The organism is Paenibacillus glycinis (genome assembly GCF_009909185.1).
Lineage (GTDB): Bacteria > Bacillota > Bacilli > Paenibacillales > Paenibacillaceae > Paenibacillus_Z > Paenibacillus_Z glycinis.
In genome coordinates this window covers 1-54,756 of sequence record NZ_JAAAMV010000038.1, presented here as the reverse complement: position 1 = coordinate 54,756, position 54,756 = coordinate 1, and the positions used below count along the sequence as shown (strand labels likewise).

Here is a 54,756-nt window from a genome sequence, read left to right as displayed (position 1 = left end):
CTTGCCATGCGGGCAAGTCTTGCTGGAAGCCATGTTGCCGCATTTGGTGCAGAAGAAGCTGTGTTCGAAGAACAGCGGCGTAATGCCGAGATCATCGGCAGGGAACGACCGAAGCAAATCCTGCGCCTCATACGTCCCGTAGTAATCGCCTACGCCCGCATGGTCGCGGCCGACGATGAAATGCGTACAGCCGTAATTCTTGCGGACCATCGCGTGGAAAATCGCTTCCCGCGGTCCTGCGTAGCGCATTGCCGCCGGAAACACGCCAAGGAACGTGCGATCTGCCGGATAGTAATTCTCAAGCAACGCGATGTAGCTCTTCATCCGGACATTCGCCGGTACGTCGTCGGATTTCGTTTCGCCGACAAGCGGGTTCAGAAAAAGCGCATCGACGATCTCCATGGCGCATTTCTGAATATATTCGTGTGCCCGATGAACCGGATTCCGGGTTTGGAACCCAACGATGGTCTTCCACCCCTTCTCCGCGAATATCCGCCTCGTCTCCGCCGGATCAAAGTAGAATTCATTGAACTTCTCGGGTACCGGACGATTCAACACGGTGATGGATCCGCCGACATACGTCGCAGGACGGCTGAACAATTTGGCGACGCCTGGATGCTCCACATCGTCGGTCTTGAATACGTTGAGCGCTTCATGCTTCTGGTCGACGGCATAGATGCTCTCGATCTCGATCACGGCATAGATAACGCCGTCTTCGCCGACAAGCGCAGCGCGTTGACCCGCGGACAATTCGGATGCCTTTGCTTCTTCTACAGCCAATGTAATCGGTATGCTCCATACCGTGCCATCCGCAAGACGCATGCGTTCGACGACCGAGCGGTAGTCCGCTTCGTTCAAAAACCCGGTAAGCGGCGAAAATGCCCCTACGGCAATCAAATCCAAATCCGAAATGGTCCATGTATTGACGACGATGGACGAGAGATTTGCCGCTTCGGAGAGCAGCGCGTCGCGCTCGGCTCCAGTCGCGACTCGATTGATGAGTACGCCGCCATGCGGCTCAATGCTGCTCATTGTATGCAAGTGCCTCCTAAGGTTTTATCGCGTTACTGCCAGGTTAAGCTTATTTATGCAATCCGCACTCCGTTTTCTCTTGTCCCGCCCAACGTCCCGCACGCGGATCCTCGCCCGGCATGACTTGACGCGTGCAGTATTCGCAGCCGATGCTTGGATAGTTGTTGTCATGCAACGGGTTGTAATAAACATTGTTCTCGCGGATATAGTTCCAGACATCTTCGGTCGTCCAATCCGCGATGGGATTGAATTTCACCAAACCGAATTTCGTGTCGTATTCGATCTTCTTCGCGTTCGCGCGCGTTGGCGCCTGGTCGCGGCGAATACCCGTAATCCAAGCTTCGTACTTGGACAGAATTTGCGTCAACGGCTGCACTTTCCGAATATTGCAGCATTCGTTCGCATTGGATTTCCACAGCTCTTCGCCGTATTGCGCCGCTTGCTCCTCCGGCGTAATGGCAGGTTTCACTTCAACGAATTCAAGACCGTAGATTTCGGCCATTTTATCGCGCGTCTCGTACGTTTCTTTAAAATGAAAATCCGTATCCAGGTAGAAAATGTCCGTCTTCGGGCTGATTTTTTGCAGCATATCGACAAGCACGACATCTTCCGCGCCAAAGCTGCATGCAAATGTGATATTCGGGAATGTTTCAACCGCGTATTTTAAAATCTCTTGCGGCGTCGCACTCTCCAGTTCTTCCGCTTGCTTGGTAATAAGCGCTTCTTTCTCAAAAAGGTTCATGGATGAGTCCCTCCGTTTGCAAATTCCAAGTAAATTGATCTACATTAAATTATACGTCCATTGGTCATAATGTTCAATGACTGAAATACGCCAAAATGATGAAAAAAATGCCTCCACTGCTAAGCAGCGAGGCATTTTGTCGGTATAGATTAACGTTTCGAGAATTGTGGTGCACGACGAGCAGCTTTGAGACCGTATTTTTTACGTTCTTTCATACGTGGGTCACGCGTCAGGAATCCGGCGCGTTTCAAAGCTGGACGGAATTCCGGGTCTGCTTTCAGCAGTGCGCGGGAAATGCCGTGACGGATTGCGCCCGCTTGGCCGGAGATACCGCCGCCATGCGCAATAACCAGGATGTCGTACTTGCTTGCCGTTTCAGTCAGTGCAAGCGGTTGTTTCACGATCAGCTTCAACGTTTCCAAGCCGAAGTATTCATTCAGGTCGCGCTTGTTAATAATGATTCGTCCTTCACCCGGCACGAGACGTACACGTGCTACAGAGTGTTTACGACGACCCGTTCCATAGTATTGAACTTGTGCCATGAAACTGTCCTCCCTCTATTTACCCGCGAAGTTCGTAAACTTCTGGATTTTGTGCTTGATGTGGATGTTCTGCGCCGGCATAAACTTTCAGCTTCATCTTCATTTTGTCGCCCAGACGATTCTTAGGCAACATGCCGTAGATCGCTTGCTCCAAAACTTGGTCCGGTTTGTTCTTGATCATGTCTTGAGCAGGGGTTACTTTCAAACCGCCCGAGTACATCGAGTGACGGTAGTACATTTTGTTTTGAAGCTTTTTGCCCGTCAGGTGAATTTTCTCTGCGTTGATGATCACGACGAAATCGCCAGTGTCAACGTGCGGAGTAAATTGTGGTTTGTGTTTGCCGCGGATGATGCTTGCCGCTTCGCTCGCAAGACGGCCAAGCGTTTTGCCTTCCGCGTCAATGACGTACCATTTGCGTTCAACTTCATTTGGCTTAGCCATATAGGTAGTGCGCATGGATGATCCTCCTTCTTCATTCAAACGATCGATTCATTTATAACATTAGTTGCCGTTTCACCGGCTTCAATTACGTTCGTAAGCATTGCTATTGGCGGCCATTCTTAGTCGGGGCTGTGGGAGAGCCACTAAGAAAGCACAAGTTATATTCTACTACATTGGCCTAGCAAGTGCAAGCTCTTTCTTAATTGGACAAACCTCGCCGGATTGGAAAAATCCTGGTTAATCGTCATACTCCACGTCCCACAGCATCAAGCCATGCGCCATTGCCGTAGGACCCGCCGCCGACCTATCCCGAGTCTCGAGGATTCGTTTGAAATCGGCAGCGCTCAGCTTGCCTTCCCCAACCCAAAGCAATGTCCCCACGATGATCCTTACCATGTTATACAAGAACCCGTCCCCGGTGAGGAATATATCCAACTTGCCGTCGGTCTCCTCTATGCGCGCATCCAGAATCGTGCGCACATGCGTCGTTTTCGTGGAACGCTTCGAGGCAAAGGACGTAAAGTCGTGTTTTCCCTTCACGCAGGCGATGGCTGCTTTCATTTCCTCGAGAAGAAGCGGCATCGGATAATGCAAACGATACTTCCGTTCGAACACGTTGCCGAACTTGCTCGTATCGATTCCATATCGATAGGTTTTGCGTTTGGCAAAGTAAGAGGCATGAAAATGCGGGGGCACCTCGTCCGCCTGCAGAACGACGATATCATCCGGCAGCCTGGAGTTGAGCGCAAGCGCCCAACGATCAACCGGTATGGGCGATGAGGTTTTGAAATTAATCACTTGGCGTCTGGCATGGACACCGGCATCGGTTCGACCGGAAGCCGTCATGTCCACGTGTTCGCCCGTAAGCACGCGTATGGCTTGCAGCAGCACATCCTGAACGGTATTGCCGATCGGCTGCGTCTGAAAGCCATAATACGTTGTTCCGTCATAACTGATCGCCATGCGAATATTGCGCACGCCGCTCCCCTCCACAGAAGCCATCTCGGGCAACAAAAAAAGGTGGCCGCAAGGTCCACCCTTCGTTTGCTACGCGCGATCCACCAGTTCCAAATAAACCATAGGCGCCGCGTCACCGCGACGAGGACCTAGTTTCAAAATACGCGTATAGCCGCCCGGACGCTCCGAATAACGGGTAGCAAGCTCGGAGAACAATTTTTGAATTGCATCCTGCTCACCTGCTGCAATGGACTCGCGGCGAACAAAAGCTGCCACTTGACGACGTGCATGCAGATCACCGCGTTTCGCAAGCGTGATCAGCTTTTCGGCGATAGGACGAAGTTCTTTCGCTTTCGCTTCCGTCGTTTGAATACGCTCATACAAGAACAAGTCAGTGACAAGATCGCGGAACAATGCTTTCCGGGAGCTAGCGTCACGGCTCAGTTTTGAATATGCCATCGAAATTCCCCTCCTTAAACCAGTCTTACGACCTTAGTCTGTGCTGCTCTCTATTCCTCCATGCGAAGGCCAAGACCGAGCTCTTCCAGCTTCTCTTGAACTTCCTCCAAAGACTTGCGTCCGAGGTTGCGGACCTTCATCATGTCTTCTTCGGTTTTCGTGATCAGCTCTTGAACGGTATTGATTCCCGCACGTTTCAGACAGTTATAAGAACGTACCGAGAGATCGAGTTCTTCGATCGTCATCTCCAGCACTTTCTCTTTCTTGTCTTCTTCTTTTTCAACCATGATCTCGGCATCTTTCGCTTCGTCCGTCAGACCGACGAACAGATCCAGATGCTCTGTCAAAATTTTGGCGCCGAGGCTGACAGCCTCTTCCGGACGAATGCTTCCGTCGGTCCAAACTTCAAGTGTGAGCTTGTCGTAGTTCGTCACTTGACCAACACGAGTGTTCTCAACCGTGTAGTTAACACGGGTAATCGGTGTGTAGATCGAATCCACGGGAATCACGCCGATCGGCTGATCTTCCCGTTTGTTGCGATCTGCTTGCACATAACCGCGTCCGCGATTAGCAAATACCCGCATGTGGAGCCGTGCACCGGAGGCCAGCGTCGCGATATGAAGATCTGGGCTTAAAATCTCGACATCGCTGTCTGCGCGAATATCGCCAGCCGTAACGTTGCCATCACCTTCCGCGTCAATCTCCAATACCTTCTCTTCGTCGGAATGGATTTTCAGCGAAAGGCCTTTGAGGTTCAGGATGATTTCAGTTACGTCTTCCATCACACCTGGAACCGTAGAGAACTCGTGAAGTACACCGTCGATTTGAACTGAAGTTACAGCTGCGCCGGGCAGCGACGACAGCAGGATCCTCCGAAGGGAGTTCCCGAGCGTCGCTCCATACCCGCGTTCAAGCGGTTCAACAACGAAACGTCCGTATGTGCCATCCTCGTTCAATTCTACGGATTCGATTTTCGGCTTTTCGATCTCAATCACTAATAGTACCCTCCCTCAAAACGTCGCTCCGTTACCATTATCGCGTATGCAGTCAAATCATGTAGTATGGCAAACCTTCACAACCATTATTCACAAGTTGCAGTAATTTGATACCACAAATTTTGGAACTATACGCGACGACGTTTTGGCGGACGGCATCCGTTATGCGGAACCGGCGTTACGTCTTTAATGAGGTTAACTTCAAGGCCTGCTGCTTGCAGGGAGCGGATTGCCGCTTCACGGCCAGCGCCTGGACCTTTAACCATGACTTCGACAGTTTTCATGCCATGTTCCATAGCCGCTTTCGCTGCGGATTCTGCAGCCATTTGAGCGGCATAAGGCGTGCTCTTCCGGGAACCTTTAAAGCCGAGGTTACCCGAGCTTGCCCAAGAAATCGCATTGCCGTGCGGGTCGGTAATCGTAACGATCGTATTATTGAACGTCGAGCGGATATGCGCCACGCCAGAGTCAATATTTTTACGGTCACGACGTTTCGTACGAACCACTTTCTTTGGTTTTGCCATTTCGGTTATCCCCCCTTATTATTTCTTCTTGTTCGCTACAGTCCGACGAGGACCTTTACGCGTACGAGCATTTGTTTTGGTCCGTTGACCACGAACCGGAAGACCGCGACGGTGACGAACACCACGATAGCAGCCGATCTCGATCAGACGTTTGATGTTAAGCGAAATTTCGCGACGCAGGTCGCCTTCCACTTTAACCGTTTTGTCGATCGTTTCGCGCAGTTGGCTAACTTCGTCTTCCGTCAAATCGCGAACACGGGTATTTTCGCTAATACCGGTCGTGCTCAAGATTTTGTTAGCAGTCGTTCTGCCAATACCGAAGATGTACGTCAGCGCGATGACAACGCGTTTATCACGCGGTAAGTCTACACCAGCAATACGTGCCATGTACCGTTATCCCTCCTTTATCCTTGTTTTTGTTTGTGTTTCGGATTTTCACAAATAACCATGACATTGCCTTTGCGGCGAATGACTTTACATTTTTCGCAAATCGGCTTGACCGACGGTCTAACCTTCATTGTGATTACCTCCCGAATTCTTTCGTCGGCAGACCGCTGACGGCCTACTTCCGATAGGTAATGCGTCCTCTGGACAAATCGTAAGGCGACAACTGAATGACTACTTTATCTCCGGTCAGAATGCGGATGAAGTGCATTCTGAGCTTACCCGAAACATGGGCGAGAATCTGATGTCCGTTCTCCAGTTCCACCTTGAACATAGCGTTAGGTAGTGGTTCGATGACCGTACCTTCGACTTCAATGACGTCTTCTTTGGCCATAGTCATTCTCCTTTCCCTTGCACTGCCTTCTGAATGGCATAACGCAGTTTCGCGTTTGTTACACGGCCGGTTTCCCGCATGCTGTCAATCACTTCATGACTGACGACCGGCTGCATCTCGAGATGCAGAATGTTTTTCTTCTTCGATTGATCGAAGCGACGTTTGTCTCCGTCGGCCACAAGTACGAAACGTTCGTCCAGCAGTTGAACGATCACGGCGTATGAGCCCTCGTCTTTTCCCCGCAGCACTTTTACGACTCGGCCAATCTCCGGTTTATTCTCCAAGCGTTCTCAACCTGCCTGCTCCCTGGTTCGGGTTAAAATTTCACAGCCATCCGCCGTTACAGCCACCGTATGCTCGAAGTGAGCGCACCATGATTGATCTTCGGTGACGACTGTCCAATTGTCCGCCAGTGTGCGCACGTACCGCTCTCCGATGTTGACCATCGGTTCGATCGCCAGCACCATACCCGGCTTCAGGCGCGGTCCGCGGTCAGGCATGCCGTAATTCGGAATTTGCGGTTCCTCATGGAGCTCAGCTCCGATCCCATGACCGCAATAATCGCGAACGACGGAAAACCCGGCCGCCTCGATTGCTTGTTGGATCGCATGCGAGATAGTAAACAAGCGAACTTCCGGTTTCACGAGTGCGAGTCCCGCATAAAGCGACTGTTCTGTAATGTCGAGCAGCCGTTGCGCCTCTTCACTAATACGGCCGACGCCGTAGGTCCACGCCGAATCGCCGTGATACCCTTTATACTGCGCCCCGATATCAATACTGATGATGTCGCCATCGTTCAGTTTGCGCGAGCCCGGAATGCCATGTACCAGCTCATTGTTCACAGAAGCGCAAATGCTGGCAGGAAACTGATTGTACCCTTTAAAAGAAGGTGTTGCGTCCTGGCTGCGAATGTACGTTTCAGCGATTTCGTCCAATTCCTTGGTGGTCACGCCCGGCCGAACCGCCTCTTTAAGCAAGCGATGCGTAACCGCTACAATTCGTCCAGCTTCTCTCATATACTGCAATTCCGCTTCGGACTTGCATACGATCATTCCGCAGTTCCCCGCAAGCAGTTCACGATGTCCGCCGTTACCTCGTCGATTTCCTTCTCGCCGTCCACTTCGCGCAAAACCGCTTTGCTTGCGTAGTAATCAAGCAATGGAGCCGTTTTGGAGATGTATTCGTCAAGACGCGTGCCTACTTTCGCTTCCGTATCGTCTGACCGCTGATACAGCTCGCCGCCGCATTTATCACAGACGCCTTCCTGCTTCGGCGGGTTGAACATGACATGGTACGTGGAGCCGCACGATTTACAAATGCGACGACCGGTCAGACGCGCAAGCAGCAAACCGCGGTCAACCTTCAAGTTAACGACGTGATCGATACTGCGTCCCATTTCTGCCAACATTACGTCCAGTGCTTCTGCCTGCTGCAGCGTGCGCGGAAATCCATCCAACAAGAAGCCTTCGTTGCAATCCTCGAGCTGCAGGCGTTCGCGAACGATGCCGTTCGTGATTTCATCCGGTACCAAGAGACCTTGATCGACGAATTCTTTCGCCTTTTGTCCGAGCGGAGTGCCTTGCTTCATTGCCAGACGGAATGCATCGCCGGTCGAGATGTGCGGGATGTTGAATGTCTCCACGATCCGCTCTGCCTGCGTGCCTTTTCCGGCTCCTGGAGGGCCCATGAATAAGATGTTCATTAGCGTGTTCCTCGCTTTAAACATAATAGGCTCGGCCGGGTTCCGTCATCCTGCAAGATGCTCGGAATCCCGCTTGCGAACCTAGTGTTATTTATTGATAAACCCTTTGTAGTGGCGTTTGATCAGCTGCGTCTCGATTTGCTTCATCGTATCCAGCGCAACGCCGATTACGATCAAGAGCGAGGTACCGCCCAGCTTCACGTCACGAGGCAAATCCGCGAGGGTTCCGAAGAACACCGGCAGAATCGAGATGACCGACAAGAAGATCGCCCCGCTCAATGTGATCCGTGACATGACGCGCGTAATGTAAGAAGAAGTCGGTTTGCCTGGACGAACGCCCGGGATATAACCGCCATTTTTCTTCATTTGATCAGCCATCTGCACCGGATTGATTTGCACGAACGTGTAGAAGAACGTAAACGCAATAATCAAGATTACGTACAACACCATGCCAAGCGGCTTGTCGTAGTACATATGCGTTTGAATCCATTGGGCCCACGGACGAGTCGACCAGAAATTCGCGATCGTAACCGGGAACATCAAAAGCGATACCGCGAAGATGACCGGGATAACGCCTGCGCCGTTTACTTTCAGCGGAATATGGGTCGATTGACCACCGTACATTTTCCGGCCAACCACGCGCTTCGCGTATTGTACCGGGATTTTGCGAATCCCTTGTTGGACGAAGATAACGCCCACAATGATCGCCATGATCGCAATAATGATCGCAACCACTTTAACGATCCCCAAGAAAAGCGCGTCGCCCGCATCCACGAACTCTTGCGAGTAGATGGAACGAGCATGTGCCGGAAGTCGTGCTACGATACCGGCAAAGATCAGGACAGAGATCCCGTTACCGATGCCTCTCTCCGTAATTTGCTCACCGAGCCACATGAGGAAGGCTGTTCCTGCCGTCAGGATAATCGCGATCACAATGTAATCCGTGACGGTTGCGCCAGGAATCATATCGTACTGATACTGCCGGTTAAATCCGATTGCGGTACCAAAGCCTTGGACAAGGCCAAGAATGATTGTTCCGTAACGGGTGATTTGTGCAAGTTTACGTTTTCCGTTCTCGCCTTCCTTCGCCCATTCGGCGAATTTGGGGATAACGTCCATCGACAGCAGCTGCACGATGATGGATGCGGTGATGTAAGGCATGATCCCGATCGCGAAGATCGAGAACTGGAACAACGCCCCACCCGAAAACGTATTTAACAAACCAAACAATTCAGAACCGGCCTGGTCCGTCTGAGTGAATACATCCTTATTGACGCCCGGCACCGGAATAAAGGAACCGATACGGTAAACCAACAAGATGAACAGTGTGAACAGGATCCGTTTGCGAAGGTCTTCCACTTTCCAAATGTTAGACACGGTCTTGAACAATTAGATCACCTCGGTTTTACCGCCGGCAGCCTGGATTTTCTCTACCGCAGATTGAGAGAACTTGCTTGCTTTTACCGTAAGTTGAACCGTGATTTCGCCATTACCCAAGACTTTGATGCCGCTTTGCGGGTTTTTAACGATACCTTGCTCCAACAGCAGTTCAGGCGTTACTTCAGTGCCGGCCGCGAAGCTGTTCAACTCATCGATGTTCACAATCGCATACTCTTTACGGAACGGGTTGTTGAAGCCGCGTTTAGGCAAGCGACGGTACAATGGGTTTTGACCGCCCTCGAATCCTGGGCGAACACCGCCGCCGGAACGAGCATTTTGACCTTTGTGACCGCGACCCGATGTCTTACCGTTGCCGCTACCGATACCACGGCCAACGCGGAAACCCTCTTTACGAGAGCCCGGTGCTGGTTTGAGATCATGCAATTTCATCGTCGTTGCACCTCCTTAAAGTTTTGCATTGCTTTCTGACAAAGCCTGCTGGATCAGCAAAACTCTCCACGAAAGCATTCGTATTCATGTTTCGCCCCGATTGGCGATTATGCTTGTACTTCTTCAACTTTTACCAAGTGGCTGACACTGTTGACCATGCCGCGGATAGCCGGGCTGTCGTTGTGGACAACCGATTGACGAATTTTGCGAAGACCAAGCGTAGCAACAGTCGCACGCTGAATCTCGTTGCGACCGATCAGGCTGCGAACGAGGGTGATTTGCAATTTTGCCATCGTATTCTCCTCCTTAGCCCAAAAGCTCTTTCACGGTTTTTCCACGAAGTTTAGCAACGTCCTCGGCACGTTTCAGACGGGAAAGTCCTTCAAGTGTCGCGTTAACCATGTTCATGGAGTTCGAAGAACCAAGCGATTTGGTCAGAATGTCGCCCACGCCCGCAAGCTCAAGAACTGCGCGAACAGGTCCGCCTGCAATTACTCCTGTACCTTCGGAAGCTGGTTTGAGCAATACGCGGCCAGCGCCGAAATGTCCAAGTACTTGGTGTGGAATGGTTGTTTTTACGAGTGGAACATGAATCAGGTTTTTCTTGGCGTCTTCGATACCTTTGCGGATCGCATCAGGTACTTCGCCAGCTTTACCGATCCCTGCGCCAACGTATCCTTTACCGTCGCCTACAACTACCAGCGCGCTGAAGCTAAAACGGCGTCCGCCTTTTACTACTTTCGCTACGCGGTTGATTTGAACTACCTTCTCGGTGAGTTCCAACGAGTTTGGATCAATACGCAAGTCGATTTACCTCCTTCATAAGTATTATCGATTAAAACTCAAGGCCTGCTTCGCGAGCTGCATCAGCCAGTGCTTGAATTCTTCCGTGGTACAAATATCCGCCGCGATCAAATACGATTTGGTCTACGCCTTTCGCTTTTGCGCGAGCTGCGATGACTTCGCCGATTTTACGAGCTGCTTCAATGTTGCCGCCATTGCTGATTTGTTCTGCGACTTCTTTGTCGACCGTGGATGCCGATACGACCGTTACGCCTTGAACATCATCGATGAGTTGAGCGTAGATGTGTTTGGAGGAACGGAATACAGAGAGACGCGGACGCTGCGTAGTGCCGTTGATTCTCTTGCGAACACGCAGGTGACGTTTGTGACGTGCTTTGTTTTTATCGCCTTTTGTAATCATTCGTTGTACACTCCTTTCTGCTGTCTTTATGCTATCCGATTAAGCTGCCCTAAGCGGCTGCTTATTTTTTCTTACCGGCTTTACCTTCTTTACGAAGGATGCGCTCGCCTTCATACTTAATCCCTTTGCCTTTATACGGCTCAGGCTCGCGTACGGAACGGATCTTCGCAGCAGTTTCGCCGACGAGTTCTTTGTCGATGCCTCTTACGATGATCTTCGTATTCGAAGGAACTTCGAATTCGATGCCGCCCGCAGGCGTGATTTCAACTGGATGCGAGTAACCAACGTTAAGTACGATTTTCTCGCCAGTTTTATTTGCACGGTAACCAACGCCTACCAGCTCCAGGTTTTTCACAAAACCTTCGGTTACACCGCTAACCATGTTAGCGATGACGCTGCGAGTTGTACCGTGAAGAGAACGATGCAGTTTATTGTCGGAAGGACGTTCGATCGTGATGACGCTGTCCGCTACTACCACTTTCATGTCTTTGTGGATCGGGCGGCTCAGGGTACCCTTCGGTCCTTTAACTGTGATGACGCTGTTGTCCAAGTCGATGTTTACACCACCGGGAACTTGGATCGGTTTACGGCCAATACGAGACATTGTTACACCTCCAATCTGTGACGGTTAATTACCAAACGTAGCAGACAACTTCGCCGCCGGACTTTTGTTGGCGAGCTTCTTTATCAGTCATAATGCCTTGGGACGTGGAGATGATCGCCATTCCCAGGCCGCCAAGCACGCGAGGCACTTCAGTGCTCTTCGTGTATACGCGCAGACCCGGTTTGCTGATGCGTTTCAGCCCCGTGATGACACGCTCTTGGTTCGGGCCGTATTTCAAGAAAATACGGATAATCCCTTGTTTGTTATCTTCGATATACTCAGCATCACGAATGAAGCCCTCGCGTTTCAAAATTTCTGCGATTTGCTTCTTCACTTTCGAAGCAGGCATTTCTACCGTCTCGTGACGCACAACGTTTGCGTTGCGAATGCGTGTAAGCATATCTGCGATCGGATCAGACATAACCATTGTGTAAACCTCCTTCCCGAACTAGGCTGATTACCAGCTTGCTTTTTTAACGCCAGGAATCTGGCCTTTGTATGCTAATTCACGGAAACAAATCCGGCAAATTTTAAACTTTTGCAAAACGGAATGCGGACGGCCGCAACGTTCACAGCGTGTGTAAGCCTGCACTTTGAATTTAGGAGCACGTTGCTGCTTAACCTTCATCGAAGTTTTTGCCACTTGGTATTACACCTCCTGTGGATTACTTCGTAAACGGCATGCCCAATTGGGTCAGCAGTTCACGAGCTTCTTCGTCCGATTTTGCCGTCGTGACGATGACGACGTCCATACCGCGAACTTTATCTACTTTATCGTATTCGATCTCTGGGAAGATCAATTGCTCTTTCAAGCCGAGTGTGTAGTTGCCGCGGCCGTCGAACGCTTTGTTCGAGACACCGCGGAAGTCGCGTACGCGAGGGAGAGTGACATTGAACAGTTTATCCAGGAAGTAGTACATGCGCTCGCCGCGCAGCGTTACTTTAACCCCGATTGGCATATTCTCGCGAAGTTTGAAACCGGCAATCGATTTCTTCGAGCGAGTTACAACCGGTTTTTGACCCGAGATCAGACGCATGTCTTCAACGGCGGCATCCAGTACTTTGGAGTTCGAAACCGCTTCGCCGACACCCATGTTGATGACGACTTTCTCGATCTTAGGCACCTGCATAACCGTTGTATAGTTGAATTTCTGCATCAAACCAGGCGTGATTTCATTCAGAAAACGATCTTTCATTCTTGCTGCCATGTAACGTGAACCTCCTTTCCTTCTCGGTCAATTAATCGATAACTTCGCCGGATTTTTTAGCGACCCGGACTTTTTTGCCGTTATCAAGCACTTTGTATCCGATACGAGTTACTTTACCGCTCTTCGGATCGATGTGCATAACGTTGGATACGTGAATCGCCGCTTCTTGCTCGATAATGCCGCCTTGCGGATTAGCTTGCGAAGGACGCGTATGTTTCTTCACCATATTGACGCCTTCGATAAGAACGCGGTTTTGACGCGGATACGCAGCAATGACGCGGCCTTTTTTGCCTTTGTCTTTGCCCGTGATGACCATAACCGTGTCGTCTTTCTTCACGTGCAATTTATTGTTGTGGGACTCCAACACTTTTTTCAACCGTGGCATGAGTTACACCTCCTGCGTGCTTGCGCCGAACGCGCAAAGTCTTTATTAGATAACTTCCGGAGCAAGCGATACGATTTTCATGAAGTCGCGGTCGCGAAGTTCGCGAGCTACTGGTCCGAAAATACGTGTGCCGCGCGGGCTCTTGTCTTCCTTAACGATAACAGCTGCGTTTTCGTCAAATGCAATGTAAGATCCGTCTTTACGGCGAACAGCGCGTTTCGTACGAACGATAACCGCTTTGACTACATCACCTTTTTTGACAACGCCACCGGGTGTTGCTTGTTTGACGGAACAAACGATCAAATCACCGATATGGCCGACACGACGTCCAGTACCACCGAGCACACGGATGCACATCAGTTCTTTCGCGCCGGAGTTGTCAGCGACAGCCAAACGTGTAAATGGTTGAATCATTTCAACGTCCTCCTTTCGGGAAAATGCTTACCGGGAAGCATTCTTACAGAATAACAGCAGCTTCAACGATTTCGACCAGGCGGAACCGTTTGTCTTTCGATAACGGGCGAGTTTCCATGACTTTGACGATATCGCCGATCTTAGCTTGGTTATTCTCGTCATGCGCCTTGAATTTCTTCGTGTATTTAATCCGTTTATGGTACAGATCGTGTTTTTTGTACGTTTCAATCGCAACTACGATTGTTTTGTCCATTTTGTCGCTCACGACTTTACCGATTTGAACTTTGCGGGCATTGCGTTCGCTCATGTTCATCCTCCTTCCATACATTCGTTATTCGTCACGGACGATCGCAGACTAGCTGCTGATTCCGAGTTCTCTTTCACGAAGAACGGTTTTGGCACGAGCTATATCCTTGCGCACATCGCGGATACGAGTTGGGTTTTCCAATTGGCCGGTAGCCAATTGAAAACGAAGGTTGAATAGCTCTTCTTTGAAGCCAGCGACTCTTTGTTCGAGTTCAACAGAGGTAAGGTTGCGGAATTCATTAGCTTTCATTTGCTTCACCACCCACTTCTTCGCGTTTCACGAACTTCGTTTTAACTGGCAGTTTATGTGCTGCAAGACGCATTGCTTCACGTGCGATCTCTTCGGATACGCCAGCAAGCTCGAACATGATTTTGCCCGGTTTTACGACTGCAACCCACTTCTCAACGTTACCTTTACCGCTACCCATCCGAACTTCAAGAGGTTTTTGCGTAATTGGTTTCGCTGGGAAGATCTTGATCCATACTTTACCGCCACGTTTGATGTAACGAGTCATCGCGATACGCGCTGCTTCGATCTGACGGTTGGTGACCCATGCAGGCTCAAGCGCTTGAAGGCCGAATTCGCCGAAGGCTACATCCGTGCCGCCCTTAGCGCGACCTTTCATATGACCACGTTGTTGTTTACGGTGTTTGACGCGTTTTGGGACCAACATGATTAGTTGCCTCCTTCCTGTGGAGCTTTCTTCTTAGTCGGAAGGATTTCGCCGCGATAGATCCATACTTTTACGCCGATACGGCCATAAGTCGTATGTGCTTCCGCCGTTCCATAATCAATGTCTGCACGCAGCGTATGAAGTGGAACCGTACCTTCGCTATAGCCTTCCTGACGAGCAATCTCGGCGCCGCCCAAACGACCGCTAACGGCAGTTTTGATACCTTTTGCGCCAGCGCGGATTGTACGTTGAATCGATTGTTTCATTGCACGACGGAACGAGATCCGGCGCTCAAGTTGTTGCGCGATGCTCTCGGCAACGAGAATGGCATCAAGTTCCGGATTTTTGATCTCGGAGATGTTGATGTGTACCTTTTTGCCTTTTGCGATTTTGGAAAGCTCGGAACGCAGGTTCTCAACCTCGGATCCGCCTTTACCAATAACCATACCAGGCTTAGCTGTATGAATTGTAACGTTGACGCGATTGGCCGCACGTTCGATTTCGAACTTGGAAACAGCCGCATCTTTCAATTTGTTTTTGAGGTGCTCACGGATTTTCACGTCTTCCATAAGCAAGTCGCCGAAGTCTTTGCCAGCGTACCATTTGGATTCCCAATCACGGATAACGCCGATACGAAGACCGACCGGGTTTACTTTTTGTCCCACACGTTGTCCCTCCTTATTTTTCGGATACCACCAATGTGATGTGGCTGGTTCTTTTGTTAATCCGGCTAGCGCGGCCCATTGCGCGCGGACGGAAACGTTTCATTGTTGGACCTTGGTTAACGAACACTTGCGAAATGACAAGCTTGTTCACGTCCAATTGGAAGTTGTGCTCCGCGTTTGCGATAGCAGAGTTCAGCAGCTTCTCAACGATTGGGGAAGCCGACTTGGGCGTGTGACGCAGGATTGCGATCGCCTCGCCAACTTGCTTACCGCGAATCAAGTCCACAACCAATTGCGCTTTGCGAGGAGCAATGCGGACATGGTTAGCGAATGCTTTTGCTTCTGGCATGGATGAACCTCCTCTCGATCATTAATCCTAACTATTCAAACGATTAACGACGACCCGTTTTCTTGTCATCGTTTCCGTGACCTTTGTAAGAACGCGTTGGCGCGAACTCTCCGAGTTTGTGTCCAACCATATCTTCCGTAACGTAAACCGGCACATGTTTGCGACCGTCATAAACAGCGAAAGTGTGTCCGATGAATTGCGGGAAAATCGTCGAACGGCGCGACCAAGTCTTAACAACGGTTTTCTTGTTGGACTCGTTCAGTACTTCAACTTTCTTCAGCAGGTAACCGTCGATAAACGGACCTTTCTTCAAACTGCGACCCATGGATGATCCTCCCTTCACGCTAGCGTTACGCGACGCTGCGCGTCACGCAGATGACGCCAAGGCGCCTATTATTTCGTGCGACGACGCACGATGTACTGGCTCGATGCTTTTTTCTTTTTGCGTGTTTTGAAGCCCAGTGTCGGCTTACCCCAAGGAGACATAGGGGATTTGCGTCCGATTGGCGCACGGCCTTCACCACCACCGTGTGGGTGATCGTTCGGGTTCATGACGACACCGCGCACTTCAGGGCGCTTGCCCATCCAACGGGAACGGCCGGCTTTACCGATTTTCACGAGTTCGTGATCTTCGTTGCCAACGGAACCGATTGTTGCACGGCAAGTTTTCAGGATACGACGAACTTCGCCGGACGTCAAGCGAATCGTGACGTATTGCTCTTCTTTACCAAGAAGTTGAGCGTCCGTTCCAGCTGCGCGAACCAGTTGTCCGCCTTTGCCGGGTTTCAGCTCGATGTTGTGGATAACCGTACCGACTGGAATATTCTCAAGTGGCAACGCATTGCCGATCTTGATGTCCGACCCTGGTCCGGATACGATCTTATCCCCGACTTTAAGACCTTTAGGAGCGATAATGTAGGCTTTCTCGCCATCCACATAGTGGATAAGCGCAATATTGGACGTACGGTTCGGATCGTATTCGATCGTCGCGACGTTGCCAACAATACCGTCCTTGTTACGTTTGAAGTCGATAATCCGGTATTTACGTTTATGGCCGCCACCATGATGACGAACCGTAATTTTACCTTGATTGTTACGACCGGCTTTTTTGAAAAGCGGCGCAAGAAGCGATTTCTCCGGTGTGCTTGCTGTAATCTCTTCGAATGTCGAGACGGACATCGCACGACGTGCAGGAGAAGTCGGTTTATACTTCTTAATTGGCACTTCGATTCCCTCCTTACCGATATCTTGTTAATCACGTAAGCCGTATGGCCACTACGTTAATTAAACCGATTCAAAAAATTCAAGCTCGTTGCTGTCAGCGCTCAGTTGAACGATCGCTTTTTTCCATTCGGATGTATATCCGCTATGTTTTCCGTAACGCTTCGGTTTCGCCGGCATGCGCAGCGTGTTCACGCTCGTTACTTTAACTTTGAAAATTTGTTGGATCGCGAGCTTGATCTCGGTTTTGTTCGCACGAAGATCAACTTCGAAAACATAGCGTTTGTTCGCCATGAAATCGCTCGTTTGTTCCGTAATGATCGGGCGCTTGATAATATCGCGTGGATTTTTCATTACGCAAGCACCTCCTGTACTTTTTCGACCGCTTCTTTAGTGATGATCAGCTGGTCGTATTTCATAACGTCGAGAACATTGATGCCATCTGCTGCAACAAACTTCACGTTAGGAAGGTTGCGCGCGGACAGTGCAACGTTATCTTCGTAATTCGCCGTAACGATCAGTGCTTTGCGAGCCACTTTCAGGTTGCTGAGGATCGCCGCGAATTCTTTCGTCTTCGGTTGCGCAAGCGCCAATTGATCAAGAACGATGATTTCGTTGTCGATCACCTTCGAAGACAATGCGGATTTAATTGCCAAGCGACGAACTTTTCTAGGAAGTTTGAAGCTGTAGCTGCGAGGAGTAGGTCCAAAAACCGTACCGCCACCAACCCATTGCGGGGCGCGAATGGAGCCTTGACGTGCGCGTCCCGTACCTTTTTGTTTCCAAGGTTTACGACCGCCGCCGCGTACTTCGGAGCGTCCTTTCGTCTTGTGCGTGCCTCTGCGTTCAGAAGCTTGCTGAAGCAATACTGCGCTATGCAGTACGTGAACGTTCGGTTCAATTCCGAAAACCGCTTCGGACAATTCAACCTCGCCGACTTGCGAGCCGTTCACGCTATAAAGTGCTACTTTCGGCATTTCATGTTCCTCCTTTCTTGAACGATTATTTCTTCACCGTGGATTTAACTTTTACAAAGCTGTTTTTAGGGCCCGGAATGGAGCCTTTAACGAGCAATACGTTACGTTCAACGTCAACGCGCACGATTTCAAGGTTTTGAATCGTAACGGTTTCGCTTCCCATGTGCCCCGGAAGGTGTTTGCCTTTCGGTACGCGGTTCGCTTGGATGGAACCCATCGAACCTGGTCCGCGGTGGTAACGCGAGCCGTGCGCCATCGGGCCGCGGCTTTGGTTCCAACGTTGAATCGTACCCGTGAAACCTTTACCTTTGGATGTAGCCGTTACGTCAACGAATTCGCCAGCAGCGAACAGGTCGGCCTTGATCTCTTGGCCAACTTCATATTCCCCGTCATTAATGCCGCGGAATTCACGAATGTAGCGCTTAGGAGCCGTTTCGGCTTTTTTCGCGTGGCCGACTTCCGGCTTGTTTGCTCTGCTTGCTTTCTTATCAGAGAAACCTACTTGGATGGATACGTATCCATCGTTCTCTTGGTCTTTCTTTTGCAAAACAACACAAGGACCTGCTTCGATAACCGTCACTGGAACTACGTTACCATCGGCAGTGAACACTTGCGTCATTCCAAGTTTTTTACCTAAGATACCTTTCATGTTGACACCTCATTTCCTTTCCATGTTGAGAATATTACAGTTTAATTTCGATATCTACACCGGATGGCAGGTCAAGACGCATCAATGCATCAACCGTTTGCGGCGTTGGGTTAACAATGTCGATCAAGCGTTTGTGTGTACGCATTTCGAATTGTTCCCTAGAATCCTTGTACTTGTGTACCGCACGCAGAATGGTGATGATTTGCTTCTCGGTCGGAAGCGGAATCGGCCCAGACACGCCTGCACCGGAACGTTTCGCAGTTTCAACAATCTTCTCTGCGGATTGATCCAGAATTCTATGATCGTATGCTTTCAAGCGAATACGAATCTTTTGCTTAGCCATATAAGTCCCTCCTTCTATCGCCCAATTTAGTATCGGACATACTCCGCAAGAAAACCCGACACGCCCCTCATGGCAAAGGAGCCGTGTGTGTCGGCAACCTCTCGCATCATCGCAACGTCACAGACCAACTTCACTATTATATCTAAACCGGTGGGCGAATGCAACAAAAACCTTGTCTTTTCAGACATTTTCTGAATGACTACATTTTCGATAATCCACATCCATGCAGAAATGAATATTTGCTCCACTATCTCTTGCTCAATTCGCCGCTCCAGACACGACTTCCCCATTATTAATGAAGAAACGCTTTCACAGCAAATCACAAAATATAGAAAAAGCCCTCACCGAGGTGAGGGCTTTCTTTACCGCAGCTTACGCTGCAGCCGTATTATTTTTGGATCGATGCTACCGCGCCTGCACCAACCGTACGGCCGCCTTCGCGGATAGCGAAGCGAGTACCGTCTTCCAGTGCGATCGGAGCGATCAGCTCAACCGTAACTGTGATGTTATCGCCAGGCATAACCATTTCCGTGCCTTCTGGCAGGGAGATGATACCCGTTACGTCAGTCGTGCGGAAGTAGAACTGTGGACGGTAACCCGTGAAGAAAGGTTTGTGACGTCCGCCCTCTTCTTTAGTCAGGACGTAAATTTGAGCCGTGAAGTTCGTGTGTGGTTTAACGGAACCTGGCTTTGCCAGAACTTGACCACGCTCGATGTCTTTACGGTCAACACCGCGAAGCAATGCGCCGATGTTGTCCCCGGCTTGTGCGGAGTCGAGCAATTTACGGAACATCTCAACGCCCGTTACAACGCATTTGCGAGTTTCTTCGGCGATACCGATGATTTCGATCTCGTCAGATACTTTAACTACGCCACGCTCAACGCGTCCTGTAGCAACCGTACCACGACCTGTGATCGTGAACACGTCCTCGACTGGCATAAGGAACGGCTTGTCAGTATCACGTTGTGGAGTTGGGATGTAAGTGTCGACTTGTTCGAACAACTCGACGATTTTGTCTGCCCAAGGACCATCTGGGTTTTGCAGCGCTTCACGAGCTGCACCGCGGATGATTGGCGTGTCATCGCCTGGGAACTCGTATTCGCTGAGCAGGTCGCGAACTTCCATCTCAACGAGTTCAAGCAACTCTTCGTCTTCAACCATGTCGCATTTGTTCAGGAATACGACGATGTAAGGTACGCCTACTTGACGGGAAAGCAGGATGTGTTCGCGCGTTTGCGGCATTGGGCCGTCAGCTGCGGATACAACCAGGATTGCGCCGTCCATTTGAGCAGCACCCGTAATCATGTTTTTAACATAGTCGGCATGGCCTGGGCAGTCAACGTGTGCGTAGTGGCGGTTAGGCGTCTCATACTCAACGTGAGCCGTGGAGATCGTGATACCGCGTTCGCGCTCTTCCGGCGCTTTGTCGATTTGGTCGAATGCTACTGCAGCTCCACCATATCTTTTGGAAAGTACAGTTGTGATAGCAGCAGTCAGCGTCGTTTTACCATGGTCGACGTGACCGATTGTACCGATATTTACGTGCGGTTTATTACGTTCAAATTTAGCCTTAGCCATTGAACTCTTCCTCCTTCATATTGAGAAGATTATGTGATCGGCCGAATGGGAGCCGTTAGGTCTTCCATCATCCGGCCAAAATGCAACTTATGAGCAACAAGTTGTTTAAAGGGCTGTTATTGCGCAGCGCCTTTGGATTTGGAGATGATCTCTTCCGAGATCGAACGCGGTACTTCTTCATAGTGCGAAAGCTCCATGGAGAACACGCCGCGTCCTTGCGTACCGGAACGAAGTGTCGTGGAGTATCCGAACATCTCGGCCAGAGGCACCTTAGCACGAACGATCAACGCGCCGTGACGCGTGTCCGAACCTTCGATGCGACCGCGGCGGGAGCTCAGCATACCCATTACGTCGCCCATGTACTCTTCAGGAACAGTTACTTCTACTTTCATGATAGGCTCAAGGAGAATCGGAGCACATTTCTCTTTCGCTGCTTTGAGCGCCATCGATCCAGCAATTTTAAACGCCATCTCCGAGGAGTCGACGTCATGGTAGGAACCGTCCACTACGACTGCTTTGATATCAACAACCGGGAAGCCGGCGATGACACCGTTTTTCATCGATTCTTCGATACCTGCTTGAATTGGAGCAATGAACTCACGCGGAATGGAGCCGCCCACGGTTTTGTTTTCAAAAATAAAACCGGATCCTGGCTCAAGCGGAGAGAATTCAACCCAACAATGTCCGAATTGACCGCGTCCGCCGGATTGACGAACGAACTTGCCTTCGACCTTCGCAGCCGTTTTGAACGTTTCGCGATAAGCAACTTGCGGCTTACCAACGTTTGTTTCGACTTTGAATTCGCGAAGCATACGGTCAACGAGGATTTCAAGGTGAAGTTCACCCATACCTGCGATGATCGTTTGGCCGGTCTCTTCGTCCGTGTGCGCACGGAACGTAGGATCTTCCTCGGACAGCTTTTGAAGAGCGATACCCATTTTATCTTGGTCAGCTTTCGTCTTTGGTTCAACCGCGAGCTGGATAACCGGCTCTGGGAAGTTCATCGACTCAAGGATAACCGGGTTCTTCTCGTCGCAAAGCGTATCGCCGGTCGTTGTATCTTTCAAGCCCACCGCAGCCGCGATGTCACCGGAGTAAACTTCGCTGATTTCTTGACGGCTGTTTGCATGCATTTGAAGGATACGTCCGACCCGTTCGCGTTTGCCTTTCGTTGCATTCACTACGTACGAACCGGAGCTAAGAACGCCGGAGTATACGCGGAAGAACGTCAGTTTACCAACATACGGGTCAGTCATGATTTTGAACGCCAGTGCCGCGAATGGCTGGTCATCGGCAGACTTGCGGATCGTCTCCGTACCATCTTCAAGGTGACCCTTGATATCCGGAACGTCAATCGGTGATGGCAAGTAGTCGACAACTGCATCAAGCATCAGCTGAACGCCTTTGTTACGGTACGAAGAACCAACGATAACCGGGAAGATCTTCACTTCGCAAACACCTTTGCGAAGCACGGCCTTCAACTCGTCAACGCTGATTTCTTCGCCTTCGAGATATTTCATTGTAAGCTCTTCATCAAGCTCAGCAACTTTCTCGATCAGTTCCAAGCGAAGTTCTTCCACTTGCTCTTTGTATTCTGCAGGGATTTCAATCTTCTCCGGATCTTTACCCAGATCGTCTTTGTACTTATAAGCGACTCGTTCGATCAAGTCGATTACGCCTACGAAGTCGTTCTCTGCGCCGATCGGCAGTTGAATTGCTACCGCATTTGCATTGAGACGCAAACGCATGTCGCTAACAACGTTAAGGAAGTCCGCGCCGATAATATCCATCTTGTTGACGTATGCGATCCGCGGTACGCCGTAACGGTCAGCTTGACGCCAAACCGTCTCGGATTGCGGCTCAACGCCTTCTTTCGCACTGAAAACACCAACGGCCCCGTCCAATACGCGCAGGGAACGTTCAACTTCTACAGTGAAGTCAACGTGTCCCGGGGTGTCGATGATATTGATGCGGTGACCATTCCATTGAGCAGTCGTTGCGGCGGACGTAATCGTGATTCCGCGCTCTTGTTCCTGCTCCATCCAGTCCATCGTCGCTGCACCTTCGTGCACCTCGCCGATTTTGTGGGTACGGCCTGTGTAGAACAGGATCCGCTCCGTCGTGGTAGTTTTACCTGCGTCAATATGCGCCATGATCCCGATATTACGCGTATTTTTCAAGGAGAACTCTCTTGCCATGATCCAGTCTCCTTTCGATTATGCGGATACTACCAACGATAGTGAGCGAACGCTTTATTCGCTTCAGCCATTTTGTGTGTATCTTCGCGTTTTTTAACGGATGAACCTGTGTTGTTCGAAGCATCGATGATTTCGGCAGCCAGACGCTCCTCCATCGTTTTCTCGCCGCGGTTGCGCGAATAGTTCACGAGCCAGCGGAGACCAAGCGCTGTACGGCGCTCAGGCTTAACTTCGATCGGCACTTGATAGTTCGAGCCGCCGACACGGCGTGCTTTTACTTCAAGTACTGGCATGATGTTCTTAATTGCTACTTCAAAAACTTCCATCGGATCTTTGCCTGTACGTTCGTTGATAAGCTTGAACGCATCATACAAAATCGTAGCTGCTACACCGCGTTTACCGTCGACCATGATACGGTTGATCAAACGAGTAACGAGTTTGCTGCTGTACATCGGATCCGGCAAAACGTCGCGTTTTGTTACAGGACCTTTACGTGGCATGTGGAAGTCCCCCTTTCTTCTAGTTTTTCATTTTTGAACGAGAATAACCGTCACCGGCTATGCTTGCCTTATTTTTTGACTTTAGGACGTTTTGTTCCGTATTTGGAACGAGCTTGTTTACGGTTGTTGACGCCTGCAGTATCAAGCGCGCCGCGAACGATATGGTAACGAACACCCGGAAGATCTTTTACCCGGCCGCCGCGCACCAATACTACGCTGTGCTCTTGCAGGTTGTGGCCAATACCGCCGATGTATGCCGTAACCTCTACGCGGTTCGTCAAACGTACACGCGCGTATTTCCGCAATGCGGAGTTCGGTTTTTTCGGCGTCATCGTGCCTACACGTGTGCAAACCCCGCGTTTTTGTGGCGAGCTCAGGTTTGTTTCTTCACGTTTCAGCGCGTTGAATCCTCTTTGCAAGGCTGGCGATTTCGATTTAACGACTTTCGCTTCACGGCCTTTGCGGACTAGCTGATTAATTGTTGGCATGTTGCATCCCCCTTCCTCACTTAGTAAAGCATTCAAGACATATTGGCTTATTAAGCCCACAGATCCAGGCGGTTCATAAAGAAACAAACGAAAGTTTTTACTTCCCCTTTCGGTTCAGTAAAAACGGTATGTTCTTATTCGATTTCCGGTATAACCGCTGCCATCGCCGCTCCAACTTCAATGCCGCAGGTTTCCCCAAGGCTTTTCATTGTCTCCGACCACGTAATCGGCACTCCTGCCATCTCGCATAGCCGAACAATATTGTTCTTCAGCCGCGGATCTGCATCTTGCGCAACGTAGACGAGATTGGTTTTGCGTTGCTCCACCATTTTCATCGTCTGTTTACTACCTATAACGAATCGCATAATAACCTTCCTTCCAAGTCAATCAAAGCTGACAAGTGCAGAGGTTGTGCGATTAGGCACACTACGACATATTATCATCTTGGCTTGGGCCATGTCAAGCTCTGACGAATCCTCGTCTCATGAAAATTAAGTAAACGATCCGCCGCATAACGGAACGAAGAGCGAAGAGACTCTCCCATTGGAGATGCCTTTTCGCTCTTCCCCTCATGCTCGGCCGCTAGTTATTAAGACTCGACCGATACCGTCTCGGCTTCGTGCTGCTGTTCTTCGATCGGATCATCGTCCATTCCGGCTACATGAACGCTTCTATAGCGCTGCATGCCGGTTCCGGCCGGAATGAGCTTGCCGATGATGACATTCTCTTTCAAGCCCAGCAATTGGTCGACTTTACCTTTGATCGCGGCATCCGTCAAGACGCGCGTTGTTTCTTGGAACGATGCAGCGGACAAGAAGGAATCCGTCTCCAGCGATGCCTTCGTAATACCGAGCAGGACCGGTTTCGCGACTGCCGGCTCTTTGCCGGACAGAATCGCATCGCGGTTCGCCGCTTCGTACTCATGGATATCCACGAAAGCGCCCGGAAGCAGCATCGTATCGCCAGCTTCGATGATGCGGATCTTCCGAAGCATCTGCTTCACCATAACCTCGATGTGCTTATCGTTGATTTCTACCCCTTGGTTACGGTAAACACGCTGAACTTCTTGCAGGATATAGTTCTGCACGCCCCGGATGCCTTTAATGCGGAGCATATCCTTAGGGTCGATGGAGCCGTCCGTCAATTCATCGCCGGCCTCGATTTGCTTGCCTTTGGCTACGCGGATACGGGAACCGAAGGTGACCGCATACGTCTTGGACTCGGCTTCGCCCTGCACTTCGATCTCGCGACGATCCTTTGTCTCGCGGATGTCCTTGATGACCCCGTCAATCTCGGAAATGATCGCTTGACCTTTCGGATTACGCGCCTCGAAAAGCTCCTGAATACGCGGCAAACCTTGCGTGATATCGTCTCCGGCTACGCCGCCGGTATGGAATGTACGCATCGTGAGCTGCGTTCCCGGTTCGCCGATGGATTGCGCCGCGATGATGCCGACCGCTTCGCCGATTTCAACGAATTTACCCGTTGCCAGGTTGCGGCCGTAACAGATTTTACACACGCCATGGCGCGCGCGGCAGCTCAGTACGGAGCGAATTTGAAGACTCTCGACGCCGGCAGCGATAACTTCCTCTGCTTTGTTCGAGTCGATCAATTGGTTACGGTGAAGAATGACTTCGCCGTTCTTCGGATTGCGAACCGTCTCAAAGGAGTAGCGACCTTCAATACGATCGTAAAGGTCTTCGATAACCTCTTTACCGTCTTGAATTCTGCTGACTCTGAAGCCTTTATCCGTTCCGCAGTCGTCTTCGCGTACGATAACGTCCTGTGCGACGTCGACGAGACGACGGGTCAAGTAACCCGAGTCAGCGGTACGCAGAGCCGTATCGGCAAGACCTTTACGCGCACCGTGCGTCGAGATAAAGTACTCGAGGACGGTCAGGCCTTCACGGAAGTTCGATTTGATCGGCAACTCGATAATACGACCCGATGGGTTGGCCATCAGACCGCGCATGCCGCCAAGCTGCGTGATTTGCGATTTATTACCCCGCGCCTTGGAATCTACCATGAGCATGATGGAATTGTAGCGATCCATCGATTTCATGAGGATATCCGTGATCTGATCTTTCGTTTTGCTCCAGATCTCGATAACGCGGTCATAACGTTCTTCGTTCGTAATCAAACCGCGACGGTATTGATTCGAAACGACTTTGACTTTGTCTTCGGATTCTCTCAGGATGTCCTGTTTCTCCGTCGGCACGATAACGTCGGAAACGGCTACCGTGATACCCGCGCGCGTGGAGTAGGTGAATCCAAGTTGTTTAATATGGTCAAGCATGACGGAAGTACGCGTCGTGTGATATTGGCGGAAACATTCCGCAATGATCAGACCGAGGTACTCTTTGCCCACGCCGCCGATTTGAGCAATGCCATTCATGAACTCGATCAGGTCTGCGCCCTTCTCATGAACGAAATACTTATCCGGCGTCCCTTGAAGCAGGTTCACTTTGGTCGGTTCGTTGATGAACGGGAAGTCGGCCGGGAAGATCTCATTGAAGATCACTTTGCCGACGGTCGTCGAAATCAGCGCTTTTTGCTGCGCGTCCGTGAAGGACGTCTTCTTCAGCACTTTAACCGGGATAAAGATCCGCGCATGCAGCGATACGATACCGCGTTGGTACGCCGAGATCGCTTCGTTGACCGACGCGAAGACAGACCCGCTGCCTTTGCCTTCTTTGTTATCCATCGTCAAGTAGAAGCTTCCAAGGACCATATCCTGCGAAGGCGTGACGACCGGCTTGCCGTCTTTCGGGTTCAAGATGTTGCCCGATGCAAGCATCAACAACCGGGCTTCGGCTTGCGCCTCGGCGGAAAGCGGTACGTGAACGGCCATTTGGTCACCGTCGAAATCCGCGTTATAAGCGGTACATACGAGCGGGTGAAGCTTGATGGCGCGTCCTTCGACCAAGATCGGTTCGAATGCCTGGATACCGAGTCTGTGAAGCGTCGGGGCACGGTTCAGAAGAACCGGGTGCTCCTTGATAACTTCTTCAAGGACGTCCCACACCTCAGGGCTTACGCGTTCGACTTTGCGTTTCGCGCTCTTGATGTTATGAGCCAGGTTTTTGTTGACCAGCTCTTTCATGACGAACGGCTTGAAGAGCTCAAGCGCCATTTCTTTCGGCAAACCGCATTGGAACATTTTCAAGCTAGGTCCGACAACGATAACCGACCGACCGGAATAGTCGACCCGTTTACCGAGCAAGTTCTGGCGGAAACGTCCTTGTTTCCCTTTCAGCATGTGGCTGAGCGATTTAAGCGGACGATTGCCCGGGCCCGTTACAGGGCGGCCGCGGCGACCGTTATCGATCAGCGCGTCAACCGCTTCTTGCAGCATCCGCTTCTCGTTCTGCACGATGATGTCCGGCGCGCCGAGGTCGAGCAAACGTTTCAAGCGGTTGTTGCGGTTGATTACGCGACGGTACAAGTCGTTCAAATCGGATGTCGCGAAACGTCCGCCATCCAATTGAACCATCGGGCGAAGCTCCGGCGGAATGACCGGAAGCACGTCGAGAATCATCCATTCCGGCATATTGCCGGAATTGCGGAACGCTTCGATGACTTCAAGGCGTTTGATCGCGCGGTTGCGGCGTTGGCCTTGCGCCGTGCGAAGATCTTCCTTCAGCGTCTCGAGCTCGCGTTCGACGTCGATATCTTGAAGCAGCTTCTTTACGGCTTCCGCGCCCATGCCCGCTTGGAATCCGTAACCGTATTTCTCGCGGTAGCTGCGGTATTCCTTCTCGGACAATAGCTGTTTCTTCTCGAGCGGCGTATCACCGGGATCGGTTACGACATAAGATGCGAAATAAATGATCTCTTCCAGCGAACGAGGCGACATGTCCAGCGCCAGCCCCATGCGGCTCGGAATCCCTTTAAAGTACCAAATATGCGATACAGGAGCTGCAAGCTCGATGTGTCCCATCCGTTCGCGGCGAACCTTCGCGCGCGTGACCTCAACGCCGCAGCGGTCGCAAACGACGCCTTTATAGCGCACGCGTTTGTATTTGCCGCAATGGCATTCCCAGTCCTTCGTCGGTCCGAAGATCTTCTCGCAGAAGAGACCTTCCTTCTCCGGCTTGAGCGTTCTGTAGTTAATCGTTTCCGGTTTCTTTACTTCTCCGCGGGACCACGATCGGATTTTATCCGGAGATGCCAATCCAATCTTCATATACTCGAAGTTGTTCACGTCCAACAAGGAGCAACCCTCCTTCGTCATGGTTCACTTTGTTCTTGCTGCTCGAATGCCGTGCGGCCGGATCATGCCCGCGAAGGCATTCCCCGGCTTGATTCGCCCGTGAAGACGAATCGGCATCGTTTATCCAAAGGCAGTGGAAGCTGTTACTCCACGCCGACTTCCGCACCCTCAAGGTTGAGGTTGAGCTTATCGTTCGCTCCGTCGTCATCGTCGTCGATTTCTTTCATCTCGATCTCTTCTTCGTTCTCGCTCAGGATTTTGACATCCATGCCCAAGCTTTGAAGCTCTTTGATCAAAACTTTGAACGACTCCGGAACGCCCGGCTCCGGCACGTTCTCGCCCTTCACGATGGACTCGTACGTCTTGACGCGGCCAACGACATCATCAGACTTGACGGTCAAGATTTCTTGCAGCGTATACGCGGCACCGTAGGCTTCGAGCGCCCAAACTTCCATCTCCCCGAAACGTTGACCGCCGAACTGAGCTTTACCGCCCAGAGGCTGTTGCGTAACGAGCGAGTAAGGACCCGTGGAACGGGCATGGATTTTATCGTCGACCATGTGCGCCAGTTTGATCATGTACATGACGCCTACGGTAACTTCGCGCTCGAACGGCTCGCCGGAGCGTCCGTCGTAGAGAATCGTTTTACCGTTGCGCTGCATGCCGGCTTCTTCCATGGAATCAAAGACGTCGTACTCGCGCGCTCCGTCGAATACCGGCGTAGCGGCGTGAATGCCAAGGCGTTTGCAAGCCATGCCGAGATGGACTTCCAGCACTTGACCGATATTCATCCGGGAAGGTACGCCGAGCGGGTTAAGCACGACCTCGACCGGCGTGCCGTCCGGCAGGAACGGCATATCTTCCTCGGGAAGGATACGCGCGATAACCCCTTTGTTACCGTGACGGCCAGCCATTTTATCGCCTTCGGAAATCTTGCGCTTCTGAGCGATATAGGCACGAACCAACTGATTTACGCCTGGAGGCAGCTCGTCGCCGTTCTCGCGGGTAAATACTTTCACGTCTACCACGATGCCGTCGGTTCCGTGAGGAACGCGCAAGCTCGTATCGCGAACCTCGCGCGCCTTCTCGCCGAAGATCGCGTGAAGCAAACGTTCTTCCGCCGTCAGTTCCGTAACCCCTTTAGGCGTTACTTTACCGACGAGAATGTCGCCTGCGCTGATCTCGGCGCCGACGCGGATAATGCCGCGTTCGTCTAGATTGCGAAGCGCTTCTTCGCCGACGTTTGGAATGTCGCGCGTGATTTCTTCCGGTCCGAGCTTCGTATCGCGCGCTTCGGACTCGTATTCCTCGATATGGATCGACGTATAGACGTCTTCTTTAACGAGCTTCTCGCTGAGCAAGATAGCATCCTCGTAGTTGTAGCCTTCCCACGTCATGAATGCCACGACGACGTTGCGTCCGAGCGCCAATTCGCCCATTTCGGTGGAAGGACCGTCCGCAAGGATGTCGCCCTTCTTCACGATATCGCCTTTATGGCAAATCGGACGCTGATTGATGCACGTACCTTGGTTGGAACGCATGAACTTATGCAGCTTGTGCTTGATCAAGTCGCCCGTAACCTGCTTGCCGTCGACCATCTCCACGCGGCGGACCCAAATTTCATTGGCGGATACGCGCTCGACGATGCCGTCGTGTTTGGACACGATACACACGCCGGAGTCTTTGGCGGACTTGTGCTCCATGCCGGTACCGACTAGCGGCGACTTCGGAATGAGGAGCGGAACGGCTTGCCGCTGCATGTTGGAACCCATGAGCGCGCGGTTGGAGTCATCGTTCTCAAGGAACGGAATGAGCGCCGTAGCCACGGACACGACCTGTTTCGGCGATACATCCATATAGTCTACGCGATCGGTCGGCATGGTCAAAATATTGTCCGCTTGCTTGTTGTAACGAACGATTACGGCATCTTCGACGAATTTGCCCTCTTCGTTCAACTTCGCATTCGCTTGCGCGATTACGTAATTGTCTTCTTCATCGGCGGTCAAATACGCGATTTGTTCCGTAACGACGCCGATTTTCGGATCAACCCAGCGGTAAGGCGCCTCGATGAATCCATATTCGTTAATCCGGGCGAAGGTCGACAAGGAGTTGATCAACCCGATGTTCGGACCCTCCGGCGTCTCGATCGGACACATCCGGCCGTAGTGAGAGTTATGAACGTCACGAACCTCGAAGCCCGCGCGTTCACGCGTCAAACCGCCCGGTCCCAAAGCGGACAAGCGGCGTTTGTGCGTCAACTCGGCAAGCGGGTTCGTCTGATCCATAAATTGCGACAATTGGGAAGAACCGAAGAACTCTTTGATCGACGCGATAACCGGGCGAATGTTGATCAGCGCCTGCGGCGTGATCGCGTTGGCATCCTGGATGGACATCCGCTCGCGAACGACACGCTCCATACGGGACAATCCGATACGGAATTGGTTCTGCAGCAGTTCGCCAACCGAACGCAAACGACGGTTGCCCAGATGGTCGATATCGTCCGTGCTTCCTACGCCGTGAAGCAAGTCGATGAAGTAATTGATGGAAGCAATGATGTCCGCAGGCGTGATATGCTTTACGGCTTTGTCGATGATTCCATTCGCAATGACCTTAATGACTTTGCTCTCGTCCAGCGGCGAGAATACGCTGACGGTTTGAAGAGGTATACTATCCGCATCAAGTACCCCATTGGCAACATGGTATGTTTTGAAGCCCACGTTGTTCTCCAAGTAAGGAATCAGATCATCCAGCAGGCGACGGTCGATCATTTGTCCTGCTTCCGCCAGGATTTCCCCCGTGCTCGGGTCGATCAAGGTTTCCGCCAACCGCTGATTGAACAATCGGTTCTTGATGTGCAGCTTCTTGTTGATTTTATAGCGGCCAACGTTGGCCAGGTCGTAACGCTTCGGATCGAAGAATCGCGCGACAAGAAGGCTCTTGGCATTATCCAATGTCGGCGGTTCGCCCGGACGAAGCCTTTCGTAAATTTCGATAAGCGCCTTTTCGGTGGAATCGGTGTTATCTTTATCGAGCGTGTTCCGGATATACTCGTCATGTCCCAGCAAATCCAAAATTTCGGCATCCGTGCCAAAGCCGAGCGCGCGAAGAAGGACCGTAACCGGAATCTTGCGCGTGCGATCGATACGGACATAAATAATGTCCTTCGCGTCGGTTTCGAGCTCCAGCCATGCGCCGCGGTTCGGAATCACCGTCGCCGTATAATTTCTTTTGCCGTTTTTGTCCACTTTCGTGCTAAAGTAAACGCTAGGCGAACGAACCAATTGGCTGACGATGACGCGTTCCGCGCCGTTGATGATGAACGTGCCCGTTTCCGTCATCAGCGGGAAGTCGCCCATGAACACTTCTTGCTCTTTCACTTCGCCGGTTTCCTTGTTAATGAGCCGAACTTTAACACGCAGCGGTGCTGCATACGTCACGTCGCGTTCTTTCGACTCATCGACAGAATACTTAGGCTCGCCAAGTGAATAGTCGATGAACTCAAGCATCAAGTTACCCGTAAAATCCTGAATCGGCGAGATGTCCTGGAAAAGCTCAAGCAAGTCCTTCTCCAAAAACTTCTCGTACGACTTTTGTTGGATTTCAATCAGGTTCGGAACTTCGAGCACCTCGCGGATGCGGGCATAGCTTCTACGCGTGCGACGCCCATACTGAACAAGTTGTCCTGCCAACTTAACCTCACCCCTCATGTCTGCTTCACAGAAAGTGAACAATGACCTTGTATACACAAACATTGCTGTAACCAGAATGTGCAGCAGGCAAATTCTGATTCAAATAAAGAAAAGCCCTTATCGAAAATTCGAAAAAAGAGCATGCTTCTGTCAGTCAATCTTCTACGCGCACAACCCGTAAAAGTCTCATATCAAGTAATTTTGACCCAAAACGTAAACATTATACGTCAAATTCGCTACTTTTATACACTTAAAATAGCGCTTGACATTTTAGTCGACTAAAGAGATTGCACCCATTTTAATGCTGACATTTTATAATGATACCACATCAGGCAAGTCGAGTCAACAAATGATTCCGTTTCCCTATTGCTCTTTCCTGGCCCTGAAGATACGGTACCCTTTTTCTTTCGTTACCTCTTCCACATTGCCGAAGACGGCTTCCAACTTCGCTTCGGCGGACGGTGCCCCCTGCTTCTTCTGAATGACGACCCACATGGATCCCCCCGGCTTCAGCAGAGCAGCTCCTTCTTCGAAAATCCGATGGACAACCACTTTCCCTGCTCGGATCGGCGGGTTCGTAATGATCGTATCGAACGCTTGATCACGAACGCTTTCGTACACGTCGCTTTGCAACACCACCGCATTCGTTACGCCGTTAAGGTGGACGTTTTCCCGAGCAAGCGCAACCGCGCGTTCATTGATATCGATCATCGTTACATGACCCGCCGGAGCGAGTTTTGCCGCCGTTATGCCGATAGGTCCATAGCCGCAACCGACATCCAACGTACGTCCGTTTTCGTCAAGCTCCAGCGCATCGATGAGCACGCGGCTTCCAAAATCGATGCCCGTTTTCGAAAATACGCCGGCATCGGTCATGAAACGCAGCTTGCAGCCGCGCAGCACCGTTTCCAATACCTGACGATCGTGCTTGGTTCCGGGCGATTGCGTATAGTAATGGTCCGCCATATCATCCCTCCTGATTCCGCCGGCAAGTCAACTCATAAGGAAACCCCTTGAAGCGTTCGCTTCAAGGGGTTTGCCGCCGATAAGCGGGTTATTACTTCACTTCTACGGAAGCGCCAGCTGCTTCGAGTTTTTCTTTAACAGCTTCAGCATCCTCTTTGGATACTTTTTCTTTGATGGCTTTAGGAGCGCCGTCAACAAGATCTTTCGCTTCTTTCAGGCCAAGACCCGTGATTTCGCGAACGACTTTGATAACGTTGATTTTGGAAGCGCCAGCGTTGTTAAGGATAACGTCGAATTCGGATTGCTCTTCAACGACAGCTGCTGCTGCTCCGCCGCCCATTGCTACAGGTGCTGCAGCAGTTACGCCGAATTCTTCTTCGATTGCTTTAACCAGATCGTTCAATTCAAGAACGTTCATGCCTTTGATGGCTTCCAAGATTTGCTCTTTACTCATGAGATAAACCTCCAATAATTTGTTTTAGTGTGGTCGTGCCTGTTATCCGGCGAGCCGGGTTCGTAATTGACGATTAAGCTTCTTGTTTTTCCGCGACAGCTTTAACCGCAAGGGCGAAGTTGCGCATAGGTGCTTGGAGCACGCTGAGGAGCATGGAGAGCAAACCTTCGCGAGAAGGCAGATCTGCCAGCGCTTTGATTTGATCCGCGTTGAATACTTGGCCTTCCACAACGCCGCCTTTCAATTTCAGAGCGTCGTTCTTCTTGGCGAAGTCAGCCAAGATTTTGGCTGGAGCAACAGCGTCTTCTTTGCTGAAAGCAACGGCCGTAGGACCAGCCAGAATAGCATCCAAGTCAGTCAATTCCGCGTTTGCAGTCGCACGGCGAACGAGCGAGTTTTTCAAAACTTGAAACTCGACGTTTGCTTCGCGCAATTGTTTACGCAGTTCCGTTACTTGCGCAACGTTAAGACCGCGGTAATCGGCCACGACCGTGCTGGAGCTCTCGCGGAGTTTCGCCGTGATTTCCGCAACAGCCTGCTCTTTACCTTGAATAATTTTTGCGTTTGCCAAAATGTACACCTCCCGTTATGTTGTCAACATCCCGATTGTTGCAGCGGATTCCTTCCCCGCGATGCATGAGAAAGGCCCCCGCAGACAGTGCGAAGGCCATGATGGTCCGTTACTCGCCCATCCCAAAGGAAGGGCGCACAAACACGTTTATCATAACACCTCGGTAGGAAATTAAGCCGGTGGCCGGCACCTACTGTCTTCGGTATGCATATTCGATTCTAAATTTCCGTTCAGTCTCTTAGCGGAACGAAGCGGCGTTCAAACGAGCGCCAGGTCCCATCGTGGAGGAAACGGAAATACCTTTCAGGTAAACCCCTTTAGCCGCAGCCGGTTTCGCGCGGTTGAGTGCGTCGATCAGCGTTTTCAAGTTCTCGTTCAGCTTTTCGGAGTCGAACGAAACTTTGCCGATTGGCGCATGGATTTGACCTGCTCTGTCAAGACGGTATTCAATCTTACCAGCCTTGATTTCTTGGACGGCTTTCGTAACGTCGAACGTTACGGTACCCGCTTTCGGGTTAGGCATAAGGCCCTTACCGCCGAGGATACGACCGAGTTTACCCACTTCGGCCATCATGTCCGGAGTCGCAACGCAAACGTCGAACTCGAACCAGCCTTGTTGGATTTTAGCGATTACGTCAGCATCGCCGACATAATCCGCGCCAGCCGCTTCTGCTTCTTTGGCTTTTTCGCCTTTCGCAAAAACGAGAACGCGTTTGGTTTTACCAGTTCCGTGCGGGAGTACAACGACGCCACGAACGGCTTGGTCTTGTTTCTTAGGGTCTACGCCCAGACGCACCGCGACTTCAACGGTTTCGTCGAATTTCGCGCTAGCGGCTTTCTTCACGAGTTCGATCGCTTCGGCCGACTCGTACGTTGCTTCAACATCAATCAGCTTTGTAGCTTCTTGATACTTTTTACCGTGTTTAGCCATTAGAATTCTCCTCCTTATGTGGTAATAACGGAAATTCCTCCAACTGTTCCTGGAGACCCTCCCACCCGACAAAACGCATCGTTTCGTCGGTCAGACAACGCACTCTAGCGTGTCTAATGCAGATGACGATCGAAGATTAGTCCTCGATAACAACGCCCATGCTGCGTGCAGTACCTTCGACCATGCGCATAGCTGCCTCTACGGAAGCCGCGTTAAGATCGGGCATTTTTTGTTCGGCGATCTCGCGAACGACGGAACGTTTAACCGTTGCGACTTTCTTCTTGTTCGGCTCGCCGGATCCTTTAGCGATCTTAGCGGCAACTCGAAGCAGTACAGCAGCCGGCGGCGTTTTCGTTTCGAAAGTGAACGAACGGTCCTCGAATACCGTAATTACAACCGGAATGATAAGACCCGCTTGATCGGCCGTACGAGCGTTGAACTCTTTACAGAACGCCATGATGTTAACCCCTGCTTGACCAAGCGCTGGACCGATCGGCGGAGCCGGATTCGCTTTACCCGCTGGAACTTGCAGTTTTACCAACTTAATGACTTTCTTTGCCATGATGAACACCTCCTTGCCGTAGTAATCACATGCTCTCAGCAGAAAACAGGCTTATTATACCTTCTCCACTTGCCCGTAATCCAGCTCAACCGGAGTTTCCCTGCCGAACATGTTGACGTGAACCTTCAGCTTGCTTTTGTCGAGCAGAATCTCTTCCACCGTTCCGACAAAGTTAGCGAATGGCCCGACTTTAACACGTACCGTTTCCTTCAAATCGAATTCGATTTTAGGTTTCGGTTCTTCCATGCCCATGTGCTTCAAAATTTGTTCCACTTCATCAGGCAAAAGCGGAGTTGGTTTTGAACCAGAGCCCGTTGAACCGACAAACCCGGTTACGCCCGGAGTGTTGCGAACGACATACCAAGAATCGTCGGTTTGAATCATCTCGACGAGGACATATCCGGGGTAAACTTTACGCATGACGGTTTTTTTCTTGCCGTCCTTGTCTACCACTTCTTCCTCCATCGGGACGAGCACGCGGAAGATTTTGTCTTCCATGCCCATGGATTCAACGCGTTTCTCGAGGTTCGCCTTCACTTTGTTCTCATAACCCGAATACGTGTGGACTACATACCATCTTTTTTCCATCATTTCCATAACAAGCCACCCTTGGCCCCTTCTTAAACAATCAGTTCGACCAATGCGGAAATCCCGATGTCAAGTACCCAGAAGTAAATTGTCACAGCTATAATCGTGAAGAATACCACGAGGGAATAGCTTGTCAATTCCTTGCGGCTTGGCCAACGGACTTTCTTTAATTCCGCGAAGCTGTCGGTGAAGAAGGAAAACGTCGACCCGAAGCTTTGCTTCAGCTTAGCTAAAAATGCCACGTCCACACCTCCAAATTGACCTATCGTGTTTCGCGATGAGGAGTATGCTCGTTACAATACTTGCAAAACTTCTTCATCTCAATACGGTCAGGGTGATTTCGTTTGTTCTTGCTGGAAGCATAGTTTCTTTGTTTGCAGTTTGTGCAAGCCAACGTAATAATTACCCGCATTGTTGACACCTCCCAAACTAAGCATCGATAAAGTTTAAAGCACTGTATGTGAAACTAGCCTGATTGACCCATAATAAAAAAAGACCTATTTAGGGCTACCAAAACACTTTATCACAAGCAATAGGGAGTGTCAATGCAAATCCGTTCCGAAGTACCTCTCTATTAGCCCGTAAAATGTATGTCGCGGTACAAGGCAACAACGCAAAGCAGGCGAAAATTTCCTCTTCGTCCGTATCAGTATCGTCACCGGGCGGCGGTTTCAAACGCAGATAAACCCTTCCCATAAAAAAAGAGCCTTGCTCGGCTCTTATCAGACAGGTATTAAATTCCGATGTCGCGGACTTCCAAATACCGTTCCAGCTTTCGCTTCACGCGCTGCAACGCGTTATCGATCGACTTCACGTGGCGGTCCAAATCGACGGCGATCTCCTGATAAGACTTGCCATCCAGATAAAGCATCAGCACCTTGCGTTCCAGATCGCTGAGTATCTCGGACATCTTATCCTCAAGACCGACGAATTCCTCTTGGTTGATGATCAATTCTTCCGGATCGGACACCCGCGTTCCGCAAATGACGTCCAGCAACGTCCGGTCGGAGTCCTCGTCATAAATAGGCTTGTCCAGCGAAACGTAAGAGTTCAACGGAATATGCTTCTGCCGCGTGGCCGTCTTGATGGCCGTGATGATCTGCCGCGTGATGCAAAGCTCGGCAAATGCCTTGAAGGAAGCAAGCTTATCGCCCTTGAAATCTCGTATCGCCTTGTAGAGTCCGATCATGCCCTCTTGGACTATATCCTCGCGGTCGGCCCCGATTAGAAAATAGGAACGCGCTTTAGCCCGGACAAAGTTCTTGTACCTATTGATCAAATACTCCAACGCTTCGCCGTCGCCTTCGCGAACCATTTCGACAACGTCTTCGTCCGTTTTGCAGTCAAAGTCCAGCGTTTTCCATTCTCTGAGGTCGATGCTCACGAACAATCCCTCCGGCTCGAAAGGCGTAAATGCCTTTAACTTCAGCAGCGCAATAATTAACCGGCCCGCAATGTAGTAGTTACAGATCGTGTACGCCAAGATCGTATCGGCACAATCTAGCAGCAATCCCCGTTCAGAAACATAGACTCAGTATACATTACGTAACCTTTAACCGTCAATGACGATCATGCCTCGGCACTGCTAATTATCTAGCAAAAATGGGATTTCGCACCTGTAAAAAGAGCATCCGCGTCATCTAATTTCACTCGAAGATTACGCCGAATTAACATTGTCATTTTCCCCTGCGCCACTTTTCCAGTTTCAACCGAACGTCCATGCTCAGATTCCCGTCCAGCTCGTTTCGCGCTTTATTTTTTTGATCTACCTTCTGCTCGATGGCTTTGCGGTTCTGCTTGATTTCGATGAGAAGCTCGCGGGCCGAGATCCGGAGCGCGCCTTTGCCGAAAGCGACGTGCTGCTCCACCAAGTCGGACGTGGCGACATGAATGTTCCGGCTGCGCATGGCCATCTCCGAAGCAAGGCGCTCGATGCACGAATCCGCCGTTTCCTTCTCCTTCGTGTATACGACCGTCAACCGATGCTGCTTGAACGTGGAACCGATGCCCGGAACCTGATGCGCGTCGAACACGACGATGACCGTCATCCCGGTAAAGCCCTGATAGTCCGCAAGCATCTCGAGCAGCCGGTCGCGCGCGTCTTCCAGGTCCTTGTCCCGCAGAGCCGCCAGCTCCGGCCAAGCTCCGATCATGTTATAGCCGTCGACAAGAAGAACGTCATCGCGCCGTTTCACGGTTACTTGCCAAGACGCTGCCGCAATACTTCATACATCAGCACGCCGGCAGCGACGGACGCATTCAACGAGTTCAACTGCCCGTGCATGGGAAGCTTGATCAGAAAATCGCATTTCTCCCGGATCAATCTTCCGATCCCTTTCGCTTCGTTGCCGATGACGATGGCAAGCGGCATATCGAACTTCATGCCGGAAGCGAACACGTCCCGCTCCGCGCCGACGTCCGCGCCCGCAACCCAGACGCCCGCTTCCTTGAGCTTGTCGATCGTTTGCGCCATGTTCGTAATCCGCGCAACCGGCACGTATTCGACCGCGCCCGCCGAAGTCTTGCTGACCGTTGCCGTCAACGAAGCGGACCGGCGCTTCGGAATAACGACGCCGTGCACGCCCGTGCATTCCGCCGTCCGGAGAATCGAGCCCAGGTTGTGCGGATCCTCGATCTCGTCGAGCAGCAGGAAGAACGGCATCTCGCCGCTTTCCTTCGCGCGCTCCAGCAGCTCTTCTACTTCAAAATACCGGTAAGCCGCCGCCTGCGCGACGACCCCTTGGTGGGCCGCGCCGTCCACCATTTGATCCAGCTTCCGCTTATCGACGATCTGTACGACAAGCCCCGCTTTCTTGGCTTCCAGCATAATCGGCTGAGCGTTCTTCTGCGCTTGTTCCGCCACCCAGATCTTGTTGATCTCGCGTCCGGAACGCAGCGCCTCCATCACGGGGTGCTTGCCCGCGATCCATTCCTGCGAATCTTCTTCATGCTCGCGCATCCTGATTCTCCTTCGTCTTGCCGTGGTCTTCCGCTTCGATGGCATCGCCGATCGCGATCGCCATCAGCTCGCGCAGACGCCCGACCTGCTTTCCGTAATAAAGGTATCCGACGAGGCACTCCAGCGCCGTCGCCTGTTTATAGTGAGCGGGATCCGCATTTTTCGGCACGGTGCCGGACTTCGCGTTGCGTCCCCGTCGCACGATGTCCGCTTCCTCTTCCGTCAAATGCGGCCGCCATTTCTCCAAGATGAGAAACTGCGCCTTGGCCGACACGAATTGCGTCGCCTGCTTGTGCAGGTGATGCGGCTTATGGTTGGGCAGCGAAATGAGATATTGCCGCACGAACACCTCGTATACCGCATCGCCGATGTAAGCGAGCACGATGGGATTCATGAGGTTGACGGGCTTCGTCGGCTCGTGAAACCAAAGGTCCAGGTCTTCCGGATGCCCGTCGGTCATTTGCGTTTCCAACGAATGCCTTGCGGCGTGTCTTCCAGTATAATGCCTTGGTCGGCCAACAGGTCGCGAATCTCGTCGGCCCGTTTCCAATTCTTCCCGGCCCGCGCTTCCGTCCGTTCCACGATCAGTGCGTCGATCTCGTCGTCCAGCAGCTCTTCCTCGGCCGGCAGTAGTCCGAATACGCGATCGAACGACTCGAACGCTTCAAGCAACAGCCGCAGCGCTTCCGGGGAGACAACCGAACGCTGCAGGTGCAGATTCGTCTCGCTCACCAGCTCGAATACCGCGGTGATGGCATCCGGCGTATTGAAGTCATCGTCCATTTTGGCATTGAACTGTGCCTTGATGTCGGCGATGCGCGCTTGCAGCGCAGCCAATTCTTCTCCCGGCGCGCTGACCGCGGCCGCCATCCGGTGCTTGATGTTCGCTACCGAATTGGCGATGCGTTCGATGCTGTTCTCCGCCTGCGCGATCGTTTCGTCGCTGAAATTAAGCGGGCTGCGATAATGCGCCGACAGCATGAAATAGCGAATGACCGCCGGCTTGATCCGCGTCAGCATATCTTGCACCGTGATTCCGTTGCCGAGCGACTTGGACATTTTCTCGTTGTTGATGTTGATGTAGCCGTTATGCATCCAGTAGTTGGCGAGCGGCTTGCCCGTCACCGATTCCGACTGCGCGATTTCGCACTCGTGATGCGGGAATTGCAGGTCATGCCCGCCGCCGTGGATATCGAGCGTATCGCCCAAGTATTTGCGCGCCATCGCCGAGCATTCGATATGCCAGCCCGGACGGCCTTGGCCCCAAGGGCTCGCCCAGTTGATCTCGCCGGGCTTCGCCGCTTTCCAGAGCACGAAATCCTGGCCGTTCTCTTTGCGCTCGTCCACGCCGATCCGGATGCCGAGCTGCAGCTCCTCCAAATTCTGATGCGACAGCTTGCCGTAATCCGGGAACGTGCTCGTACGGAAGAAAACGTCCCCGCCGTTCTCGTAGGCGTGGCCGTTCGCGACCAGTTCTTCGATCAACGCGATGATTTCCGGAATGTTCTCCGTCACCCGCGGGTTGATCGTCGCTTTATGAATGCCCAAGCCTTCGATGTTCTCGTAGAAAGCCGCGATGAAGCGCTCGGCCACTTCCGGTACCGTCGTCCCGAGCTGCTCCGCTTTGCGGATCAATTTGTCGTCGACGTCGGTGAAGTTAACCACGTAATTCACGTCGTAATCGAGCGATTCCAAATAACGGCGAACGACGTCGAAGAAAATCGCGGGACGCGCGTTGCCGATATGAATATAGTCATAGACCGTCGGTCCGCATACGTACATCTTTACTTTACCCGGCACGAGGGACTTGAAATCTTCCTTCTCGCGAGTCAACGTATTATAAATGCGTAGGGTCATGGTCTTGTTTCTCCTCCGGCTACAGGCTGTTTATGTTTCTCGTGTTTCTCGTGTCTCTCGTGCTTATCCTGTCTTTCTTGCTTATCCCGTCGTTCCTTCTCCAATTCCGCCCGCAGTTCCGCCACTTCCTTCTGCATGGCGCGCAGCATCTCGATAACGGGATCGGGGAGCTGCGTGTGGTCGAGCCGATCGGCGACCCGGGCGCCGTTGCGCTTGACGATCCGCCCCGGGATGCCGACGACCGTGCTGTTGGCCGGAACCTCCCGAAGCACGACGGAATTCGCGCCGATATTCACATTGTCTCCAACCTTGAACGAGCCTAGAACCTTGGCGCCGGATGCAAGGACGACATTGTTGCCGATCGTCGGATGCCGCTTGCCCTTTTCCTTCCCCGTGCCGCCCAGCGTGACGCCTTGATAGATGATGACGTTGTCGCCGATTTCGCAGGTTTCGCCGATGACGATGCCCATCCCGTGATCGATGAACAAGCGTTCGCCGATTTGCGCCCCGGGATGAATCTCGATTCCGGTGAAAAACCGGCTGGTCTGGGAAATTATCCGCGCGAGCGTGAACCACTTGCGCTTGAACAAGGCGTGCGCGATCCGGTGCGCCCAGATGGCATGCAGCCCCGAATAGGTGAATACGACCTCGAACATATTACGGGCGGCGGGGTCGTTCTCAAGCACAGCTTGGATGTCGGATTTCATATTGCGCAGCATGGTCAAGCCCCCTCTCTCTACCGAACCAAGATGACAATCTTTGCCCCGAATCTGAAAGCGAAATAAAAAGCCCCCGCAGCCTATTCAGGCTGCAGAGGCGTATTCACGCGGTTCCACTCTGCTTCGCAGCGCCTGCATGGGCAAGCGCGTACGTTCTTATTCGCCCGTAACGAGGACGATATCGTCATCACCCACCCTGCGCGCGGCAGTTCGGAGATGCGGCTCCCAGGCGCAATGTTTATCTCCGGAAATCGGCGACTTCCACCCGATCGAACGTTAACCATGCATGCACGGCTCCGTTCGAAAGGTCGCCATCTCTGAAATTCCCGTTTGAAATAAACGATCCTGTTCGTTGCCTTATGGATGTAAACGAAGCTGCTCGAGTTAAAAATGATTACCTCAAGTATAGCCCACAGTCCTAGAACTGACAAGTGGCCTCCGCCCGGACGCTGCCTACATCCGGCGATTATCCCAAGCGCGCCAGCAGGCGTTCCTGCACCTTCGCCTGCCCGAGCAGGACGATGGTCGCATTCAAATCGGGCCCGTGCGTCTGGCCCGTCAAGGCGGCGCGAATCGGCATGAACAATTGCTTGCCCTTGAAGCCGGTCGCCTGCTGCACGGATTTGATGGCCGCTTTGATCCCCTCGACGTTCAATTGCTCCATGGCCTTGACCTGATCCAGGAACGCCGCGAGCACGACCGGAACCTGTTCTTCCGCAAGCACGGCGATCGCTTCTTCCTCGTCGGCGGGACCGGGCAGGAAGAACAGCTCCGTGAGCGGCACGATTTCCGAAGCGAAGCGGAGCTTATCCTGATACAGTGCCACGAGATCGCTGACCCAGGCGCGCTGGCTTTCGGACAAAACGCCGGTCAGCCGTCCCGCAGCTTCCAAATGCGGAAGACAGAGATCCACGACCCGGGGAAGTTCGGTCTTCTTCATGTATTCATTGTTCATCCAAGCCAGTTTGTTCGTATCGAACACGGCCGGGCTCTTGCTCAACCGGTTAGCCGTGAACGCGGCAATCAGCTCTTCGCGCGTGAAGATCTCCTGCTCGCCCTCCGGCGACCAGCCCAGCAGCGTGATGAAATTAAACATCGCTTCCGGCAAATAGCCGAGCTTGTCGTACTGTTCGATGAACTGAACGATGGACTCGTCGCGCTTGCTCAGCTTCTTGCGAGTTTCGTTCACGATCAGCGTCATGTGACCGAAAACCGGCGGCTCCCAGCCGAACGCTTCGTAAATCATCAGCTGGCGCGGCGTATTGGAAATATGGTCTTCCCCGCGGAGCACGTGGCTGATCGCCATCAAATGGTCATCCAGCGCCACGGCGAAATTGTAAGTCGGAATGCCGTCCTTCTTCACGATGACGAAATCGCCGATGCCATCGGACTCAAAGCTGATCTGTCCTTTGACCAGGTCGTCAAACGTATATGTTTTGTTGTCCGGAACGCGGAAACGGACACTCGGAATACGGCCTTCCGCTTCGAACGCGGCCCGTTCTTCCGCCGACAAGTTGCGATGTTTGCCGGAATAGCGAGGCATCTCGCCGCGCGCCGTCTGCTCTTCCCGCTCCTGCTCCAGCTCTTCCTCCGTGCAATAGCATTTATAAGCAAGGCCGCGATCGATCAGCTCCTGCCAGTATTCGCGGTAAATATCCAGGCGCTCCGTTTGGCGATACGGACCGTAGCCTCCGCCGATATCCACGCTCTCGTCCCACGTAATGCCGAGCCATTTCAAATACGTCAGCTGGCTCTCCTCGCCGCCGGCGACGTTCCGCTTGACGTCGGTGTCTTCGATCCGGATAATGAATTTCCCGCCGAGGTTGCGGGCGAACAAATAATTGAATAAGGCCGTTCTGGCATTGCCGATGTGCAAATGTCCCGTTGGCGACGGCGCATAGCGCACTCTGATTTGATCGGACATGACCTGCCGATTCCTCCCGTCATCTATCGTATTGGTGAATCATAGCATAACCTTCACGAGGCAGACAACCGCCTGCGCGGCAATCCCTTCGCCCCGCCCGGCGAACCCGAGCTGCTCCGTCGTTGTCGCTTTCACGTTCACTTGCGTGCGTTCTTCCGCTTCGAGCGCGCCTGCGATAACCTCGACCATCTGCGGGATGTACGGCGCCATCTTCGGCCGCTGCGCGATGATCGTCGCATCCACGTTGCCGAGTTTATAGCCCCGTTCCTTGATCAGCGCCCAGATATGTTCCAGAAGCTTCAAACTATCCGCGTCCTTGAAGGCCGGATCCGTATCCGGAAAATGCTTCCCGATATCGCCGAGTCCCAGCGCCCCAAGCACCGCGTCGCTGATCGCATGCAGCAGCACGTCCGCATCGGAATGCCCGAGCAATCCCCGTTCGTACGGGATCGTGACGCCCCCGATGATGCAAGCTCGTCCTTCCACCAGCTGATGCACGTCAAACCCTTGTCCCACTCGAATCATGTGTCCGCTCTTCTCCCCCGCTCCCGGCTTGCCAGCAGAAATTCCGCGTATGGCAAATCGTCCGGCGTCGTTATTTTAATATTCGTGTAATCCCCTTCGGCAACCGATACCGGTACGCCGAGCCGCTCGACCGCCATCGCGTCGTCGGTTCCGACGAAGCGATCGGCCGCCGCCTGCCGCAACCCTCGTTGAAGCAGAGAACGGCGAAAAGCTTGCGGCGTTTGAATCGCCCACAAGCTTCGCCGTTCAGGAGTCGCGGTAATAACGCCGCCTTCGTTCACCTGCTTGATCGTATCTTTCACGGGAACGGCCAGCACGGCGGCGCCCGTCGCGGCCGCTTTCGCCATGCAGGCGCGAACCGCCCGATGCGTCGCGAACGGCCGTACGCCGTCATGCACCATCACCCAATCGACGTCTCCGCTTAAGGCTTCCAGCCCCAGCTGCACGGAGTGCTGACGCTCGCTGCCGCCCGCGGCGACCGATTTCACTTTATGAAGTCCATACTGGGGAATCCATCCCTCGCAGCGTTCGACGTCCTGCTGACCGACGACCACGCAAACTTCCGCGATCTCGTCCATGGTTTCGAACGTCTCCAAGGTGTGCACGAGAATAGGCTTGTCCCGCAACAGCAAATACTGCTTGCTCTCCGCCGTCCCCATCCGGGTTCCGCGTCCTGCCGCCACGACGACGACGCCCCATTTTGCAACTGCCTCTGCCAATGCCATCAACCGCCCCGACGCAGACTTCGATCATCCCTCGGCCAAACGAGCGCCGGCAGGGAAAATCATCCGTGTACTATCATACCGCGTTACTGCGCTTTTTCCAACAGCTTCGGCTTGGCAAAGATCATTCTTCCCGCGGAGGTCTGCAGCACGCTCGTCACCAGGACTTCCATCGTGGTGCCGATATAGTCGCGGCCGCCTTCGACGACGATCATCGTGCCGTCGTCCAGATAAGCGACGCCTTGACCGTGCTCTTTGCCGTCCTTAATGACCTGCACGACGATTTCTTCGCCTGGCAGCACGACCGGCTTCACCGCATTGGCGAGATCGTTGATGTTCAGGACGGATACGCCTTGAAGCTCGCAAACCTTGTTCAGGTTGAAATCGTTCGTCACGACTTTGCCATGCAGCACCTTGGCCAGCTTCACGAGCTTGCTGTCCACCTCGCCGTCTTCCATGTCGCCTTCGTAGATCAGCACTTTGACGTCGAGTTCTTTCTGGATCTTGTTCAGGATGTCGAGCCCCCTGCGGCCGCGGTTGCGCTTGAGAAGATCCGACGAATCCGCGATGTGCTGCAGCTCCTCCAGCACGAACTCCGGAATGACGAGCGTCCCTTCGATAAACCCGGTCTTGCAAATGTCCGCGATCCGGCCGTCGATGATCACGCTGGTATCCAGAATCTTGTGTTCCTCGTACGTGCTCTCTTCGTCCTGCTGCCGAACCGCCTTCGCGTTCCTTTCGGTAAAGGCTGCGATGCGTTCCGCCAATTCTTCGCGCTTGTTCAACCCGATTCGCATGCCCGCGTAGCCGAAGAAAACGGTCAGCGCAACGGGAATCATCATCCATGCGCCGCTAAGCCCGGACAGAGCCGGATACAAAAGTGCCGAAAGCGCCAATCCGCCAAGAAGCCCGGCTCCGCCGGAAAACAATTCACCCGTCGGTACGGCCGAAACCCGTTCCGCGCCTTGCCGCATCCATTTCTCCATTGGAGCCGCCAATACCGATGCCAGCACGAGCCCGCATACCGCTCCGATGACCACGCTGTAATAGTTTCCGGAATGCTGCATAATGCCGCCCGCAGGCACAGCCCAGCTTAAGCCGCTGTTAACGGAGCCGAATAGTTGTGCTCCCATAACGCCGCCGAATACCAATCCCATCCCTTGAATCATTCGTTTCATCATATAAATCCACCTCCATTACAATTATGTTCCAATTATTGTCACGTTAATCGCCTGGAGGGCGGGAAAGCATTAGAAATTATTAACTTCGGCGGTTATGGGGACAAATCGGTCAAATCCGTTTTGAAATGATCCGCGATGAGGCTTATAATAATACCAAAGCAACCCATTCCCGAAATGAGGTGGAACCGATGAATGCACCAACGTTGGAGCAATTCCAACAGCAAGTGTCCGAACTGCTGCTGCGTCATCGCAGCTTGCTGGACGTCATGTCCAAATACGGCCAGTCCGGCGCTTCCGTGAACCGCGCGGTCGCCAAATCCGTCACTGAATGCGGATGCATCGAATTGAACGCCCGCAAACAGCAGTATGAAGACGATTTCAATTTGGAGAAGGCCAAGACGAAGCTTCATCACCACATCACCGGCGAGCTGTGCGAGCACTGCAAAGAAGCCATACAGAACGAGCTGGGACGCAACCTCTTCTATATGTCGGCCATGGCGAACCTGCTCGACATCAAGCTCGACGACGTTATCGAACGCGAATCGGATAAGTGCAGCACGCTTGGACTGTTTAATTTAACGTAATGAACGAACCGTCGGCATTGGAATCGGAAATAGGAACCTAACAAAGACCGCCCGGCCTCTCGATTAGGAGAGATCGGGCGGTCTTTATCATGCCGTGCGAATCAAGCGCTGTGTTCGCTGTGAACCGCCGGTTCTTCTTGAAGCTGATTTTCCAAACGGCGTTTGCGTTTTTTATTCGGGAGACGGCGATCAACGTTTTTTTTTAAGCCATAGAGTGCATAAAGCACCAACGGCACGAAGATTATTTTGGATAAGTGGTGCGGGAACAAGATGCCGAGGGCAACCGCGACGACGACGATGATCGGAACGACCCAGATCGCATTCTTCGGAATGCCAAGCTTCTTGAAGTTGGGATAGCGGATCGTGCTGACCATCAGGAACGAGAGGACGAGCGTGCTGATCATCAACACGGAGATCGAGATGTCCTTGTGAAATAACGCCAACGTAGCCAAAACGCCGCCCGCTGCCGGAATCGGAAGGCCGATGAAATAACCCGGCATGCTGGAAATAACGTTGAACCTCGCCAACCGCAGCGCTCCGCAAATCGGAAACAGCGCGGTGATGATCCATGCCGGAGCCGGATTCAATTCTTGGAACGCGACGCTGTACATAATGAATGCCGGCGCCACGCCGAAAGAGATGACATCCGATAAAGAATCCAATTCTTTGCCAAATTCGCTTTGCGCGTTAAGTGCCCGCGCTACCCGTCCATCGACGCCGTCCATGAGCATGGCGATGATAACCATCATCGCGGCCAGCTCCGGCTTGGCGTTATCGGGAAAGATCAGAATAACGGCAATTATGCCTAAAAACAAATTCGCCACCGTAAAAAGACTCGGTATCGACTTCGTGATCATTTGCTCCACCTCATCTTTACTATGCCCCAAAACTGCAAAAATACAGTAATGGAGGGCAAACTTGAGAAAAAACTTCTATTCTGAAGTTTCGCTAGCGACAAAGGTGTGATTTGTAAGTTGTGCCCAGCTTCTGTCTGCATTCCCTCATTGTATGGGATTTAAATTTGTCTGTCAATGAACATCTGCTCTTGGATCCGCTTCAAGCCTTCCTTGATCGTTCGGGCGCGCACCTCGCCGATGCCGTCCACGGAATCCAATTCCTCGATCGTCGCCATCAGAACATGCGGCAGCGTGCCGAACCGTTCGACCAAATTATTGATGATTCCGGCAGGCAATCTCGGAATCCGGCTGAGCAGCCGGTACCCGCGCGGCGCCACCATTTCCTCGGAAACCGCGTTAAAGCCGCCGTAACCCAACAGCTTCAAAATTTGCGGCAGATCGAGCAGCTCCTCCGAGCTGAGCTTGCGGATATTCGTGCGAATCTCCTTTACGCGATCCTCGGAAGGATCCTTCGCGTAATCCTTCAGCAGGAACCAGGCTTCCTCCTCCACGCCGCCGACCAATTCATCCATCTGCATGCTGATCAGCCGGCCTTCAGTTCCGAGCTCGTTGACGTAGCGTTTGATTTCCATTTTGACGCGGATAACCATTTCCACCCGCTTGATGACATGTGCCACTTCCTGCAAGGTGACCATTTCCTCGAACTCCAGCGCGGACAAGTTCGTGAAGGACTGGCCGAGCACCACTTTATATTTCTCGAGCGTCTGTATGGCTTGATTGGCCTTCGTCAGAATGACGCCCATTTCCTTCAGCGCATACCGGAATTGCCCCTGATACAATGTGATGATATTCCGCCGTTGCGAGATGGATACGACCAGCTTTCCCGTTTGCTTCGCCACGCGTTCAGCCGTCCGATGGCGAATCCCGGTCTCGATGGACGAGATCGAGCTGTCCGGGATGAGCTGCGTGTTCGCGTACAAGATCCGTTTGCGGTCCTCGCTCAGTATGATGGCGCCGTCCATCTTGGCCAGCTCGTATAAGTAGTTCGGGGAAAAGTCGCAGTTGATGGAAAATCCGCCATCGACCACCTCCATTACTTCCGGACTGTAGCCGACAACGATGAGCGCCCCCGTCTTCGCCCGCAGCACGTTATCGAGCCCTTCGCGAAACGCCATCCCGGGCGCGACCATCTGGAGCAGCTGATTGACCATTTCTGCCTGGTTCGACTCTTTCATCATCTTCCCCCCCTTTATCCGAATGCCGCGGACAGCGCTTCTGCTACCGTCTCGACGCCAATGATCTCGATCCCCTTTGGCGGGGTCCAGCCCTTCAAGCTCTTCTTGGGCATGATGACGCGCTTGAAGCCCAGCTTCTGTGCTTCCTTCACCCGTTGTTCCGCGCGTGAAACCGCCCTTACTTCGCCCGTTAACCCGATTTCGCCGAAAAACACGTCGAACGGTCTTGTCGGCGCATCGCGAAAGCTCGATGCAATGCATACCGCCGCCGCCAAATCGACCGCCGGTTCATCAAGCCGAATCCCGCCCGCCACGTTCAGGTAGGCATCCTGCGTTTGCAGGAACATGCCCATCCGTTTCTCCAGCACCGCGACGATCAGGGTCATGCGGTTGTGGTCAATGCCTGTCGCCATCCGCCGGGGCGAGGGGAAATTCGTCGTTGCCACCAGGGCCTGCATTTCGACAAGGACCGGCCTCGTACCTTCCATGCTGGCCACGACGGTAGATCCCGATACGCCCATCGGCCGCTCGGACAGAAACAGCTCGGACGGATTGTTTACTTCCCGCAGTCCTTCTTCCACCATTTCGAAGATGCCGATTTCGTTCGTGGAGCCGAAACGGTTCTTCACCGCCCGGAGCAACCGGTAAGTATGATGACGCTCGCCTTCGAAATACAGGACGCAATCGACCATATGCTCGAGCATCCGCGGGCCCGCGATGGCGCCTTCTTTGGTGACATGGCCGACCAGCACGGTCGCAATGCCTTTGATCTTGGCGACCCGCATGAAATGCGCCGTGCATTCCCGGACCTGCGAGACGCTCCCCGGCGCCGACTGCACTTGCGGATCGTACACCGTCTGAATGGAGTCGATGACGAGAAAATCGGGATTGACCGATTCGATCGCGTCGTTGATCTGCTCCATGTTCGTTTCGCACAGCACGTACAGCGTTTCCGACAACGCGCCGAGGCGGTCGGCGCGCAGCCGCGTCTGCCTGACGGACTCTTCTCCGGAAATGTAAAGCACCGTCAGCTGCTTGGAGGCCAGCGCATGCGACGTTTGCAGCAGCAGCGTCGATTTGCCAATACCCGGGTCTCCCCCGACCAAAATGAGCGATCCCGGAACGACGCCGCCCCCGAGCACGCGGTTGAGCTCTTGATTGGTTGTCTCGATCCGCTTCTCCTGACCACTTTCTATATGTATGATAGGTCGCGGCTTTTCTTTCGTCTGAATGATCGATGAGCCCATGCCTTGCGTTTTGACGACCGTTTCCTTTTCTTCCACCATCGTATTCCATTGTCCGCATCCGGGACATTTTCCCATCCATTTGGGCGATTCGTTGCCGCATTCGGTGCATGCGAACTTGGTTTTAAGTTTTGCCATGAGCGGCTCCTTATGCAAAAGACGTATCTTTAAAAGTTTACCATTTCTATCGATGCGATTAAACCTTAATTTACGCTAAAAAATACCCTCCATCCCCTGCCTTGAAGCAGAATGATGAAGGGTATTCGCGACCAAAATTATTTCGTTGCCGTTTCTTCCGCCGCAGGTGCCCCGTCGGCGTGAGTCACCGTCAGCTCGCCGTCCTTCTCATCGATGATGAGGGTATGGCCCTTGGAAATCTTGCCGAGCAACAGATCCTCGGAGAGACGATCCTCGATATGCTTTTGGATCGCTCTGCGCAGCGGACGCGCGCCGTACTGCGGATCGAAGCCTTCCTTCGCCAGGAACGCTTTCGCGGAATCCGTAAGCGTGAAATCGACTTCCTGCTCGCGCAGCCGTTTGCGAAGCTCCTCGGACATCAACGTGACGATTTGCGCGATGTGCTCTTGCTCCAGCGAATGGAACACGATCGTTTCGTCGATCCGGTTCAGGAACTCCGGACGGAAGCTCTTCTTCAGCTCAGCCAGCACTTTATCCTTCATGATGTTAAAGTCGCGGCCCGCGTCCTGCGCGGCCGTGAAGCCGAGCGAGGAATTGCGTTTGATTTGATCGGCGCCGACGTTGGACGTCATGATGATCAACGTGTTGCGGAAGTCGACGACGCGGCCTTTGGAGTCCGTCAGGCGGCCGTCTTCCAGCACTTGGAGCAGGATATTGAATACTTCCGGATGTGCTTTCTCGATTTCATCGAGCAGCACGACCGAGTACGGTTTGCGGCGAACCTTCTCCGTCAACTGGCCGCCTTCTTCATAACCGACATAGCCCGGAGGCGCTCCGACGAGTCTGGACGTGGAGTGTTTCTCCATGTATTCCGACATGTCGATCCGAATCACCGCGTTCTCGTCGCCGAACATCGCTTCGGCGAGCGCGCGCGCCAGCTCCGTTTTGCCGACCCCGGTCGGGCCGAGGAAGATAAACGAGCCCATCGGACGCTTCGGATCCTTCAATCCTGCGCGCGCTCTGCGGATCGCGCGGGAGACCGCTTTGACCGCTTCGCTTTGACCGATGACGCGGTCATGCAGGATATCTTCCATATGCAGCAGGCGCTGCGTCTCTTCTTCGGCCAGCTTCGATACCGGAATGCCGGTCCAGCTTGCGACCACTTGCGCGATATCTTCAGGCGTCACTTCGGAATCGGTGCGGCCTTGTTTTTCTTTCCATTGGTTCTTCGTCACGTCGAGCTCTTCGCGGATCTTCTGTTCCGTGTCGCGGAGCGCGGCCGCTTTCTCGAACTCCTGGCTTTGAACGGCGGAGTCTTTTTCCTTGCGGATATCCTCCAGACGGTTTTCCAGTTGTTTGAGGTTAGGCGGTACCGTGTACGATTTCAATCTTACTTTGGAGCTCGCCTCGTCGATAAGGTCGATCGCCTTGTCCGGGAGGAAGCGGTCCGTAATATAACGGTCCGACAATTTTACGGCTTGCTCGATGGCTTCGTCCGTAATTTTCACCCGGTGATGCGCTTCGTAACGATCGCGAAGCCCGTGCAGGATTTGAACCGCTTCTTCCGGCGACGGTTGATCGACCGTGATCGGTTGGAAACGGCGCTCAAGCGCGGCATCCTTCTCGATATATTTGCGATATTCGTCCAGCGTCGTGGCCCCGATGCACTGCAGCTCGCCGCGGGCAAGCGCCGGCTTCAGAATGTTCGAAGCATCGATCGCGCCTTCCGCTCCGCCTGCGCCGATCAGCGTATGAAGCTCATCGATGAACAGAACGATGTTTCCGGCTTGTCGAATTTCGTCCATGATTTTTTTGAGGCGGTCTTCGAATTCGCCGCGATACTTCGTGCCCGCTACGACGGAGCCCATATCGAGCGTCATGACGCGTTTGTCGCGCAGCGTTTCCGGAATTTCGCCGGCGATGATCTTTTGGGCAAGTCCTTCGGCGATGGCTGTTTTACCGACCCCGGGCTCCCCGATCAAGACCGGATTGTTTTTCGTTCTGCGGCTGAGCACTTGGATGACGCGCTCGATCTCTTTGCTCCGGCCGATGACCGGATCCAAATTGCCGTCTTTGGCATATGCCGTCAAGTCGCGCGCAAGTCCATCAAGCGTCGGCGTGCTGACGTTAGCCGGCGCACCGTGATTGCTGGATACCGCTTCGCTGCTGCCAAGCAGCTGCAGCACTTGCTGGCGAGCCTTGTTCAGGCTGATGCCGAGGTTATTGAGCACGCGCGCCGCGACGCCTTCGCCTTCACGAATCAAGCCGAGCAGGATATGCTCCGTGCCGACATACGTGTGACCCAGCTTGCGCGCTTCGTCCATCGAAAGCTCGATGACCTTCTTCGCGCGCGGCGTGTACGCGATATTGGTAGGTTGTTCTTGACCGCGTCCGATAAGGGTTTCGACTTCGTCTTGGATCTTCTCAAGGCTAAGTCCGAGCCCAATCAGAGCTTTCGCCGCGATTCCTTCCCCTTCACGGTTCAGACCGAGCAAGATATGCTCCGTGCCGATATTATTGTGACCGAGACGAACCGCTTCTTCCTGCGCTAATGCGAGCACTTTCTGTGCACGTTCGGTAAATCTCCCAAACATCATGTTCACACACCCCCATGATCGGATTCGCTATGCAACTGCTTGCGTATAAGTTCCGCGCGCCGGATATCCCGCAATTCAGGCGACATTTTCTCATGAAACACCTGTTGAAGGAACCCGGGCTGCGTTAATACCATCATTTCATTCATCGCTTGCGGCGTTACGTCGCTAATCAACCCCAAGTCGATACCCAATCGAACATCGGACAGGCGCTGCGCCGCTTCTTTGGAGTCCATGATCATCGCATGGGACAGGATACCGTAAGACCTTTGTACGCGATCCTCCAGCCGTACCCTGGAATCCTCCAACAATCGCAGCCGCGCCGCGCGTTCGTGCTCGATGATTTGACGGGCAACATTGTGCAAATTCTCGATGATTTCCCCTTCGGACTGACCGAGCGTAATCTGATTCGAGATTTGAAACAAATTGCCGGTCGCTTCGCTGCCTTCGCCGTAAATGCCCCGAACCGCCAGGCCTACCTGCGTGATCGCCGACAGAATCCGGTTGATTTGCTGAGTCAGCACCAACCCCGGCAAATGCATCATGACCGACGAGCGGATCCCCGTGCCGACATTCGTCGGGCAGCTGGTTAAGTACCCTCTGCGTTCATCGAACGCATAATCGGTGACATCTTCAAAAATATCGTCAATGCGGCTCGCTAGCCCCCAGGCCTCCTTGATTTGAAACCCGGGATACAGGCATTGGATCCGCAAATGATCCTCTTCGTTCACCATAATGCTGACCGCTTCGTTCTCGCTCAGCATGACCGCTCCGCTGCGTGATTCATTGGCCAAATTCGGACTGATCAAATGCTTCTCCACGAGCACCCTGCGTTCAAGCTCGCTGAGCTGCGCCAACTCGATCGTCTCGAATGAACCGTAATCCTGCAGCTTCCCGGTGTCCGCAACCGCAATGAGCTGCTGCATCACGTCGTGCGCTTGCTGCTTCGTAGCCAGCATCGGAAACGGATGTCCCGTTAAATTACGGGCGATGCGAATCCGGCTGCTGATCACCACATCAGCGTCAGGGCCGCTGCCTCTCATCCAGTCGCTCAACGCTTCTTCGACATAAGACCGCTTCGACACTCTGATTCACCTTCCTAACCGTGCCTTTCCTCGACATCGGCTATATTGCGCTCCAGCTCGCGAATACGGTCCCTGATTTGGGCCGCATTCTCGAAATCCTCCTGCTCGATCCGTGTCTGCATATCCCGTCTAAGCGTTTCGATTTCGCGCTTGACTTGAATTTGCTCGCCGGCTCGCTTCGGGATTTTACCGACATGCGTCGTATTGCCATGTACCCTTTTCAGAATCGGGTCAAGTTTGTTTCCAAACTTGGCATAGCAGCTACTGCAGCCAAACCGGCCCATTTTACTGAATTGCGTATACGTCAGCCCGCAGTTGTCGCAGCGGATCGGCTGAGGTTGAACGCCGAGGGCGTTCATCGCGCCCGCCTGCTCGAAATCCAGCAAGCCCGACAACAAACTGTGGATGGAGAATCCGTTCGCCGTACCGGGAATGCCTTCTCCCCGTTCGCGCGCGCAAGCTTCGCAAATATGAAACTCCGTTTTCTCCCCGTTCACGATCTTCGTAAAATGAAGCGTAGCCGGCTTCTTCTCGCATTCCTGACAAAGCATCCGCACTATCCCCTCCTCTTGCAAGGCTGCGCAGCCTACTTCATGAGCAGCGTGACAAGCATTGCCCGAAGCAGCCGCGCACGAATTTCGTCTCGCAGCGGGAGCTTCACAGCCAAGGAATCGCGGGAGACCGCCGCTCGAAGCAAGTTCGCTTCTCGCCGGGAAATCAGTTTCCCTTCCTCCAGCTGATAAATAACCCCTTCCGCCGTATCTTGGTCCACCTGTTCGCCGATTGTCTGGCCCAGGTGCTCCTGAAGGGCGGATAACGTCGGCAATTCCACTCGTTGGATGCGGATATACCCGCCGCCGCCTCGCTTGCTTTCCACGAAATAGCCTTTCTCCAGCGTGAAGCGGGTACTGATGACGTAATTGATTTGGGACGGCACGCAAGAGAAGCGGTCCGCCAAATCATTGCGCTGCAGCTCCACTGCGCCGCCGGGGCTTTCCTTTAGCATATGCTTGAGGTACTGCTCGATGAGATCGGAAATGTTGCGCATTTCGCCAACCTCCCTAAAATGCCCAAACCACTCATTCAGCCAAGAAATCAAAATTTTTAGTCAAATTGACTTTGACTTTCTTTGACCTTGATTTTATTATACGCAATTTTCCCAAAAGGTCAAGCGGCCATCTGAATCGTTTTATCCCTTACCTTACTAGCTTGGGCGGATCGTGCCTATTTATACGCCTTGATGCGCGTATCCACAACATTCCGTGCAGCCTTATGCATACCACTATATGATTAACCATTCAAAAAAGATTGCTAAACAACAAAAAACCGACTGCAGTTCTGCAGTCGGTTCATCGTGCTTGGCAACGTCCTACTCTCCCAGGACCCTGCGG

General features: G+C 52.6%; 69 protein-coding genes and 1 other annotated feature (1 of these 70 only partly in view). Of the genes, 1 reads left to right on the top strand and 68 read right to left on the bottom strand.

The annotated features are described in order from the left end of the window. The 61 genes from sat to GT019_RS30640 form a co-directional block, all read right to left on the bottom strand. Positions 1 to 1,032 carry the 5' portion of a sulfate adenylyltransferase gene (gene sat, locus GT019_RS30940; RefSeq protein WP_161747301.1) on the bottom strand. Its footprint begins 132 nt before the window's first position, so the window shows 1,032 of its 1,164 coding nt (coding positions 1-1,032); the start codon lies at positions 1,030 to 1,032; its stop codon lies beyond the left edge, outside the window. 49 nt (positions 1,033 to 1,081) lie between these two features. Beyond that, positions 1,082 to 1,774 (bottom strand): phosphoadenylyl-sulfate reductase, encoded by a 693-nt coding sequence (locus GT019_RS30935; protein ID WP_161747300.1) that lies wholly within the window; start codon positions 1,772 to 1,774, stop codon positions 1,082 to 1,084. Between the two features lie 149 nt (positions 1,775 to 1,923). Continuing rightward, on the bottom strand, positions 1,924 to 2,316 hold the full coding sequence (gene rpsI, locus GT019_RS30930; protein ID WP_126011507.1) for a 30S ribosomal protein S9: 393 nt from the start codon (positions 2,314 to 2,316) through the stop codon (positions 1,924 to 1,926). Between the two features lie 19 nt (positions 2,317 to 2,335). Continuing rightward, positions 2,336 to 2,773, bottom strand: a complete 438-nt coding sequence (gene rplM / locus GT019_RS30925; RefSeq protein ID WP_161747299.1) for a 50S ribosomal protein L13 — start codon at positions 2,771 to 2,773, stop codon at positions 2,336 to 2,338. 222 nt (positions 2,774 to 2,995) lie between these two features. After that, the gene (gene truA / locus GT019_RS30920) at positions 2,996 to 3,736 is read right to left on the bottom strand and encodes a tRNA pseudouridine(38-40) synthase TruA (protein ID WP_161747298.1); all 741 of its coding nucleotides are present in this window, start codon (positions 3,734 to 3,736) and stop codon (positions 2,996 to 2,998) included. A 69-nt stretch (positions 3,737 to 3,805) separates the two neighbouring features. Further along, complete coding sequence (gene rplQ, locus GT019_RS30915) at positions 3,806 to 4,174, bottom strand: 50S ribosomal protein L17 (RefSeq protein WP_161705125.1); 369 nt, start codon at positions 4,172 to 4,174, stop codon at positions 3,806 to 3,808. Between the two features lie 50 nt (positions 4,175 to 4,224). Next, complete coding sequence (locus tag GT019_RS30910; protein WP_161705123.1) at positions 4,225 to 5,169, bottom strand: DNA-directed RNA polymerase subunit alpha; 945 nt, start codon at positions 5,167 to 5,169, stop codon at positions 4,225 to 4,227. A 128-nt stretch (positions 5,170 to 5,297) separates the two neighbouring features. Further along, positions 5,298 to 5,693 (bottom strand): 30S ribosomal protein S11, encoded by a 396-nt coding sequence (gene rpsK / locus GT019_RS30905; protein WP_090649131.1) that lies wholly within the window; start codon positions 5,691 to 5,693, stop codon positions 5,298 to 5,300. An 18-nt stretch (positions 5,694 to 5,711) separates the two neighbouring features. Further along, a complete protein-coding gene (gene rpsM, locus GT019_RS30900; protein WP_091225571.1) occupies positions 5,712 to 6,080 on the bottom strand; it encodes a 30S ribosomal protein S13 in 369 nt (122 codons plus the stop codon). Between the two features lie 17 nt (positions 6,081 to 6,097). Further along, on the bottom strand, positions 6,098 to 6,211 hold the full coding sequence (gene rpmJ / locus GT019_RS30895; protein ID WP_003333770.1) for a 50S ribosomal protein L36: 114 nt from the start codon (positions 6,209 to 6,211) through the stop codon (positions 6,098 to 6,100). A gap of 44 nt (positions 6,212 to 6,255) precedes the next feature. Continuing rightward, on the bottom strand, positions 6,256 to 6,471 hold the full coding sequence (infA, locus tag GT019_RS30890) for a translation initiation factor IF-1 (RefSeq protein ID WP_015847200.1): 216 nt from the start codon (positions 6,469 to 6,471) through the stop codon (positions 6,256 to 6,258). Positions 6,472 to 6,473: 2 nt separating this feature from the next. Continuing rightward, positions 6,474 to 6,755 carry a KOW domain-containing RNA-binding protein gene (locus GT019_RS30885; protein ID WP_161747297.1) on the bottom strand — a complete coding sequence of 94 codons (282 nt, stop codon included), beginning with the start codon at positions 6,753 to 6,755 and terminating at the stop codon, positions 6,474 to 6,476. Between the two features lie 6 nt (positions 6,756 to 6,761). Beyond that, positions 6,762 to 7,523, bottom strand: coding sequence for a type I methionyl aminopeptidase (gene map, locus GT019_RS30880; protein ID WP_161747296.1), 762 nt, complete (start codon positions 7,521 to 7,523; stop codon positions 6,762 to 6,764). Beyond that, complete coding sequence (locus GT019_RS30875) at positions 7,520 to 8,173, bottom strand: adenylate kinase (RefSeq protein WP_161747295.1); 654 nt, start codon at positions 8,171 to 8,173, stop codon at positions 7,520 to 7,522. Before GT019_RS30875 ends, map begins: the two co-directional genes overlap by 4 nt. Before the next feature lie 87 nt (positions 8,174 to 8,260). Next, complete coding sequence (gene secY, locus GT019_RS30870; protein ID WP_161747294.1) at positions 8,261 to 9,562, bottom strand: preprotein translocase subunit SecY; 1,302 nt, start codon at positions 9,560 to 9,562, stop codon at positions 8,261 to 8,263. Beyond that, positions 9,563 to 10,003 (bottom strand): 50S ribosomal protein L15, encoded by a 441-nt coding sequence (gene rplO / locus GT019_RS30865; protein WP_161747293.1) that lies wholly within the window; start codon positions 10,001 to 10,003, stop codon positions 9,563 to 9,565. A 107-nt stretch (positions 10,004 to 10,110) separates the two neighbouring features. Further along, positions 10,111 to 10,296 carry a 50S ribosomal protein L30 gene (gene rpmD, locus GT019_RS30860; protein ID WP_161747292.1) on the bottom strand — a complete coding sequence of 62 codons (186 nt, stop codon included), beginning with the start codon at positions 10,294 to 10,296 and terminating at the stop codon, positions 10,111 to 10,113. A 13-nt stretch (positions 10,297 to 10,309) separates the two neighbouring features. After that, complete coding sequence (gene rpsE / locus GT019_RS30855; protein ID WP_090649107.1) at positions 10,310 to 10,807, bottom strand: 30S ribosomal protein S5; 498 nt, start codon at positions 10,805 to 10,807, stop codon at positions 10,310 to 10,312. 31 nt (positions 10,808 to 10,838) lie between these two features. Beyond that, positions 10,839 to 11,207 carry a 50S ribosomal protein L18 gene (gene rplR, locus GT019_RS30850; RefSeq protein WP_161747291.1) on the bottom strand — a complete coding sequence of 123 codons (369 nt, stop codon included), beginning with the start codon at positions 11,205 to 11,207 and terminating at the stop codon, positions 10,839 to 10,841. Between the two features lie 61 nt (positions 11,208 to 11,268). Beyond that, on the bottom strand, positions 11,269 to 11,811 hold the full coding sequence (rplF, locus tag GT019_RS30845; protein WP_161747290.1) for a 50S ribosomal protein L6: 543 nt from the start codon (positions 11,809 to 11,811) through the stop codon (positions 11,269 to 11,271). Between the two features lie 28 nt (positions 11,812 to 11,839). Then, positions 11,840 to 12,238 (bottom strand): 30S ribosomal protein S8, encoded by a 399-nt coding sequence (gene rpsH, locus GT019_RS30840; protein ID WP_161705101.1) that lies wholly within the window; start codon positions 12,236 to 12,238, stop codon positions 11,840 to 11,842. Between the two features lie 30 nt (positions 12,239 to 12,268). Then, positions 12,269 to 12,454, bottom strand: coding sequence for a type Z 30S ribosomal protein S14 (locus tag GT019_RS30835; protein WP_090583249.1), 186 nt, complete (start codon positions 12,452 to 12,454; stop codon positions 12,269 to 12,271). Between the two features lie 22 nt (positions 12,455 to 12,476). Beyond that, on the bottom strand, positions 12,477 to 13,019 hold the full coding sequence (gene rplE / locus GT019_RS30830) for a 50S ribosomal protein L5 (protein ID WP_161747289.1): 543 nt from the start codon (positions 13,017 to 13,019) through the stop codon (positions 12,477 to 12,479). A 31-nt stretch (positions 13,020 to 13,050) separates the two neighbouring features. Beyond that, on the bottom strand, positions 13,051 to 13,404 hold the full coding sequence (rplX, locus tag GT019_RS30825) for a 50S ribosomal protein L24 (protein ID WP_235949619.1): 354 nt from the start codon (positions 13,402 to 13,404) through the stop codon (positions 13,051 to 13,053). Positions 13,405 to 13,449: 45 nt separating this feature from the next. Further along, on the bottom strand, positions 13,450 to 13,818 hold the full coding sequence (gene rplN, locus GT019_RS30820) for a 50S ribosomal protein L14 (RefSeq protein WP_090583243.1): 369 nt from the start codon (positions 13,816 to 13,818) through the stop codon (positions 13,450 to 13,452). Between the two features lie 43 nt (positions 13,819 to 13,861). Then, positions 13,862 to 14,125, bottom strand: a complete 264-nt coding sequence (gene rpsQ, locus GT019_RS30815; RefSeq protein ID WP_090649090.1) for a 30S ribosomal protein S17 — start codon at positions 14,123 to 14,125, stop codon at positions 13,862 to 13,864. A gap of 48 nt (positions 14,126 to 14,173) precedes the next feature. Beyond that, on the bottom strand, positions 14,174 to 14,374 hold the full coding sequence (gene rpmC / locus GT019_RS30810) for a 50S ribosomal protein L29 (RefSeq protein ID WP_161747288.1): 201 nt from the start codon (positions 14,372 to 14,374) through the stop codon (positions 14,174 to 14,176). Then, a complete protein-coding gene (gene rplP, locus GT019_RS30805) occupies positions 14,364 to 14,798 on the bottom strand; it encodes a 50S ribosomal protein L16 (protein WP_161705091.1) in 435 nt (144 codons plus the stop codon). Before rplP ends, rpmC begins: the two co-directional genes overlap by 11 nt. A 2-nt stretch (positions 14,799 to 14,800) precedes the next feature. Continuing rightward, entirely contained in the window at positions 14,801 to 15,463 is a 663-nt protein-coding gene (rpsC, locus tag GT019_RS30800; RefSeq protein ID WP_161747287.1) for a 30S ribosomal protein S3, read from the bottom strand. Positions 15,464 to 15,476: 13 nt separating this feature from the next. Continuing rightward, a complete protein-coding gene (gene rplV, locus GT019_RS30795) occupies positions 15,477 to 15,812 on the bottom strand; it encodes a 50S ribosomal protein L22 (protein ID WP_090649078.1) in 336 nt (111 codons plus the stop codon). Between the two features lie 43 nt (positions 15,813 to 15,855). Further along, positions 15,856 to 16,137 carry a 30S ribosomal protein S19 gene (rpsS, locus tag GT019_RS30790; RefSeq protein WP_161747286.1) on the bottom strand — a complete coding sequence of 94 codons (282 nt, stop codon included), beginning with the start codon at positions 16,135 to 16,137 and terminating at the stop codon, positions 15,856 to 15,858. Between the two features lie 68 nt (positions 16,138 to 16,205). Next, positions 16,206 to 17,036, bottom strand: a complete 831-nt coding sequence (rplB, locus tag GT019_RS30785; RefSeq protein ID WP_161747285.1) for a 50S ribosomal protein L2 — start codon at positions 17,034 to 17,036, stop codon at positions 16,206 to 16,208. 60 nt (positions 17,037 to 17,096) lie between these two features. Further along, on the bottom strand, positions 17,097 to 17,387 hold the full coding sequence (rplW, locus tag GT019_RS30780; protein ID WP_161747284.1) for a 50S ribosomal protein L23: 291 nt from the start codon (positions 17,385 to 17,387) through the stop codon (positions 17,097 to 17,099). After that, the gene (gene rplD, locus GT019_RS30775; protein ID WP_161747283.1) at positions 17,387 to 18,010 is read right to left on the bottom strand and encodes a 50S ribosomal protein L4; all 624 of its coding nucleotides are present in this window, start codon (positions 18,008 to 18,010) and stop codon (positions 17,387 to 17,389) included. The genes rplW and rplD overlap by 1 nt, the downstream gene beginning before the upstream one ends. Before the next feature lie 25 nt (positions 18,011 to 18,035). Then, a complete protein-coding gene (rplC, locus tag GT019_RS30770) occupies positions 18,036 to 18,659 on the bottom strand; it encodes a 50S ribosomal protein L3 (protein ID WP_161747282.1) in 624 nt (207 codons plus the stop codon). A gap of 34 nt (positions 18,660 to 18,693) precedes the next feature. Next, the gene (rpsJ, locus tag GT019_RS30765) at positions 18,694 to 19,002 is read right to left on the bottom strand and encodes a 30S ribosomal protein S10 (RefSeq protein WP_005544556.1); all 309 of its coding nucleotides are present in this window, start codon (positions 19,000 to 19,002) and stop codon (positions 18,694 to 18,696) included. Positions 19,003 to 19,390: 388 nt separating this feature from the next. Continuing rightward, positions 19,391 to 20,581, bottom strand: a complete 1,191-nt coding sequence (gene tuf / locus GT019_RS30760) for an elongation factor Tu (RefSeq protein WP_161747281.1) — start codon at positions 20,579 to 20,581, stop codon at positions 19,391 to 19,393. A gap of 116 nt (positions 20,582 to 20,697) precedes the next feature. Then, on the bottom strand, positions 20,698 to 22,779 hold the full coding sequence (gene fusA, locus GT019_RS30755) for an elongation factor G (RefSeq protein WP_161747280.1): 2,082 nt from the start codon (positions 22,777 to 22,779) through the stop codon (positions 20,698 to 20,700). Positions 22,780 to 22,808: 29 nt separating this feature from the next. Then, on the bottom strand, positions 22,809 to 23,279 hold the full coding sequence (gene rpsG / locus GT019_RS30750) for a 30S ribosomal protein S7 (RefSeq protein ID WP_161705072.1): 471 nt from the start codon (positions 23,277 to 23,279) through the stop codon (positions 22,809 to 22,811). A 68-nt stretch (positions 23,280 to 23,347) separates the two neighbouring features. Next, entirely contained in the window at positions 23,348 to 23,767 is a 420-nt protein-coding gene (gene rpsL, locus GT019_RS30745) for a 30S ribosomal protein S12 (RefSeq protein ID WP_090583216.1), read from the bottom strand. A 134-nt stretch (positions 23,768 to 23,901) separates the two neighbouring features. After that, positions 23,902 to 24,132, bottom strand: coding sequence for a ribosomal L7Ae/L30e/S12e/Gadd45 family protein (locus tag GT019_RS30740; protein ID WP_161747279.1), 231 nt, complete (start codon positions 24,130 to 24,132; stop codon positions 23,902 to 23,904). Positions 24,133 to 24,356: 224 nt separating this feature from the next. Continuing rightward, a complete protein-coding gene (gene rpoC / locus GT019_RS30735; RefSeq protein WP_161747278.1) occupies positions 24,357 to 27,980 on the bottom strand; it encodes a DNA-directed RNA polymerase subunit beta' in 3,624 nt (1,207 codons plus the stop codon). Between the two features lie 143 nt (positions 27,981 to 28,123). Further along, a complete protein-coding gene (gene rpoB / locus GT019_RS30730; protein ID WP_201755661.1) occupies positions 28,124 to 31,687 on the bottom strand; it encodes a DNA-directed RNA polymerase subunit beta in 3,564 nt (1,187 codons plus the stop codon). 345 nt (positions 31,688 to 32,032) lie between these two features. Then, complete coding sequence (locus GT019_RS30725) at positions 32,033 to 32,635, bottom strand: class I SAM-dependent methyltransferase (protein WP_161747276.1); 603 nt, start codon at positions 32,633 to 32,635, stop codon at positions 32,033 to 32,035. A 91-nt stretch (positions 32,636 to 32,726) separates the two neighbouring features. Beyond that, on the bottom strand, positions 32,727 to 33,089 hold the full coding sequence (gene rplL, locus GT019_RS30720; protein WP_161747275.1) for a 50S ribosomal protein L7/L12: 363 nt from the start codon (positions 33,087 to 33,089) through the stop codon (positions 32,727 to 32,729). Positions 33,090 to 33,162: 73 nt separating this feature from the next. Then, complete coding sequence (gene rplJ / locus GT019_RS30715) at positions 33,163 to 33,660, bottom strand: 50S ribosomal protein L10 (protein WP_161747274.1); 498 nt, start codon at positions 33,658 to 33,660, stop codon at positions 33,163 to 33,165. Between the two features lie 59 nt (positions 33,661 to 33,719). Then, positions 33,720 to 33,881: a sequence feature (ribosomal protein L10 leader region), on the bottom strand. Positions 33,882 to 33,898: 17 nt separating this feature from the next. After that, positions 33,899 to 34,591, bottom strand: a complete 693-nt coding sequence (rplA, locus tag GT019_RS30710) for a 50S ribosomal protein L1 (RefSeq protein WP_161747273.1) — start codon at positions 34,589 to 34,591, stop codon at positions 33,899 to 33,901. A 136-nt stretch (positions 34,592 to 34,727) separates the two neighbouring features. Then, positions 34,728 to 35,153, bottom strand: a complete 426-nt coding sequence (rplK, locus tag GT019_RS30705) for a 50S ribosomal protein L11 (RefSeq protein ID WP_090583195.1) — start codon at positions 35,151 to 35,153, stop codon at positions 34,728 to 34,730. Between the two features lie 54 nt (positions 35,154 to 35,207). Then, on the bottom strand, positions 35,208 to 35,741 hold the full coding sequence (gene nusG, locus GT019_RS30700; protein WP_161747308.1) for a transcription termination/antitermination protein NusG: 534 nt from the start codon (positions 35,739 to 35,741) through the stop codon (positions 35,208 to 35,210). A gap of 32 nt (positions 35,742 to 35,773) precedes the next feature. Then, positions 35,774 to 35,983, bottom strand: coding sequence for a preprotein translocase subunit SecE (gene secE / locus GT019_RS30695; protein ID WP_090649027.1), 210 nt, complete (start codon positions 35,981 to 35,983; stop codon positions 35,774 to 35,776). 20 nt (positions 35,984 to 36,003) lie between these two features. Continuing rightward, positions 36,004 to 36,153: a 50S ribosomal protein L33 gene (gene rpmG, locus GT019_RS30690; protein WP_090583192.1), complete on the bottom strand. Its 150-nt coding sequence runs from the start codon at positions 36,151 to 36,153 to the stop codon at positions 36,004 to 36,006. Positions 36,154 to 36,474: 321 nt separating this feature from the next. After that, positions 36,475 to 37,125 (bottom strand): RNA polymerase sporulation sigma factor SigH, encoded by a 651-nt coding sequence (gene sigH / locus GT019_RS30685; protein ID WP_161747272.1) that lies wholly within the window; start codon positions 37,123 to 37,125, stop codon positions 36,475 to 36,477. 292 nt (positions 37,126 to 37,417) lie between these two features. Continuing rightward, complete coding sequence (locus GT019_RS30680) at positions 37,418 to 37,936, bottom strand: NYN domain-containing protein (RefSeq protein ID WP_161747271.1); 519 nt, start codon at positions 37,934 to 37,936, stop codon at positions 37,418 to 37,420. 2 nt (positions 37,937 to 37,938) lie between these two features. Further along, positions 37,939 to 38,700 carry a 23S rRNA (guanosine(2251)-2'-O)-methyltransferase RlmB gene (gene rlmB, locus GT019_RS30675; RefSeq protein WP_161747270.1) on the bottom strand — a complete coding sequence of 254 codons (762 nt, stop codon included), beginning with the start codon at positions 38,698 to 38,700 and terminating at the stop codon, positions 37,939 to 37,941. Continuing rightward, positions 38,687 to 39,160: a Mini-ribonuclease 3 gene (locus GT019_RS30670; RefSeq protein ID WP_161747269.1), complete on the bottom strand. Its 474-nt coding sequence runs from the start codon at positions 39,158 to 39,160 to the stop codon at positions 38,687 to 38,689. The genes rlmB and GT019_RS30670 overlap by 14 nt, the downstream gene beginning before the upstream one ends. Then, the gene (cysS, locus tag GT019_RS30665) at positions 39,157 to 40,557 is read right to left on the bottom strand and encodes a cysteine--tRNA ligase (RefSeq protein ID WP_161747268.1); all 1,401 of its coding nucleotides are present in this window, start codon (positions 40,555 to 40,557) and stop codon (positions 39,157 to 39,159) included. The genes GT019_RS30670 and cysS overlap by 4 nt, the downstream gene beginning before the upstream one ends. Continuing rightward, entirely contained in the window at positions 40,554 to 41,276 is a 723-nt protein-coding gene (gene cysE / locus GT019_RS30660) for a serine O-acetyltransferase (RefSeq protein WP_161747267.1), read from the bottom strand. Before cysE ends, cysS begins: the two co-directional genes overlap by 4 nt. A gap of 466 nt (positions 41,277 to 41,742) precedes the next feature. Continuing rightward, on the bottom strand, positions 41,743 to 43,200 hold the full coding sequence (gltX, locus tag GT019_RS30655) for a glutamate--tRNA ligase (protein ID WP_161747266.1): 1,458 nt from the start codon (positions 43,198 to 43,200) through the stop codon (positions 41,743 to 41,745). Between the two features lie 39 nt (positions 43,201 to 43,239). Further along, entirely contained in the window at positions 43,240 to 43,725 is a 486-nt protein-coding gene (ispF, locus tag GT019_RS30650) for a 2-C-methyl-D-erythritol 2,4-cyclodiphosphate synthase (protein ID WP_161747265.1), read from the bottom strand. Further along, a complete protein-coding gene (ispD, locus tag GT019_RS30645) occupies positions 43,722 to 44,384 on the bottom strand; it encodes a 2-C-methyl-D-erythritol 4-phosphate cytidylyltransferase (protein WP_407945116.1) in 663 nt (220 codons plus the stop codon). The genes ispF and ispD overlap by 4 nt, the downstream gene beginning before the upstream one ends. A gap of 149 nt (positions 44,385 to 44,533) precedes the next feature. Next, positions 44,534 to 45,628, bottom strand: a complete 1,095-nt coding sequence (locus GT019_RS30640; protein WP_161747263.1) for a PIN/TRAM domain-containing protein — start codon at positions 45,626 to 45,628, stop codon at positions 44,534 to 44,536. A 188-nt stretch (positions 45,629 to 45,816) separates the two neighbouring features. On the opposite strand from GT019_RS30640, the gene GT019_RS30635 reads away from it, so the two are divergent. After that, positions 45,817 to 46,212, top strand: a complete 396-nt coding sequence (locus tag GT019_RS30635) for a nucleoside triphosphate pyrophosphohydrolase family protein (RefSeq protein ID WP_161747262.1) — start codon at positions 45,817 to 45,819, stop codon at positions 46,210 to 46,212. A gap of 101 nt (positions 46,213 to 46,313) precedes the next feature. Here GT019_RS30635 and pssA read toward each other — a convergent pair whose 3' ends face one another. The 7 genes from pssA to GT019_RS30600 all read right to left on the bottom strand — a co-directional run bounded on the left by pssA (position 46,314) and on the right by GT019_RS30600 (position 54,413). Continuing rightward, positions 46,314 to 47,069 carry a CDP-diacylglycerol--serine O-phosphatidyltransferase gene (pssA, locus tag GT019_RS30630; protein WP_161747261.1) on the bottom strand — a complete coding sequence of 252 codons (756 nt, stop codon included), beginning with the start codon at positions 47,067 to 47,069 and terminating at the stop codon, positions 46,314 to 46,316. Positions 47,070 to 47,227: 158 nt separating this feature from the next. Further along, entirely contained in the window at positions 47,228 to 48,304 is a 1,077-nt protein-coding gene (gene disA / locus GT019_RS30625) for a DNA integrity scanning diadenylate cyclase DisA (RefSeq protein WP_161747260.1), read from the bottom strand. Between the two features lie 14 nt (positions 48,305 to 48,318). Further along, positions 48,319 to 49,686: a DNA repair protein RadA gene (radA, locus tag GT019_RS30620; protein ID WP_161747259.1), complete on the bottom strand. Its 1,368-nt coding sequence runs from the start codon at positions 49,684 to 49,686 to the stop codon at positions 48,319 to 48,321. 137 nt (positions 49,687 to 49,823) lie between these two features. After that, positions 49,824 to 52,283: an ATP-dependent Clp protease ATP-binding subunit gene (locus tag GT019_RS30615; protein WP_161747258.1), complete on the bottom strand. Its 2,460-nt coding sequence runs from the start codon at positions 52,281 to 52,283 to the stop codon at positions 49,824 to 49,826. Positions 52,284 to 52,285: 2 nt separating this feature from the next. Next, positions 52,286 to 53,323: a protein arginine kinase gene (locus GT019_RS30610; RefSeq protein WP_201755663.1), complete on the bottom strand. Its 1,038-nt coding sequence runs from the start codon at positions 53,321 to 53,323 to the stop codon at positions 52,286 to 52,288. Between the two features lie 56 nt (positions 53,324 to 53,379). Next, positions 53,380 to 53,916, bottom strand: coding sequence for a UvrB/UvrC motif-containing protein (locus GT019_RS30605; RefSeq protein WP_161747256.1), 537 nt, complete (start codon positions 53,914 to 53,916; stop codon positions 53,380 to 53,382). Between the two features lie 35 nt (positions 53,917 to 53,951). Further along, complete coding sequence (locus tag GT019_RS30600) at positions 53,952 to 54,413, bottom strand: CtsR family transcriptional regulator (protein ID WP_161747255.1); 462 nt, start codon at positions 54,411 to 54,413, stop codon at positions 53,952 to 53,954. Positions 54,414 to 54,756 lie beyond the last annotated feature (343 nt).

Excerpts from the sequence above, each read along its gene's own strand:
- GT019_RS30935 (WP_161747300.1), bottom strand. The coding sequence starts at position 1,774 with ATGAACCTTTTTGAGAAAGAAGCGCTTATTACCAAGCAAGCGGAAGAA.
- rpsI (WP_126011507.1), bottom strand. The coding sequence starts at position 2,316 with ATGGCACAAGTTCAATACTATGGAACGGGTCGTCGTAAACACTCTGTA.
- rplM (WP_161747299.1), bottom strand. The coding sequence starts at position 2,773 with ATGCGCACTACCTATATGGCTAAGCCAAATGAAGTTGAACGCAAATGG.
- rplQ (WP_161705125.1), bottom strand. The coding sequence starts at position 4,174 with ATGGCATATTCAAAACTGAGCCGTGACGCTAGCTCCCGGAAAGCATTG.
- rpsK (WP_090649131.1), bottom strand. The coding sequence starts at position 5,693 with ATGGCAAAACCAAAGAAAGTGGTTCGTACGAAACGTCGTGACCGTAAA.
- rpsM (WP_091225571.1), bottom strand. The coding sequence starts at position 6,080 with ATGGCACGTATTGCTGGTGTAGACTTACCGCGTGATAAACGCGTTGTC.
- rpmJ (WP_003333770.1), bottom strand. The coding sequence starts at position 6,211 with ATGAAGGTTAGACCGTCGGTCAAGCCGATTTGCGAAAAATGTAAAGTC.
- infA (WP_015847200.1), bottom strand. The coding sequence starts at position 6,471 with ATGGCCAAAGAAGACGTCATTGAAGTCGAAGGTACGGTCATCGAACCA.
- map (WP_161747296.1), bottom strand. The coding sequence starts at position 7,523 with ATGATCGTATGCAAGTCCGAAGCGGAATTGCAGTATATGAGAGAAGCT.
- GT019_RS30875 (WP_161747295.1), bottom strand. The coding sequence starts at position 8,173 with ATGAACATCTTATTCATGGGCCCTCCAGGAGCCGGAAAAGGCACGCAG.
- rplO (WP_161747293.1), bottom strand. The coding sequence starts at position 10,003 with ATGAAATTGCATGATCTCAAACCAGCACCGGGCTCTCGTAAAGAGGGT.
- rpmD (WP_161747292.1), bottom strand. The coding sequence starts at position 10,296 with ATGGCAAAATTGCAAATCACCCTCGTTCGCAGCCTGATCGGTCGCAAC.
- rplR (WP_161747291.1), bottom strand. The coding sequence starts at position 11,207 with ATGATTACAAAAGGCGATAAAAACAAAGCACGTCACAAACGTCACCTG.
- rplF (WP_161747290.1), bottom strand. The coding sequence starts at position 11,811 with ATGTCTCGTATTGGCCGTAAACCGATCCAAGTTCCCGGTGGTGTAAAC.
- rpsH (WP_161705101.1), bottom strand. The coding sequence starts at position 12,238 with ATGGTTATGTCTGATCCGATCGCAGATATGCTTACACGCATTCGCAAC.
- rplE (WP_161747289.1), bottom strand. The coding sequence starts at position 13,019 with ATGGCAGCAAGAATGAAAGATCGTTTTCTGAATGAAATCACGCCTGGT.
- rplX (WP_235949619.1), bottom strand. The coding sequence starts at position 13,404 with ATGCCACGGTTGAAAAAAGTGTTGGAGTCCCACAACAATAAATTGCAC.
- rplN (WP_090583243.1), bottom strand. The coding sequence starts at position 13,818 with ATGATTCAACCATTTACACGTTTGGCTGTCGCTGACAACTCCGGCGCG.
- rpsQ (WP_090649090.1), bottom strand. The coding sequence starts at position 14,125 with ATGAGCGAACGCAATGCCCGCAAAGTTCAAATCGGTAAAGTCGTGAGC.
- rpmC (WP_161747288.1), bottom strand. The coding sequence starts at position 14,374 with ATGAAAGCTAATGAATTCCGCAACCTTACCTCTGTTGAACTCGAACAA.
- rplP (WP_161705091.1), bottom strand. The coding sequence starts at position 14,798 with ATGTTGGTCCCAAAACGCGTCAAACACCGTAAACAACAACGTGGTCAT.
- rplV (WP_090649078.1), bottom strand. The coding sequence starts at position 15,812 with ATGCCAGAAGCAAAAGCATTCGCTAACCATGTCCGCATTGCTCCTCGC.
- rpsS (WP_161747286.1), bottom strand. The coding sequence starts at position 16,137 with ATGGGTCGCAGTTTGAAGAAAGGTCCGTTTATCGACGGTTACCTGCTG.
- rplW (WP_161747284.1), bottom strand. The coding sequence starts at position 17,387 with ATGAAAAATCCACGCGATATTATCAAGCGCCCGATCATTACGGAACAA.
- rplD (WP_161747283.1), bottom strand. The coding sequence starts at position 18,010 with ATGCCGAAAGTAGCACTTTATAGCGTGAACGGCTCGCAAGTCGGCGAG.
- rplC (WP_161747282.1), bottom strand. The coding sequence starts at position 18,659 with ATGAAAGGTATCTTAGGTAAAAAACTTGGAATGACGCAAGTGTTCACT.
- rpsJ (WP_005544556.1), bottom strand. The coding sequence starts at position 19,002 with ATGGCTAAGCAAAAGATTCGTATTCGCTTGAAAGCATACGATCATAGA.
- tuf (WP_161747281.1), bottom strand. The coding sequence starts at position 20,581 with ATGGCTAAGGCTAAATTTGAACGTAATAAACCGCACGTAAATATCGGT.
- fusA (WP_161747280.1), bottom strand. The coding sequence starts at position 22,779 with ATGGCAAGAGAGTTCTCCTTGAAAAATACGCGTAATATCGGGATCATG.
- rpsG (WP_161705072.1), bottom strand. The coding sequence starts at position 23,279 with ATGCCACGTAAAGGTCCTGTAACAAAACGCGACGTTTTGCCGGATCCG.
- rpsL (WP_090583216.1), bottom strand. The coding sequence starts at position 23,767 with ATGCCAACAATTAATCAGCTAGTCCGCAAAGGCCGTGAAGCGAAAGTC.
- GT019_RS30740 (WP_161747279.1), bottom strand. The coding sequence starts at position 24,132 with ATGCGATTCGTTATAGGTAGTAAACAGACGATGAAAATGGTGGAGCAA.
- rpoB (WP_201755661.1), bottom strand. The coding sequence starts at position 31,687 with ATGAGGGGTGAGGTTAAGTTGGCAGGACAACTTGTTCAGTATGGGCGT.
- GT019_RS30725 (WP_161747276.1), bottom strand. The coding sequence starts at position 32,635 with ATGGCGGACCATTACTATACGCAATCGCCCGGAACCAAGCACGATCGT.
- rplL (WP_161747275.1), bottom strand. The coding sequence starts at position 33,089 with ATGAGTAAAGAGCAAATCTTGGAAGCCATCAAAGGCATGAACGTTCTT.
- rplA (WP_161747273.1), bottom strand. The coding sequence starts at position 34,591 with ATGGCTAAACACGGTAAAAAGTATCAAGAAGCTACAAAGCTGATTGAT.
- rplK (WP_090583195.1), bottom strand. The coding sequence starts at position 35,153 with ATGGCAAAGAAAGTCATTAAGTTGGTAAAACTGCAAGTTCCAGCGGGT.
- nusG (WP_161747308.1), bottom strand. The coding sequence starts at position 35,741 with ATGGAAAAAAGATGGTATGTAGTCCACACGTATTCGGGTTATGAGAAC.
- rpmG (WP_090583192.1), bottom strand. The coding sequence starts at position 36,153 with ATGCGGGTAATTATTACGTTGGCTTGCACAAACTGCAAACAAAGAAAC.
- rlmB (WP_161747270.1), bottom strand. The coding sequence starts at position 38,700 with ATGCGCGAGCATGAAGAAGATTCGCAGGAATGGATCGCGGGCAAGCAC.
- GT019_RS30670 (WP_161747269.1), bottom strand. The coding sequence starts at position 39,160 with ATGACCGACGGGCATCCGGAAGACCTGGACCTTTGGTTTCACGAGCCG.
- cysS (WP_161747268.1), bottom strand. The coding sequence starts at position 40,557 with ATGACCCTACGCATTTATAATACGTTGACTCGCGAGAAGGAAGATTTC.
- cysE (WP_161747267.1), bottom strand. The coding sequence starts at position 41,276 with ATGCTGCGCAATATGAAATCCGACATCCAAGCTGTGCTTGAGAACGAC.
- gltX (WP_161747266.1), bottom strand. The coding sequence starts at position 43,200 with ATGTCCGATCAAATCAGAGTGCGCTATGCGCCGTCGCCAACGGGACAT.
- ispF (WP_161747265.1), bottom strand. The coding sequence starts at position 43,725 with ATGATTCGAGTGGGACAAGGGTTTGACGTGCATCAGCTGGTGGAAGGA.
- ispD (WP_407945116.1), bottom strand. The coding sequence starts at position 44,384 with ATGGGGACGGCGGAGAGCAAGCAGTATTTGCTGTTGCGGGACAAGCCT.
- GT019_RS30640 (WP_161747263.1), bottom strand. The coding sequence starts at position 45,628 with ATGATGAAACGAATGATTCAAGGGATGGGATTGGTATTCGGCGGCGTT.
- GT019_RS30635 (WP_161747262.1), top strand. The coding sequence starts at position 45,817 with ATGAATGCACCAACGTTGGAGCAATTCCAACAGCAAGTGTCCGAACTG.
- pssA (WP_161747261.1), bottom strand. The coding sequence starts at position 47,069 with ATGATCACGAAGTCGATACCGAGTCTTTTTACGGTGGCGAATTTGTTT.
- disA (WP_161747260.1), bottom strand. The coding sequence starts at position 48,304 with ATGAAAGAGTCGAACCAGGCAGAAATGGTCAATCAGCTGCTCCAGATG.
- radA (WP_161747259.1), bottom strand. The coding sequence starts at position 49,686 with ATGGCAAAACTTAAAACCAAGTTCGCATGCACCGAATGCGGCAACGAA.
- GT019_RS30615 (WP_161747258.1), bottom strand. The coding sequence starts at position 52,283 with ATGATGTTTGGGAGATTTACCGAACGTGCACAGAAAGTGCTCGCATTA.
- GT019_RS30610 (WP_201755663.1), bottom strand. The coding sequence starts at position 53,323 with ATGAGAGGCAGCGGCCCTGACGCTGATGTGGTGATCAGCAGCCGGATT.
- GT019_RS30605 (WP_161747256.1), bottom strand. The coding sequence starts at position 53,916 with ATGCTTTGTCAGGAATGCGAGAAGAAGCCGGCTACGCTTCATTTTACG.
- GT019_RS30600 (WP_161747255.1), bottom strand. The coding sequence starts at position 54,413 with ATGCGCAACATTTCCGATCTCATCGAGCAGTACCTCAAGCATATGCTA.